The 52976-nt window shown below is 46.5% G+C and carries 48 protein-coding genes (1 of these 48 cut by a window edge); 21 read left to right on the top strand and 27 right to left on the bottom strand.

All coding sequences use genetic code 11. The features are described from left to right. Positions 1-407 (top strand): hypothetical protein (locus QZT80_RS21215; RefSeq protein WP_295126875.1); only part of this gene is annotated, 407 nt, incomplete at its 5' end. Between the two features lie 54 nt (positions 408-461). Here the strand turns inward: QZT80_RS21215 and QZT80_RS21210 are convergent. Further along, a complete protein-coding gene (locus tag QZT80_RS21210; RefSeq protein ID WP_295126872.1) occupies positions 462-1610 on the bottom strand; it encodes a mechanosensitive ion channel domain-containing protein in 1149 nt (382 codons plus the stop codon). 27 nt (positions 1611-1637) lie between these two features. Continuing rightward, positions 1638-2798 (bottom strand): amidohydrolase family protein, encoded by a 1161-nt coding sequence (locus QZT80_RS21205; RefSeq protein ID WP_295126869.1) that lies wholly within the window; start codon positions 2796-2798, stop codon positions 1638-1640. A 106-nt stretch (positions 2799-2904) separates the two neighbouring features. Between QZT80_RS21205 and prfA the strand changes: the two genes are divergently transcribed. The 3 genes from prfA to QZT80_RS21190 all read left to right on the top strand — a co-directional run bounded on the left by prfA (position 2905) and on the right by QZT80_RS21190 (position 5607). Continuing rightward, a complete protein-coding gene (prfA, locus tag QZT80_RS21200) occupies positions 2905-3969 on the top strand; it encodes a peptide chain release factor 1 (RefSeq protein ID WP_295126864.1) in 1065 nt (354 codons plus the stop codon). Positions 3970-4186: 217 nt separating this feature from the next. Continuing rightward, complete coding sequence (locus QZT80_RS21195) at positions 4187-4771, top strand: DUF937 domain-containing protein (protein WP_295126861.1); 585 nt, start codon at positions 4187-4189, stop codon at positions 4769-4771. Between the two features lie 152 nt (positions 4772-4923). Beyond that, positions 4924-5607, top strand: coding sequence for an OmpA family protein (locus QZT80_RS21190; RefSeq protein ID WP_295126858.1), 684 nt, complete (start codon positions 4924-4926; stop codon positions 5605-5607). A 71-nt stretch (positions 5608-5678) separates the two neighbouring features. On the opposite strand, the gene QZT80_RS21185 is transcribed toward QZT80_RS21190, so the two are convergent. Beyond that, positions 5679-6863, bottom strand: coding sequence for an aspartate aminotransferase family protein (locus QZT80_RS21185; RefSeq protein ID WP_295126855.1), 1185 nt, complete (start codon positions 6861-6863; stop codon positions 5679-5681). A gap of 91 nt (positions 6864-6954) precedes the next feature. Between QZT80_RS21185 and QZT80_RS21180 the strand changes: the two genes are divergently transcribed. Together QZT80_RS21180 and QZT80_RS21175 are read left to right on the top strand one after the other, a co-directional pair. Continuing rightward, the gene (locus QZT80_RS21180; RefSeq protein ID WP_295126853.1) at positions 6955-7482 is read left to right on the top strand and encodes a gamma carbonic anhydrase family protein; all 528 of its coding nucleotides are present in this window, start codon (positions 6955-6957) and stop codon (positions 7480-7482) included. Positions 7483-7527: 45 nt separating this feature from the next. Then, a complete protein-coding gene (locus QZT80_RS21175; RefSeq protein WP_295126850.1) occupies positions 7528-7677 on the top strand; it encodes a hypothetical protein in 150 nt (49 codons plus the stop codon). A gap of 203 nt (positions 7678-7880) precedes the next feature. Here the strand turns inward: QZT80_RS21175 and rsgA are convergent, their stop codons facing one another. From rsgA to QZT80_RS21150, 5 genes are read right to left on the bottom strand one after another with little or no spacing between them, the layout of a single operon-like run. Beyond that, positions 7881-8819, bottom strand: coding sequence for a ribosome small subunit-dependent GTPase A (gene rsgA, locus QZT80_RS21170; protein WP_295126847.1), 939 nt, complete (start codon positions 8817-8819; stop codon positions 7881-7883). Between the two features lie 35 nt (positions 8820-8854). Then, entirely contained in the window at positions 8855-9865 is a 1011-nt protein-coding gene (locus QZT80_RS21165; RefSeq protein ID WP_295126844.1) for a VWA domain-containing protein, read from the bottom strand. An 18-nt stretch (positions 9866-9883) separates the two neighbouring features. Next, complete coding sequence (locus tag QZT80_RS21160) at positions 9884-10849, bottom strand: hypothetical protein (RefSeq protein WP_295126841.1); 966 nt, start codon at positions 10847-10849, stop codon at positions 9884-9886. A gap of 51 nt (positions 10850-10900) precedes the next feature. Beyond that, positions 10901-11767, bottom strand: a complete 867-nt coding sequence (locus QZT80_RS21155) for a DUF58 domain-containing protein (protein ID WP_295126838.1) — start codon at positions 11765-11767, stop codon at positions 10901-10903. A 27-nt stretch (positions 11768-11794) separates the two neighbouring features. Beyond that, positions 11795-12796: a MoxR family ATPase gene (locus QZT80_RS21150; protein WP_295126835.1), complete on the bottom strand. Its 1002-nt coding sequence runs from the start codon at positions 12794-12796 to the stop codon at positions 11795-11797. A 308-nt stretch (positions 12797-13104) separates the two neighbouring features. On the opposite strand from QZT80_RS21150, the gene QZT80_RS21145 reads away from it, so the two are divergent. From QZT80_RS21145 to QZT80_RS21125, 5 genes are all read left to right on the top strand, one after another. Next, positions 13105-13437 (top strand): hypothetical protein, encoded by a 333-nt coding sequence (locus QZT80_RS21145; RefSeq protein WP_295126832.1) that lies wholly within the window; start codon positions 13105-13107, stop codon positions 13435-13437. Between the two features lie 14 nt (positions 13438-13451). Further along, positions 13452-14114, top strand: coding sequence for a peptidylprolyl isomerase (locus tag QZT80_RS21140; RefSeq protein ID WP_295126829.1), 663 nt, complete (start codon positions 13452-13454; stop codon positions 14112-14114). A 92-nt stretch (positions 14115-14206) separates the two neighbouring features. Then, entirely contained in the window at positions 14207-14587 is a 381-nt protein-coding gene (gene gcvH / locus QZT80_RS21135) for a glycine cleavage system protein GcvH (RefSeq protein WP_295126826.1), read from the top strand. A 37-nt stretch (positions 14588-14624) separates the two neighbouring features. Further along, the gene (locus QZT80_RS21130; protein ID WP_295126823.1) at positions 14625-15005 is read left to right on the top strand and encodes a VanZ family protein; all 381 of its coding nucleotides are present in this window, start codon (positions 14625-14627) and stop codon (positions 15003-15005) included. Positions 15006-15486: 481 nt separating this feature from the next. Continuing rightward, complete coding sequence (locus tag QZT80_RS21125) at positions 15487-15972, top strand: helix-turn-helix transcriptional regulator (protein ID WP_295126820.1); 486 nt, start codon at positions 15487-15489, stop codon at positions 15970-15972. A gap of 1120 nt (positions 15973-17092) precedes the next feature. Here the strand turns inward: QZT80_RS21125 and QZT80_RS21120 are convergent. The 4 genes from QZT80_RS21120 to QZT80_RS21105 all read right to left on the bottom strand — a co-directional run bounded on the left by QZT80_RS21120 (position 17093) and on the right by QZT80_RS21105 (position 25770). Beyond that, on the bottom strand, positions 17093-18544 hold the full coding sequence (locus QZT80_RS21120; protein WP_295126818.1) for a SusD/RagB family nutrient-binding outer membrane lipoprotein: 1452 nt from the start codon (positions 18542-18544) through the stop codon (positions 17093-17095). A gap of 53 nt (positions 18545-18597) precedes the next feature. Further along, positions 18598-21816, bottom strand: a complete 3219-nt coding sequence (locus QZT80_RS21115) for a SusC/RagA family TonB-linked outer membrane protein (protein ID WP_295126816.1) — start codon at positions 21814-21816, stop codon at positions 18598-18600. Between the two features lie 637 nt (positions 21817-22453). Beyond that, the gene (locus QZT80_RS21110) at positions 22454-23128 is read right to left on the bottom strand and encodes an IS1595 family transposase (protein ID WP_295126814.1); all 675 of its coding nucleotides are present in this window, start codon (positions 23126-23128) and stop codon (positions 22454-22456) included. A gap of 278 nt (positions 23129-23406) precedes the next feature. Continuing rightward, on the bottom strand, positions 23407-25770 hold the full coding sequence (locus QZT80_RS21105; protein ID WP_295126813.1) for an efflux RND transporter permease subunit: 2364 nt from the start codon (positions 25768-25770) through the stop codon (positions 23407-23409). Positions 25771-25885: 115 nt separating this feature from the next. Here QZT80_RS21105 and QZT80_RS21100 point away from each other — a divergent pair, with 115 nt between their 5' ends. Next, the gene (locus tag QZT80_RS21100) at positions 25886-28156 is read left to right on the top strand and encodes a two-component regulator propeller domain-containing protein (protein ID WP_295126810.1); all 2271 of its coding nucleotides are present in this window, start codon (positions 25886-25888) and stop codon (positions 28154-28156) included. A 15-nt stretch (positions 28157-28171) separates the two neighbouring features. Then, positions 28172-28906: a DNA repair protein RecO gene (recO, locus tag QZT80_RS21095; protein WP_295126807.1), complete on the top strand. Its 735-nt coding sequence runs from the start codon at positions 28172-28174 to the stop codon at positions 28904-28906. Between the two features lie 70 nt (positions 28907-28976). Here the strand turns inward: recO and QZT80_RS21090 are convergent, their stop codons facing one another. From QZT80_RS21090 to rsfS, 4 genes are all read right to left on the bottom strand, one after another. After that, on the bottom strand, positions 28977-29753 hold the full coding sequence (locus tag QZT80_RS21090) for a UDP-2,3-diacylglucosamine diphosphatase (RefSeq protein ID WP_295126804.1): 777 nt from the start codon (positions 29751-29753) through the stop codon (positions 28977-28979). A 30-nt stretch (positions 29754-29783) separates the two neighbouring features. Continuing rightward, complete coding sequence (locus QZT80_RS21085) at positions 29784-30419, bottom strand: LUD domain-containing protein (RefSeq protein ID WP_295126802.1); 636 nt, start codon at positions 30417-30419, stop codon at positions 29784-29786. Next, positions 30419-32452: an ATP-dependent zinc metalloprotease FtsH gene (gene ftsH / locus QZT80_RS21080; protein ID WP_295126798.1), complete on the bottom strand. Its 2034-nt coding sequence runs from the start codon at positions 32450-32452 to the stop codon at positions 30419-30421. The genes QZT80_RS21085 and ftsH overlap by 1 nt, the downstream gene beginning before the upstream one ends. A gap of 81 nt (positions 32453-32533) precedes the next feature. Continuing rightward, positions 32534-32935 (bottom strand): ribosome silencing factor, encoded by a 402-nt coding sequence (rsfS, locus tag QZT80_RS21075; RefSeq protein ID WP_295126795.1) that lies wholly within the window; start codon positions 32933-32935, stop codon positions 32534-32536. Positions 32936-33104: 169 nt separating this feature from the next. Here rsfS and QZT80_RS21070 point away from each other — a divergent pair, with 169 nt between their 5' ends. From QZT80_RS21070 to QZT80_RS21060, 3 genes are all read left to right on the top strand, one after another. After that, a complete protein-coding gene (locus QZT80_RS21070) occupies positions 33105-33848 on the top strand; it encodes a biotin--[acetyl-CoA-carboxylase] ligase (protein ID WP_295126793.1) in 744 nt (247 codons plus the stop codon). Between the two features lie 342 nt (positions 33849-34190). Beyond that, positions 34191-34358, top strand: a complete 168-nt coding sequence (locus tag QZT80_RS21065) for a hypothetical protein (protein WP_295126888.1) — start codon at positions 34191-34193, stop codon at positions 34356-34358. Next, positions 34298-35050, top strand: coding sequence for an AraC family transcriptional regulator (locus QZT80_RS21060; RefSeq protein WP_295126884.1), 753 nt, complete (start codon positions 34298-34300; stop codon positions 35048-35050). Before QZT80_RS21065 ends, QZT80_RS21060 begins: the two co-directional genes overlap by 61 nt. A 573-nt stretch (positions 35051-35623) precedes the next feature. Here the strand turns inward: QZT80_RS21060 and QZT80_RS21055 are convergent. From QZT80_RS21055 to QZT80_RS21040, 4 genes are all read right to left on the bottom strand, one after another. Then, positions 35624-35959 carry a translation initiation factor gene (locus tag QZT80_RS21055; protein ID WP_295126790.1) on the bottom strand — a complete coding sequence of 112 codons (336 nt, stop codon included), beginning with the start codon at positions 35957-35959 and terminating at the stop codon, positions 35624-35626. A 15-nt stretch (positions 35960-35974) separates the two neighbouring features. Continuing rightward, on the bottom strand, positions 35975-36835 hold the full coding sequence (locus tag QZT80_RS21050; protein ID WP_295126881.1) for a diacylglycerol kinase family protein: 861 nt from the start codon (positions 36833-36835) through the stop codon (positions 35975-35977). Between the two features lie 31 nt (positions 36836-36866). Next, on the bottom strand, positions 36867-37715 hold the full coding sequence (gene nadC / locus QZT80_RS21045; protein ID WP_295126788.1) for a carboxylating nicotinate-nucleotide diphosphorylase: 849 nt from the start codon (positions 37713-37715) through the stop codon (positions 36867-36869). A gap of 94 nt (positions 37716-37809) precedes the next feature. After that, on the bottom strand, positions 37810-38205 hold the full coding sequence (locus QZT80_RS21040; protein WP_295126785.1) for a DUF4783 domain-containing protein: 396 nt from the start codon (positions 38203-38205) through the stop codon (positions 37810-37812). Positions 38206-38484: 279 nt separating this feature from the next. On the opposite strand from QZT80_RS21040, the gene gpmI reads away from it, so the two are divergent. From gpmI to uvrC, 5 genes are all read left to right on the top strand, one after another. Beyond that, complete coding sequence (gpmI, locus tag QZT80_RS21035) at positions 38485-40008, top strand: 2,3-bisphosphoglycerate-independent phosphoglycerate mutase (protein WP_295126783.1); 1524 nt, start codon at positions 38485-38487, stop codon at positions 40006-40008. A 188-nt stretch (positions 40009-40196) separates the two neighbouring features. Continuing rightward, the gene (locus QZT80_RS21030; protein ID WP_295126781.1) at positions 40197-41465 is read left to right on the top strand and encodes a hypothetical protein; all 1269 of its coding nucleotides are present in this window, start codon (positions 40197-40199) and stop codon (positions 41463-41465) included. Positions 41466-41470: 5 nt separating this feature from the next. Then, a complete protein-coding gene (locus QZT80_RS21025; RefSeq protein ID WP_295126780.1) occupies positions 41471-42082 on the top strand; it encodes a hypothetical protein in 612 nt (203 codons plus the stop codon). Positions 42083-42193: 111 nt separating this feature from the next. Next, positions 42194-42763: a hypothetical protein gene (locus QZT80_RS21020; RefSeq protein WP_295126778.1), complete on the top strand. Its 570-nt coding sequence runs from the start codon at positions 42194-42196 to the stop codon at positions 42761-42763. Positions 42764-42769: 6 nt separating this feature from the next. After that, entirely contained in the window at positions 42770-44599 is a 1830-nt protein-coding gene (gene uvrC, locus QZT80_RS21015; protein ID WP_295126777.1) for an excinuclease ABC subunit UvrC, read from the top strand. A gap of 287 nt (positions 44600-44886) precedes the next feature. Here the strand turns inward: uvrC and QZT80_RS21010 are convergent, their stop codons facing one another. From QZT80_RS21010 to QZT80_RS20980, 7 genes are all read right to left on the bottom strand, one after another. Further along, entirely contained in the window at positions 44887-45501 is a 615-nt protein-coding gene (locus QZT80_RS21010) for a DinB family protein (RefSeq protein WP_295126776.1), read from the bottom strand. 81 nt (positions 45502-45582) lie between these two features. Next, positions 45583-46158: a Crp/Fnr family transcriptional regulator gene (locus QZT80_RS21005; protein ID WP_295126774.1), complete on the bottom strand. Its 576-nt coding sequence runs from the start codon at positions 46156-46158 to the stop codon at positions 45583-45585. A gap of 78 nt (positions 46159-46236) precedes the next feature. Then, positions 46237-47265, bottom strand: a complete 1029-nt coding sequence (gene gldN, locus QZT80_RS21000; protein WP_295126772.1) for a gliding motility protein GldN — start codon at positions 47263-47265, stop codon at positions 46237-46239. A gap of 22 nt (positions 47266-47287) precedes the next feature. After that, a complete protein-coding gene (gene gldM, locus QZT80_RS20995; RefSeq protein ID WP_295126770.1) occupies positions 47288-48832 on the bottom strand; it encodes a gliding motility protein GldM in 1545 nt (514 codons plus the stop codon). Positions 48833-48885: 53 nt separating this feature from the next. Next, positions 48886-49629: a gliding motility protein GldL gene (gldL, locus tag QZT80_RS20990; protein ID WP_295126768.1), complete on the bottom strand. Its 744-nt coding sequence runs from the start codon at positions 49627-49629 to the stop codon at positions 48886-48888. 121 nt (positions 49630-49750) lie between these two features. Continuing rightward, positions 49751-51046 carry an SUMF1/EgtB/PvdO family nonheme iron enzyme gene (locus QZT80_RS20985; protein WP_295126766.1) on the bottom strand — a complete coding sequence of 432 codons (1296 nt, stop codon included), beginning with the start codon at positions 51044-51046 and terminating at the stop codon, positions 49751-49753. A 255-nt stretch (positions 51047-51301) separates the two neighbouring features. Then, positions 51302-52976, bottom strand: partial view of a thioredoxin domain-containing protein gene (locus QZT80_RS20980; protein ID WP_295126765.1) — the 3' portion only. The gene runs 383 nt beyond the window's last position; 1675 of the gene's 2058 nt are visible here — the last part of the coding sequence; its start codon lies beyond the right edge, outside the window; it ends in the stop codon at positions 51302-51304.

Here is a 52976-nt window from a genome sequence, read left to right as displayed (position 1 = left end):
AAGTAGACCTGAAAACGATGACCAACGATGCTGACCTGGCCTGGTTTTATTATGGTATCAACAAATATCAGCCTAACACCAATCACATAGATTATATTAAAGCCAACAACACTAAATTCAAATTCGTAGCCATCGCCAGCACCTGGGACGCCTCCAGCAAAAAGCTGCTGCCCGAGTTTTATAAAGTAATGATACTGGCCAGTGTTCCCGAAGAAAATATTCTCGCCTACGCTGCCGATCAAAGCCAGCAAACAGGTACAGACGCCGATCGCACTTACAAATTCAAGAAAGCGCCTACCTTCCTGTTACTGAAAGATGGTAAAGAAATTGGCCGCATAGCCGCCGAATCTAATGAACCACTGGAAACCGCTTTCGCCAATCTTATCCTGAAAGCGAACGACAAGTAAATTCCACTTCTATTATAAAAAGGAACGCTGCAGTTTTTGGCTGCAGCGTTTTTTTTATTGTTGTGACGGATCGTTCACCACCTCTATTTTAGTGGCCATCTTAACCCCGTACTGTTCCATGAACCGCATAATGGCCAGGTTCACATCTTCGCGCAGTGCGTTATAACGTGCCCCGTCCAGTATATAGGTGAGATAAATAACCTGTATTACGTAGGAATCTTTTGTAAAGTCGTTCAGGTTTACCGTAAAATCGGGCTCCACATTTTTATGATTACCCAAAAACTGATGGATGTCTTTTAACACCTTCTGTATTTTTTCCACCGAAGTATCAGCAGCTACCTCCACCCGAACGGCGGCACGCTGTTGTGTGCGCAGCGACAGGTTATCCAGCACACTGTCCACCATCTTTTTATTAGGCACCGTTACATACGTTTTCTCCAATGTACGCAGGCGGGTGCTGCGTAACCCGATTTTTTCCACCGTACCCTGGTAGCTGTCTACCTTCACCGTATCGCCCACGCGGAAAGGTTTATCAGAAAAGATAATAAAAGAACCGATGAGGTTCTCGATGCTTTCCTTCGCAGCCAGTGCCAGAGCAGCAGCGCCAATACCAAGGCCCGCTATCAGCTTCTCCACGATCGTTTGTCCGAACAGCACACGTATTACGATCAACGCCCCGAAAATCATCACAATAGCCTTGAAAAAATCTTTAAAGAACACTACGAACTGGTTGTCCGTTTTATCTTCTGTAAGGTCCGCCTTCGCTTCCAGCACCAATGCTACAAAATCGATAAGCCGCAGTAATATCCAAATGAAGCAAAGGCTTACGGTAAGCTCCAGCAAAGTGGTGAGCATTTCATGGATCGTGAGCGCACTTACCTGCTCTACAGACGCACCATTTAACGTAACCGTTTTGATTTTACGGTAGACATTAAAATTCAGTTGCGGCGGAAAACGCAACCGGTTCATCGTGAGCATAAACGCCACGAACACCAGCAGGTATTCCAAAGGTTTTACCAACAGGTTCACAAAGTCGGCCTTCTGCAACTGCGGCGACCAGTGTTTAATAAACTTAAAAGAAAAAGACGCCATCCATTTAGAGAGGATGCGTTTGATAAAGATCACCAGCAACACCACGCCAACTACAATAAAGTAATCCTGTAGCGGGTTGCCCAAAAATTCCCTGTTCAAAAATTCGTTCATAGCGTAAGTTATACTTCCGCAAATTTATTAAAATAACACACGTTTGCTCTCTTTATCAATCGCCGTTACCCCAGGCCTTTTCCCCTTTTCAAAACTTCCAAAAGTATGCTCAACACCTAATGCTTTTGCGCTGTTCAATGTGGCCCATTGCATAATTTCTTCCAAAGGAATATCGGCATGATGTTCATGAATCGTTTTTACTTCTTCCCAAACCGACAGCTGGTGGTTAGACGCCAGGCTATCCGTACCGATCGTCATTACACAATTATTATCGCGGAACAGCGAGAGGTAAGGCAGCGTATCTTCTATATAAATATTAGCGTTGGGGCAAAGGCACCAGTAAATATTTTTGGGAGAAGTGTGAGCCGCCTGGATATCTGCCTCCTCTGTAAAGGTGTTATGGACGAGCAGCATATTACCCTGCTGTTGAAAGTACGGCAGGTACGATTGCAGGCTACTCTTACCCGTGGGCCTAAAGTTGCCCATACCTATTCCCATATGCTCATAAAACCCGATAAATGCGCCCGTTCCGCTTTCATACAGCATATTTTCTGCAAAACACTCCTGGTTATGAATAGTAATGGGTTGGGATTGAGGAAGTTGGGAGAGGATGCCGAATAGGGCGGCCGATACAGAATAAGGGGCATGCGGCACCAGGCTGCTGGTATGTATACCGGCGGCATCCAGTTCGCGAAACGCTGTATACACCGCCTGCATCTGGTCGAACCGGGTTTGGGCGCCAGCGTCTACAAAGCCCATACATTCTATAAAAGAGTGGTAATACAGGTTATTTTTTTGTTTTTGGGAGATGGTGTTAGTCGTATTGCAAATATCCCCCACTGCCACAATTCCGCTGTTCAGCATATTTTCCTCCGCAGTGGCGATAGCTTCCGCTATCTGTTCCGGGCTATCCGGCTGGCGGGTGGTCATGACCGTGGTGAGAAAATCGGGCAGGCCCGTTTTTTCCGGTATGCGGCCAGCCATATGTGACAATTCAAGGTGACAATGCGTGTTAATGAGGCCCGGACTAAGCCAGCCCTCGATTTCCCTCACGCCCTCCCCTGCTTCCGACCGGTCTGTAACAGCCTCCACCACCCCATTTGGGGCCAATATCAACACTTTATCCTTCCCTAAAAACCTGTGCCCGTCAAAAATATTCCGGGCAGTTAACTTAATCCATGCCTTCATGCTGTACTATTTACGTGAATTGGTGTTAATTTTGCAACCCTGCGGGACCCTCCCTTTTACCGGAACGAGGGAACCTTCAGATTTGTAACAGGTATCAAAGATAACCATGATAGATAAACTGGAAGCCATAAGAGGCCGTTTTGAACAGGTATCGCTGGCGCTTACCAACCCCGAGATAGTAAGCGACAACAAACAGTTCAGCAAATACAGCAAGGAATACCGCCAGCTGGAAAAGATCGTGAACGCTTACAAAGCCTACACCGACCTGCTGGATGCCATTGCCTTCAATAAAGAAGTGCTGGAAAGCGGTGACGACGAAATGCGCGAGCTGGCCAAGGAGGAAACAGAATCCCTGGCCGAGCAGAAAGACGCCGCAGAAGCCAACATCCGCAACCTGCTGATCCCTAAAGATCCCCAGGATGAGCGTAACGCCATCCTTGAAATACGCGCCGGTACCGGTGGCGACGAGGCCAGCCTCTTTGCAGGCGACCTGTTGCGCATGTACCTCCGCTATTGTGAGAACAAAGGCTGGAAAGTGGCCGTGATGAACGAAAGTGCCGGTTCTGCAGGCGGCTATAAAGAAGCTGTACTGGAAGTAACAGGCGATGACGTATACGGTACACTGAAGTTCGAATCCGGTGTACACCGCGTACAGCGTGTACCAGCTACCGAAACCCAGGGCCGTGTACACACCTCCGCCGCTACGGTAGCCATACTACCGGAAGCAGACGAGGTAGACGTTGAAATCCGCGATGCCGATATTAAAATGGACACCTTCCGTTCATCAGGCGCAGGCGGACAGCACGTAAACAAAACGGAGTCGGCCGTACGCCTCACCCACATTCCTACCGGTACCGTGGTAGAGTGCCAGGAAGGCCGCAGTCAGCACAGTAACCGCGACATCGCGATGAAAATGCTGCGCAGCCGCATTTGGGAAGTAGCCGTTCGTAAACATGAAGACGCGATTGCTGCCCAGCGTAAAAGCCTTGTAAGCACGGGCGACCGCTCTGCAAAAATCCGCACTTACAACTATCCCCAGGGCCGTGTAACCGATCACCGTATCGGCATGACCGTATATAACCTCGACGCCTTTATGAACGGCGACATCCAGGATATGGTAGCTGCGCTGGCGTTTGCGGAAAATGCGGAAAAGATGAAGGGCGGACAGTAATGTCCTTCTAACCAAAGAAGAAAGTTCATTAACAAATAGCAACTAAAGGTTGGTGTATATACCGTTAAAGGTGCCGCACCAACCTTTTTTATGCGCCAGTGAAACCTCCCGGCAAAAAATAATACTGGCGGGCGCAACTTTCCCGTTGGCCCGATTGTTTTCTTTTCCCGGGTAACACATACTCCATTTAATTAATCTCCCCTTAAAAATTAAAACTATGTTAGATCAGCTTTTACAACTGGTAAAGAGTTCCGCCAACGAGGCAGTGGTAGCTAACCCCGCCGTGCCTAATGAGCAAAATGAAGCCGTAATCGGTGAAGCCACCAATGCTGTAGCCACAGGCCTGCAGGATGCGCTGGCAAATGGTAACACCAATGACGTATTGAGCCTGCTGAGCGGCAAAAGCGATGCTAGCACGGCTAATCCCCTGGTAAATAACATTTCCGGCAACCTGGTTGAAAGCCTTACAAAGAAATTTGGCCTTAACAGCGGCACCGCCAGCCAGATCGCCGGCACCCTGATCCCTGCCGTACTGGGGAAACTGGTAAAAAAGACCAACGATCCTAACGACAGCAGCTTTAACATCCAGGACATTCTGAATTCCCTTACGGGCGGTAGTGCATCCGGCCTTAACCTGGGTGGCATACTCGGCAAGTTCGGTTTGGACAAAGATGGCGACGGCGACGTTGACTTCCAGGACCTTACCGCTATGCTTAGCAAAGGCGCTAAACAAGAGAAACAAAAGCAAGGTGGCGAAAGCGGTGGCCTCGGCGGACTGCTGGGCGGCCTTTTTGGCAACTAAACGTGTTCGCAGCCATAAACAATTAATACAAAATATTATATTGTATATTTTGTTTATCAACATTTTGTGACTAAAAACTGAGTTTGGCAAAGAATTTGTTTTCTACCTTTGCACATCAAAACGAAATGCAGCAATATTTAAAATTTACCAAGATGAAACGAATGAAAGTAACGGTGCTGGCAGCCCTGGCAGGAACAATAATCTTCAGTAGCTGTAACACCTGGAATGGCATGAACAACACAGGCAAAGGAGCAGTTATTGGTACCAGTGGCGGTGCTGCAGCAGGCGCTGTAATAGGCAGGGCAGCTGGTAATACAGCACTCGGCGCTATTATCGGTGCAGCTGTTGGCGGCGGTGCCGGTGTACTGATCGGTAAAAAAATGGACAAACAGGCAGAAGAGATAAAGAACGAAGTACCTAACGCTAAAGTAGAACGCGTTGGTGAAGGTATTAACGTAACGTTCGACTCCGGCGTACTGTTCGGCTTTGATAAATCAGATCTTACGGCCCAGGCTCAGTCAAACATTAAAGAACTCACCGATATCCTGAACAAATATCCAGACACTTACGTACGTGTAGAAGGTCATACTGATGATAAAGGTACCGACTCTTACAACTACAGCCTGTCCGAAAGGCGTGCAAACGCAGTAGCTAACTACCTGAAAGCTCAGGGTGTTGCTGCCAGCAGGGTACAAACATTCTGGTTCGGTGAAACCCAGCCTAAAGTTCCAAACGATTCTGAAGCTAACCGCGCACAGAACCGCCGTGTGGAATTCTCCATCTACGCAAATGATAAGATGAAGAACGAAGCTAAGAACGAAGCTGGCAAACAGTAATATATTAATTCTTCATAAGCATTTGATAAGCCTCCTGACTATTCAGGGGGCTTTTTTTTGCTTTGGTTTGATCAGGAAAAATGTTCCGCTGCTTCTAAGATAACATTGCAGCTTCGCACGATCTCTTCATCCGTGATAATTAATGGGGGCACTATACGCAGGCATTCCGGCGCAAACAGGAACCAATCTGTCAACACCCCTTTATCAATACAATAATCAATTACCTTTTTATTGAAAGCGAAGTTCTCAAACTCAACGGCCAGCATAAGGCCAAGTGAGCGAACCGCTTTGATAGCGGGATGTTTTAAATGTTTAACGAACAGCTCACCTTTTGCATTTACTTTACTGATAAGATCTGCTTCCAGCAAAACTTTCATACCAGCCAGGCCGGCCGCACAGTTTACAGGGTGACCGCCAAAAGTGGTAATGTGACCCAATACCGGGTTATTGGTAAGGCTCCACATAATATCATGAGAAGAGATGAAAGCGCCTAACGGCATACCTGCTCCCAATGCTTTACCCAATAGCAATACATCAGGTACAATACCGAATTGCTCAAACGCCCAAAGGGTACCATTACGGCCAAGTCCACATTGAATTTCATCGAGAATAAGCAGTGTTCCTGTTTCCGTACACTTCTTACGTAATGCCTGCATCCATTCACGTTGCGGCTGGCGTACGCCGGCTTCTGCCTGCACCGTTTCTGCAATTACACAGGCCGTGCGGGTGGTGATTTGCGCGATAGCATCGAAACTATTGTATTGCAAATGCTGAACATCAGGCAACAACGGTCGGTAAGCATTACGCCAATACTCATCGCCCATCAAACTTAAAGAGCCCTGGGTAGAACCATGGTAGCTGTTTTTGAACGCAATGATCTCCGTACGGCCGGTGTGGCGTTTGGCCAGCTTCATTGCTCCCTCGGTAGCCTCGCTGCCAGAGTTGGTGAAGTATACACAGTCGAGCGCGGAAGGCAGATGATCGGCGAGAAACTTAGCATAAGCGACCTGCGGACTTTGCACAAACTCACCATACACAAGTAGGTGCATGTACGAAGCCGCCTGCTCCTGTATAGCCTTTACCACCGCAGGATGGCAATGCCCGACGTTACACACACTGATACCTGCAATGAGGTCCAGGTACTGCTTACCACTTGCATCTTCCATATACATGCCAGATGCCTTCACTATTTCAATCGCCAGCGGCGCGTCGGACGTTTGCGCTACGTGCTGCAAAAAAAGCTGCCTGTTGTTCATTTCCCGCTATTCGTTAATTTGAATGCGAAGTTAGTTCCTATCTTTGAACAGACATCATTCACCATCACCATCAATCTAAAAAAAGAAACAAATGCCAGTGATATTACCGGTTAAAGGCGTACATCCTAAAATGGGAGAAAACTGTTTTATTGCCCCCAATGCAACTATTGTAGGTGATGTTGTTACAGGCGACGACTGCAGTATATGGTTTAACGCGGTAGTGCGCGGCGATGTAAACAGCATTCGTTTGGGCAACAAGGTAAATGTGCAGGACGGTGCCGTTATCCATTGTACTTACGAAAAAACCAAAGCCATCATTGGAAATAATGTTTCTATAGGTCACAATGCCATTGTACACGGTTGTACGGTGGAAGACAATGTGTTAATAGGTATGGGCGCTATTGTAATGGATAATGCACACATTGGCAGCAATACTATAATTGCCGCCGGCGCCGTTGTATTAGAGAACACGAAAGTGGAAGCAGGCTGTATATACGCCGGCGTACCCGCTAAAAAGGTGAAAGAGATAAGCCAGGAGCTTATTAGCGGCGAAATTAACCGCATTGCTAATAATTACCTGATGTACAGCGGTTGGTTCAAAGAGGAGGAGGGGAAGTAACATACGTTATGAAAAAACGTTATATTGCAGATAAATCCCTTCCCTATGAGAAAATGGCTTTTAGTGCTTTGGATAGCATTTTTGGCGGCAGGCTGTGCTTCGCAGAAAACAGGCTGTCCCGGTAGCAACTTTTACTCAGGCGCTAATGCCAAGCAAAATAAACGCGCCAAGAAGCATATGGACAAGCTATTTTAAGCGTTTATCCATAAATAATAACAGCGATGATGATCCGGAAGCGACATATTTTGATAGTGATGGCTGTAGTAATAGCTACGGCTGCCTGCCGTACACCCAAAACGGGCTGCCCGGTACCTAAAAAAAATATGGGTGCGGAAAAGGTATTTGATGAGATGAACAGGCCACCTAAGAAGGGCTTGTTCAAAAAAAGAAGGTATTGATCAATATTGTTTTTCTTCGATAGACTCCAGCAGAGAAGCATAACTCACAAAGCGGTCCACATCAATTTTTCCTTCATTTACGGCCTGTTGTACGGCACAACCCGGCTCATTTACATGCAGGCAGTTATTAAACTGGCATTCCGCGATGTAAGGCTGCATTTCAAGGTAATAGTGCGAAAGTTCCGTTTTAGCAATATCTACGATACCAAACTCGCGTACGCCAGGCGTATCGATGAGGCGACCACCTTTAGGCAGGTCGAACATTTCGGCAAAAGTGGTAGTGTGCATGCCCTTCCCGCTCCAGTCGCTCACCGCCTTGGTTTTCAACTGTTTCATATCGGGCATTAATTCATTAATGAGCGATGACTTACCAACACCGGAGTGGCCCGACATCAATGTAGTTTTATCCTTCATCAGCTCCGTTAATTCATCAATCCCGTCTTTTTTAGCAGCAGATACCAGCATTACTTTGTAGCCGATACTTTCGTACACTGCTTTCCAGTGTTCAAACTTCTCCATCTCCTTCGCCTTGTATACATCCTTTTTGTTGAACACCAGCACTGCAGGAATATGATAGGCGGCCGCCGTCACAAGAAAGCGGTCGATAAAGCCCTGGGATGTACGCGGTTCCTTAACAGTACATACTAAAACCGCCTGATCGAGATTAGCGGCAATGATGTGTTTTTTATGTTTACCATGCGGCGAACTCCTTACGATATAATTGCGGCGATCGCCAATAGCGGTGATAATAGCATTGCCCTCACCCTGCTCTCCTTCCTCAAAAGCAAGCGTTACCTCATCGCCCACCGCAACCGGGTTGGTAGAAGTAATATTCTCATCAATCTTAAAAATGCCTTTCATACGGGCCTGCACAGTTTCGCCTTCGACCGTTTTAGTCTGGTACCAGCTGCCCGTTGATTTATATATGAGTGCTTGCATTTGCCTTTAAAATGCTATAAAGTTAGCGGAATTAATTAAGGCAACCTGCGGAAAACCGTGTAACGCAACACTGTTTCCAGCAACAGGCAGGCCAGTGCGAGTATGGCCAGGGGGAAGAAATGCTCTGCAAAACGTTTGTAGGAGGTTATCTCTACCTTGGTACGTTCCAGTTTATCAATTTCTTTATATACACTTTCGAGAGATCGGTTATCGGTAGCGCGGAAGTATTGTCCGCCGGTTTCTTTCGCAATCTGTTTCATTAATGGCTCGTCGATCTGCACATCCTGCATTTGCATGACAATGCTGCCATCGGGCATCGTTGCAGGCGAAGGCGCCTTACCGTAAGTACCTACACCAATGGTATAAACACGGGTTTTGTAAGCCTTTGCAATTTCCAGTGCCGTAAGCGGATCGATGGCGCCGATATTGTTCACACCATCGGTTAAAAGGATAATGATCTTACTTTTGGCCTTACTGCTGCGCAGGCGATCCACCGCCGTAGCCAGTCCCATACCGATAGCAGTACCATCGGCCAGCATACCGCTACGTATTTGCGCCAGCTGCGATTTAAGTACGGCATGGTCCGTAGTGATCGGGCATTGTGTGAAGCTTTCGCCGGAAAAAATCACCAGGCCAATACGGTCGCTGATGCGGCTGTCGATGAAGTCGTGCGCTACTTTTTTGGCAGCTTCCATACGATTGGGCAACAGGTCTTCGGCCAGCATACTGCCCGAAATATCTATGCTCAATACGATATCTATACCTTCACTATTAATATTTTCAGAAGTATTGGACGTTTGCGGGCGGGCCAGTGCGGTAACCAGCGCGGCATAAGCGATAAGACGCAGTGCGAACAGCAAAGGCCGTAACCTTACTTTCCATGATACAGGCAGGCCTTTTAAACCCTGCAGAGACGATACGTACATAGCGCCCTGCTGCTTTTTACGCCGGGAAATGTACCACCAGATCATTACCGGGATGAGTAACAACAGCCAGAAAAATCCGGGGTAGGCAAATTCTATCGTTTTCCAGGTGTCCAAATTCATCTTTTCTAATACTTTATCTTATGCTTTCGGATTTGTTTTATCTTCTTCCTTTTCCTCTACCGCCTTCGGTTTGCTCCACTCTACAATATCGATTGCCTTTTGCAGACAATCTTCATGCTCCTGCGGGGCAGGCTGCAGTTTCGCGAACTTGGCTAAGTCGGCCAGCGTTAAGATAGCCTGCAGTTTTTCGCGTTGCTGGTTAAGGATGGTAATCGGTTTAATGTTATGCAGTAACTCGCCGCTGGTTTGTTCCAGGGCCGGAATACGGAACTGCTTTTCAAAATAAACCCTCAATATATCCGTAAGCTGTGTATAGTAAATTTTGATATCGCCGTTGTTCCAGGCTTTTTCGGCCTCCATCTTCTTCAGTTCACGGATAGCCTCTTCGTACGGCGTTTCTTTAGGCTCCGGCGCCACATACTTCGGTACCTTTTTCTGACGGGCAAACCATATCAGCAAACCAATTATCACCAGTAATATCACACCGCCAATAATGTAAAGAATGTAATCCATCAGCAACCAGCCTACGGTCCTTACCGGTTTGATGGGTTTAAAAGCCTTGGTGGTATCCACGGCTACGGTATTGACATCTATTTCTATCGGCTGTGTAAACACCGAATCGTAAGAACCATCTGTAGTAGAGAACACCTCAAACTTCAGGGGTGGCAATGCCCAGCGGCCACTATCGAAACTGGTGAGGGTAAGCGTTTGGCGGAATATTTTTTCTACGTTATTGCTACCGGTGGTATCTATCTCCGAACGTTCCACCATTTCGAAATGCGCAAAGGAATCGGGCACTTCGGGGAAAACGATCTTGAAGTTGATACCGGGAATCAGACGAAGCTGTACGCGTGCGGAGAGGTTCAGTTTAAACTGCTCGCCAATACGTATCTGCGTGGTGTCTGGCACCGCCTTTACTTCGAAATAGTCGTGCTCCTGCGCTGCGGAGGTTAGCGGGCTCGCCACCATCCACAACATCAACATAAAAAATAATTGCTTTATTGCTCTGATCTGTTTTTGCATAATGGCTTTAAGCTATGCCCTGTTCAGGAAAAACGTTTGCAGGGCTTTCACGTAATCTTCATTGGTACGTATGGTCACCAGCTCTGCACCGCTTTTTACAAAAGATGTTTTACAATATTGAGAATGCAGCACAAACTGGTTAGTATAGTACTCGCGCACCCGTTTATCGCCGGAATCTACCCACTGTGTATGCCCCGTTTCTCCGTCCTTCATTTGCACCAGGCCTACATTCGGCAAATCTTTATCGCGCGGGTCGTACACCTGTATACCAATTACATCGTGCTTTTTAGAGGCGATGTTTAAAGCATCCTGGTAATTACCGGAGATGAAGTCGCTCATTAAAAAGGCGATGGTACGTTTTTTAGCAACGTTATTGAAGAAGCGGAGGGTTTCTGCGATATTGGTGCCTTTCCGTTTGGGTTCGAACGACAGTAATTCGCGGATGATAAACAGGATGTGCGATTTTCCCTTTTTAGGCGGAATGTACTTTTCCATTCCATCACTAAAAAAGATGACGCCAACTTTATCATTATTCTTAATAGCCGAAAAAGCTAACACCGCGCATAACTCTGTAACCAGGTCGCGCTTGTTTTGCTTCACGGTACCAAACATTTCGCTTTCACTTACGTCCACCATCAACATTACCGTTAACTCGCGTTCTTCTTCAAATACCTTTATAAAAGGATGATTAAAGCGTGCCGTCACGTTCCAGTCAATCGCCCTTACATCGTCGCCCACGGTATAGTCGCGCACTTCGCTGAACGACATACCGCGGCCTTTGAAGGCACTGTGGTATTCGCCTGCAAAAATGTGGTTCGTCAGCCCTTTCGTCTTAATTTCTATCTGGCGGACCTTCTTTAAAATTTCTGCTGTATCCATGGCATGTAGCAGTTGTGGTTATACGATCTAAGGTACTTCTACCGCGTTGAGGATTTCGCTCAGGATGTTTTCGCTGGTTACGTTCTCGGCTTCGGCCTCGTAAGTTAAACCAATACGGTGGCGCATTACGTCGAAGCATACATTACGCACATCTTCCGGAATTACGTACCCGCGGCGTTTCATAAAGGCGTAAGCTTTAGAGGCCAGGGCCAGGTTGATGCTGGCACGGGGCGAACCTCCGTAAGCGATCAGTGGCTTCAGTTTCTGGAGTTTATATTCTTCCGGGTTACGGGTGGCAAACACCACGTCCAGGATATAACGTTCAATTTTCTCGTCCATGTACACTTCACGCACCAGTTTACGGGCAGCGAGAATGTCGTTAGGATCTACAACAGGCCTGATGGGCGTCATTCCCTCGGGATTGAGGTTCTGGCGGATGATGAGGCGTTCTTCTTCTTTAGTTGGATAACCAATTACCACTTTGAGCATGAAACGGTCTACCTGCGCTTCCGGCAGCGTGTAAGTACCTTCCTGTTCAATCGGGTTTTGGGTGGCCAGTACGAGGAAAGGCTCCTCCAGCTTAAAGGTAGTATCGCCGATCGTGATCTGGCGTTCCTGCATCGCTTCCAGTAGGGCACTCTGCACTTTTGCCGGGGCACGGTTAATTTCATCTGCCAGTATAAAGTTGGCGAAGATGGGGCCCCTGCGCACCACGAACTCGTTTTTTTGCTGATTATAGATCATGGTACCCACCACGTCTGCGGGCAAAAGGTCCGGCGTAAACTGGATACGGCTGAATTTAGCATTGATAGATTGCGAGAGCGACTTGATGGACAAGGTTTTAGCAAGACCGGGAACACCTTCGAGCAATACGTGCCCCTGGGCGAGCAGGCCGATCAGCAGCCTTTCAACCATGTATTTCTGTCCTACAATCGCTTTACCAAGCTCCATTTGAAGCAAATCAACAAAAGAGCTTGCCTGGTGGATCTTTTCGTTTAACTGGCGGATATCGTACGATGTATTTTCCATTATTTTTACATTTCGAGGTTGCTAAAATAAACATTCTCTTTTCAAAACCGCCTGCCATGGCGGGATTAGCCCGTTAAAATGCTGTTAAACTATATATGAACTGCTTTCCCATCTGGCAGGATATGGTTTATAAAAAATTTCAATTTAATAAAGCGGATTGATATTACGCAATATTTTTCAAACCACCCGCTTTCTACTGCCGCAAGTTTAACCGTACATTTGCCCCCAGTGGCGGGGAAGGTAACACCATCCATCTAACGGCGACCAGCAAACGCCCGACTTCCCCCATCAACCATAAAAAAGAAAACATGCAGGAAGATTTTGACTATAGATGGAAGCAGCTGGAAGCACTGCTTCACGAGCGATTCGGAAAAGCGCCCAATATGGAGGCCATTCTCTTTTTAATAGGCGTACAGGAACTGGGTAATTATTCCAAGAAGAAATTTACGAAAGAACAAAAGCAGGACCTGATGCACATTGCCATGTGTACATTGCTGTCGCAGAGCGGATATTTTGAATTCGCCGGGGTAGATAAGGACGGATGGCCCCATTTTACGGAAGTACAGCCCGTACCTAAAATGGAGCTGATGGAGCAGGAACACTTTATTAAAGAACATGTACTCACTTATTTCGAAATCTGATAAACCGCCTTTTCATGCGTAACCTCCTCCTCCTATTATGTTTTTGCCTGGTGGTAAGCCCTGCGATGGCCGAAAAAAACCGTAAGGTCAAAGTAATTACCCCCTACGGCACGATGATTATCCGGCTGTACGATCAAACACCGAAACACCGCGATAACTTTCTGAAGCTTACCCGTCAGCACTTTTACGACAGCGTATTGTTTCACCGGGTGATCAAAGATTTCATGATCCAGGGCGGCGATCCCCATTCGCGCAGGGCGAAAGCAGGCGAATTACTGGGCGAAGGCGGAGTGGGTTATACGGTCCCTGCCGAGTTCCAGCTCGACCTGTTTCATAAGAAAGGCGTTTTAGCAGCGGCCAGGGATAATAATCCAGCCAAAGCCTCAGACGGTTGCCAGTTCTATATTGTACAGGGGAAAAAATACACCGACGATGAACTGGATAAGGTGGAAACAAACAGGCTGGGAGGACGAAAGATCCCGGTAGATCAGCGTGCGGTGTATAAACAGACTGGCGGCACCCCCCAGTTGGACCAAAGTTATACCATATTCGGTGAGGTGATCAAAGGAATGGAAGTTATTGACCGGATAGCCGCGCTTAAAACCGATAACAGAGACCGGCCGGTTACCGATGTTCCGATGAAGATCAGGGTGGTGAAAAAACTGCTGCTGTTTTGATATAAGGCTTTTTCATATCTGAGTAAGATCAGTGAGAGAAGTTTTATTATTCTATATCTAATCTTTAATTTTACGGCTCAAAATCAAAAATCATGAACTTTCCGTCTAATCTCCGTTACACAAAAGACCACGAGTGGGTACTGCTTGAAGGTAATACGGCTACTATTGGCATTACTGAATTTGCGCAACGCGAGTTGGGCGACATCGTGTTTGTTGACATTACTACAATTGGTAAATCTCTCGCAGCAGAAGAGGTTTTCGGCACTGTGGAAGCGGTAAAAACCGTATCCGACCTGTTCCTGCCTGTTGCTGGCACGGTTAATGAAGTTAACCCTGCACTGGATGCTCAGCCCGAACTGGTTAACAGCGACCCTTACGGCGAAGGCTGGATGGTTAAAATGACTGTTGGCAATCCTGCAGATTACGAAGGTTTACTTTCTGCCGATGCTTATAAAGAGTTGGTAGGCGAGTAATTTTTAGATACAACGATTAATTAAAAATACACAGAGAATGAGGACGATCCGATATTATTTACCCGCAGTTGTTTGGATTGGCCTCATTCTCTTTTTATGTACCCTTCCGGGAAACGACATTCCCCAGGTTTCCCTGCTCGATCAGTTACATGTCGATAAAATCGTTCACTTCGTTCTGTTCGGGGGTATTGTTCTCTGGATTAGTTACGGTTATTACAGGCAGAAAGGTTCCATCAGTAACACAACGCTGTTCCTGATCGCGTTAGTAGCCAGCGGTTATGGTTTAGCGATCGAGTACATTCAGAAATACCTGGTGGTTAACCGCAGTTTTGATATGTGGGATGTGGCTGCCGATGCTGCAGGTGCTTTAGCAGGTATTTTTGTATTTAAGTTTGTTGGTAAGCGTTATTTAAAGTGATAGCCCACTCATTTATTTTTTGATTGATGTAGCCGTTTACGTTTGCCCCACTAAAAAAAATTCCCGCTTTTTTTTATTAACGCCCGACCGATTTCCATTCTCTCAAAATGATTGATAAACAATCATTTATTCTTCATTTAAGTTGATGATAAATATTTTCAACGTGATATTAAGCGGGTGAAAAATCGGCTGCAGTGATTTTTCAATCAAAACATGTTCTTATATTTGAATTGCCCATCTTAATAAAGTCCCATCAAAAAATTATTGACTCGAACTATGCAGGTGTTGTTTAATGCAGCACTATATATTCGTGTGCCGAAATAACGCTAAACAAAGGAAAACCGAGACTATTCTTAACTAAAAAAACGGCTAAAATGTTAGTCCCACTTAAGTTCACATTAAGTGAAACTGATAATTTCTTCGGATGGGCACATTCGATTTCGTACGAAACATTAAATGCTCTACTTTTAAATCCAACCAAATGTTGACCAGACTTCCTTCTGAAATGAGGTTAGGACCTAAGATAAAAAAGTTGCGCGAGCTAAAGAATTTTACGCAGGACTACGTTGCCTCTCGTTTGAAGATTGGTGTTACTGCTTATGGCAACATCGAACGTGATATGGTGAAAGAGATGACGGTAGATCGTTTGCTTGAGATTGCGGAAGTGTTGGAAATGGATTTTGCGGACATCATCAATTTCGACCTGGAAAATCCGCTTAGTAGTACGCTTAGTGAAACCGAAGCAAAACTGTCGGGCAACAATGACGACTGGTATGCCACGTGTATTATGGCGATTGTGGAGCATGGAATAAGGGACAAGAAGTTAGTCATTTCCATGATGAGCAACTGGAGTGAAACGTCGAAGAAGATGGAAACAGCGGTAATGGAAGTAAACAAAACATTACATGCAGTATTTGGGCAGCAACAACAATTAATTGAATTTTTGAAAAAATACGACACGAGATAAAACCCTGTTTGGGCAAAACCACCATTTTAAGATTCCGGTGTAATACCGGAAGTACATGCAAGCCAATCTACATTGTATTAAAAACATGTTAGCCGGTTTCTTCCTCATTGCACACTGAGAACTGCATGTATCCCCTTAAAAAGTCTTTTCCAACTAACATTGGGATTTTATTTGTTATGGTCTGAAACACCTGATAACAGCAAATACCGCCGGTACAACCTTGGCAGAATTTTGGGTGGCCGGGGAAAAATTTGCGGCCTCAAAGCCATCAGGAATTTGAAAACCCTATTTAATTGCCTCCTGGTAAAGAGGCGTGAGAATGTGCATATTGAATATTTACCACCTAAACTGATGGCGGCCTGTTAAGGGCGAAGGGGGCTCGCAGGCGGTCACAGTTCTCCAGATTTCAATAAGCTTAAAGACGAAAATTCACAAGGCTGTTACGTTTCCCGCTCGCGCGGGATGGCGGTTTATTGTCTCATTAAATCAAACCTATCGTTATGAGATCGTTTGTTGCGGATACCCGCATCGTATATGCTCATGCTTGCCAGCGGGCTAATGGGAGGCAGCGTCACATACTGTTCAGCAGTCGACAGTTATGCTGGCGCCCGGATAAACGTAGCAGGTATGTTGATTATCGTTACGTTCATACTTTGAACAATTGAAAACATCTTCGCCTAACGCGACACTACATTCATCAAATAAAAAATGAAACATGATTATTACGGCCGTCAATATATATGGTTCAACTTCATAGCAAACACGCGACCTCATGATTTTTACTGTTTATACATGGGGTTCAAGGAAAAAACGGCTGGCAACTCTTTGCTGGCTTACATTTTCTTAAAATCATTCCGAATGTTCGTTAAATCGCCACGCCTGCATATAGTCAAATCTGCGCGGCGTTTAACAAAAGAGGAATTGTAGATAACGAGGGAAACGGGATTGTGACATTCAAACAAAAACCAACCATTGACGTCAGGCTGTTGTGGATGGCCGAAGTTTATTTCCTCGGCCGTTCCTTCAGTTTAACTGAAAATTTTGTCTTATACCAATTGTCATTAATGAAAAAGGGTTGCCATTTTTATGGCAACCCCTCTTTATGTCAAAAAATCATTCCTTACTGAACATCCCACCACACTGCATCTTCTACCAGCTTAGCACCAGGGAAGTTAAGGTTCCTTGTTGCTTCTGTGTTTGGATACAGCATACGTAACGGGAACTTACCAGCTCCAAGGTTAGACGCCTCAGAAAGGGTAAAGATGTTAGGATAACCTGTACGACGCCATTCTGTCCATGCTTCGAAGTTTTGGTTACCACACATGGCAAGGTATTTCTGCAGCAGGATCTTTTGCACCTGCGCATCTTCTCCTACCGGCCATTGTGCAGAACCTGCATTTGCCAGGTAAGTAGCAAGACCTGTTACATTGTATGCTTCAAAACTCGCAGTGATACCAGCGATGAACAATGCCTCCGCATCTCCGGTAGCATAACCTTTTGCTACGGCTTCTGCCTGCAGGAAATAACTTTCTGCCGCAGAAATGAATTTAACCGGAGCTAATGCCGAATTATCATCACTTGCCCTTGCACCCACAATATAAGAAGGTGTAGAACGTGTACTCGAAGGCGTAGTGTTGTAACTACCCTGCGGTATACCAATCACTAATCCCGAGGCTGGTATTGGCCTGTAGAATATTTTCACCCTTGGGTCTGATGCCGCGTTCATCGTATCAACCGTAGTCGCACTTGCAATCAGGTTCTGCGTCCTGCCAAGACCCAACATTTCTGCGAACAATGGGTTATTGTTACCACCGGTAGCAATATACTCGATCAGCGCATCATCTTCCAGGAACTCAGCTCCGGATGCATACAATGCAGCAATACCGGCCGATGCCTTTGCTTCTGCAACCGCAGATATACGCAGGTAAGCACGCAATTTCAAAGTATTACCGAAACGTATCCACTGTTCCATATCACCACCGAAAATCAGATCGTCGGCTGTAGGATGGAAGTCAGAAGCAGGATCTGCAAGTGCAATAGCGCGATCGATGTAGGCGAAAATGGTATCGTACACCTCTGCCTGCGGATCGTAAGAAGGGCTCAGATTTGCATCGCCTTTCAACGCAGCTTTCAAAGGAATATCACCAAAACCATCGGTCAGCATCTGGAAAGTATACGCTTTCAGCAGGTAACCAATCGCCGCATACTGGTTAAATTTGGCTACACCTGCTTTTTGCGTAAGTGAGTCTGCATCGGTTAGCGCACCACTGTAAAGAATATTCCAGGGCCTGTCGAAATCGGTAGCTACGGGCTGGTATTGCTCTATCGACTTATACTGTGACGACAACCAGTATTGCGCCCAAAACTGCCCCCAAATACCACCATAAATCTGAAAATCCGCACCTAACACATACGCAGTTGCTGCCTGGGCAGATGGCAGTATTTGCGACACATCCGCTGTTTTGGAGGCGTTGGGGTTATCATTCACGTCCAGAAACTTCTTACACCCTGGCAGTATCAATACCCCAATTGCAAGTGCCGCCAGCGTGTGTTTTATATTAAATACTTTCATTCTTAGTTTTTTAAGTTTTAAACTCTAATGTTAGAACGCTCCCGATCTTTTAACTAGAAAGATATTTTCAGATTAAAGCCGAAGTTGCGAAGCGAAGGCTGAGCAGTAAAATCAAGACCTTGTTCGTTACCGGCACCACCAGAGTTGATCTCAGGATCTGCGTACTTATTCTCGCCGGCTGTCCAGATGAACAGATTGTTACCAAATACACCTATTGAAGCATCGCCCATAAATGTTCTGGCAAGAACATTCTTAGGTATGCGATAGCTAAGGTTCAATTCACGGAGCTTCACGTAAGAACCATCAACAACATGCTGTCCCGCAGGGATCTGGTTAGTGAAGTAATCCTGCACGTAGTAGACATATTCCGTGTTGGTAACAGATTTACCTGTACCATCGAGGTATACTGAATTCGGGAAAATATGATCTTCACGGTTATTAACAGCAGTTTCCTCAGCCGTACCTACGAAGTCCATGACGTCTTTAGTACGGGAGAAGAACTTGCCACCTTGTTTGGTATCGAATAACACACCGAGGTTAAAGCCTTTCCAGGTAAGGTTCGTACCGATTGAGCCCTGCCATTTAGGATTGTATGAACCGAGGTACTGAGGTGTTTCAGACAGTAAAGGCAAACCATTATCCGGGTTTACAATTACACGCCCTTCTGCATCTTTGCGGAGATCTGTAGCATAGAAGGTACCATAAGGTTTACCTACTGCCGCTACTATACTCATACCCCCGAAACCGCCTATCACCACCTGGTTTACTCCGTCCAGCAGTGAAATAACTTCACTCTTGTTTTTCGTGAACGTTCCGTAAAGCTCCCAGGTGAAATCTGCCGTTTTAACCGGCGTACCACGAAGGCTCAATTCCACGCCCCTGTTTTCCACTTCGCCGGTATTAATGGTTTTGCTGGAGAAACCGGAAGCCGAAGAAATCGGGATGTTCAGTATTTGGTCTTTAGACCTGTTTTGATAGTAAGAGAAGTCTACAGACACCCTGCTGTTAAAGAAGCCCAGTTCAGCACCAACTTCAAATGCCTGTGTTTTCTCAGGTTTGAGATCAGCGTTACCGATACGGTCGCTCAGAGAGAAACCTGGTATGTTGTTGAAAGGGAAGGTAGTATTGCCAAAACCACCAGCGATATCTGTTTTAGTGTAGTAACTAGCCAACAGGTAAGGATCCGCATCATTACCTACAGAAGCCCAGCTAGAACGGACTTTACCGTAGTTCAACACATCTGTAAACCCACTGCCTTTCATCAGTTCGGTGAACACAAAGGAAGCATTCACTGAAGGATAGAAGAACGACCTGTTTTTCATTGGCAGTGTAGACGACCAGTCGTTACGTGCTGTAACGCCCAGGTACAACATGCTTTTGTAAGCCAGGTTCAACTCACCGTACAGGCCAACCAGCCTGCGGTTAGAATTGTAGTTGAATGCATCTACAGGACCGTTACTGTTGTCAAAATTATACCACCCTGGAATTACCAGACCGTTTGCTGTGTTGGTAGATACTTCCGATTGTGTGAACTGGCGCTGACGAATGTTATTACCGATCATCAGGCTGGCATTAAAATCCTCGCTGAATTTATGCTGTGCAGTTACCATCAGGTCATGTGTGATTTCGCTGAGCGTGTAAGTATTTTCGGCATACATACCGTTGCTCGACGACAGAAACGCGTCGCTGTACTGGCCGCTTTCGGTATCGGCCGGCAACAGGCTGAATTTAGGATACTTGAAACGACGACGGTCGGTGTATATATCAGCACCCAGCCTTTCTACTACATCTAACCACGCAAGTGGTTTGTAGGAAATGGTAAAGTTACCTGTAATACGATCTACGTCGTTTTGGTTTTTGTAATTCTTCAGCACATAATACGGGCTCTTTGTATAAGCGCCATAGTAGCCATAAAGCTCATTGCCTTCGGGATCGAACAAACCACCATAGCTATAGAACGGATTGCTAAGATCACCTATTTTATCCAAAGGAATGTCTCTTGGTGTTTGTATCACGTTGTCATAAACGGAACCATCACCCTGGCCACCCTGGATATTGTTTGAGTTGATTTTGCTGTAGTTAAGGCTGAGTGCAGAGCTGATTTTGTTGGTGAGCTGCGTACTACCATTAAACCTAACACCGTACTTGCTGAATTTATCGTAGTTATCCGGCATTACTCCATCAGAGTTTACACTGCTTAAAGACAGGTAGTAGCTCGATTTTTCGCTGGCACCTCCGAGAGAAAGGTTGTTAGAAAGTGTAGTACCAAGTTCAAAGAAATCCTTCACGTTATCCTTTTGAGCAACGTAAGGTTTTTCCAGCTGTTCGCCGTTAATGATCTGCCCCCATGGTGTAACTACTCCGTCGAACTCAGGTCCCCAGCTCCAGTTTTCCATTGGATAAGGCTCGAAATCGCCGCCCTGGCCGAATTTGTTCTGGAAGTCAGGAAGTTTAAGTACGTTGGAGAAAGTGGTAGTGGTGTTGAAAGTAACTTCCATCTTTTTGTTGTCGTTCCTTTTGCCGGATTTTGTGGTGATGATCACTGCACCGTTAGATGCACGTGAGCCATACAACGCAGCAGCAGCAGGACCTTTCAGGATGGTCATAGACTCTACATCATCGGGGTTGATATCGTTACCACGGTTACCAAAGTCAACACTGGACCGGCTATCGCCGCCGCCCATGATATTGGAGTTATCGATAGGAACACCGTCAACAACGATAAGGGCCTGGTTATTACCAGTGATGGAAGAACCACCGCGCAGTACGATACGTGAAGAACTACCTGGAGCAGACGCGGTGCTGGTAATGTTTACACCTGCTACCTTACCAGCGAGACCGTTTAATGCGCTTCCGCTGCGGCCTTTGGTGAGTTCGTCATTTTTTACGGTTGGAGCCGAATAACCCAATGAACTTTTTTCTCTTCTGATCGCGTTAGCTGTAACCACTGTTTCATTCAGTGTTCTAACGTCTGCCTGCAGTGACACAGGATAGGAAGTTGCTTCTGTAAGCGCAATTTCCATATCCTTCATACCAACAAATTTTACAATAAGTGTACTTACGCCGGCAGGTACATTCAGCGAGAATGCTCCATTAACGTTAGTTACAGTTCCTGTATTTGTTCCTTTGGCAATAATGGTTGCGCCGGGGATTGGCGAACCGTCTTCTGCAGATGTAACTGTTCCCGTAACGGGACGAGTTTGCGCAAATACCTGGCCACTGGTGACAATGCACACCATGGACAGGAAAAGCGTGATTAGACTTTTCCTCATAAGCAAAGTTTGGTTTAACGTTTAACGAAAAATTAACAGCGAAGTTAGGGTTCAGGACCATTCACCCCCCATTAATTCTATAGAAATAATCAATATTTTAACACCTTCTTAACATAAGAAGAATATTAAGATGTAAATAATGTCTTAAAATGCTAGAAATGAATGACTAACAAGATCATGGGTAGCTAATGTCCAGCGCGCTAAACAGCCGCAGTTTTTACGCTTATCTTATCTAGATGTTCATTTCTAACAAAAGAAACAATCACAGCAGTGCATTTCAGACACCCTGCGCCCCTTAATTCATCAAGTCGCGACTTGGCACTTCAGAAACAACACTGCGCTTATAACGCATCAAAAATAGACCCAAACCGATTCGGCCTGTATATTAAAAACAACTGTTAGTGGGAGAAAGTTCGAAAAATAAAAAAGCAGGCAATAAAAATCGCCCGCTTGTCATCAACCAAAATCTAAATCGAAAAATCTTGAATATGATATAACCCGGTTCGTCTTAGCTAACCAGGGTTTTAACGTTCACGTTAAAGGGCTTCCGCCGGAGTAAACCGACGGAAGCTAAAAGTTCAACGCACACTTAGCCCATGCTCTTAAGCTACAAACATGGTCAAAAATGCACGACCGGTCAGGATAAGTTGAGCGGATAAGTTTTTAACAGATTCAATAAAACCTGGTAGAGATCTTCGTTGCGGTAGTTGTAACGGAATTCACATTCTTTAAGATGCAGGTAGGCTGTATTGCGGTTGAGGCCTTTGAACTTGGCGAGCCGGTGCTTGGTTAGCCCCCAGAACCCGTCAACATCATCCAGCTGTTTACCGTTTTCGCCGTGATTACCGCCCAGGTTGTACAGGCGGTACTGACCAAGGTCCACCACCCCGTGGAATCTGCGGATGCGATCTGCTGTAACCACTGTTTCCAGCACAGAACGTCCGCGGGCAATGGCCTGGATCATCGACCGGCTAACTTCCGGCAATATTTCAGTAAATACCTTGCTCTCGGACTTATAAATTCCGAAAATCACAGGCTTCACGATCCGGTCTACCTCACTTTTAACAGCCACTGCAGTATCGTGGCCATTTCGGTGTTGTATTTTCGGATAACTAGCCTGTTCAGGCATTACCGATTCGCAGTATTTAACGATCTGCAGCCTTATCTTCTTCAGATAGCTGTTTACCGTAACCCGGCTAACACCACTGATGTTAGCGATCTGCGTGGCAGTGAGATCTTCTGAAAATAGCTTCAGGATCTCCTTAAATTTCCGCTCGGACAAATGAGCGCCCTTTAAGTACTTATTTTTCATGGACTAAGAGGTTTGAGAATGGCATTATAAACCTCCCATTTTTTCATGTGTATCCGTAAGGTTTTTTTACAAACGGTGAGAAACATATGATGAATGATGCCTACTAGATTATTTCAGGGCTAAAAACTCAAAAAACTATCCAAATCCAATACAGAAAAGCATTTCAATGAATCAAAAAGGGATAAAATTATCAAGTTTGGGACTAACTCATATGCCAAAAACAAAGCAGGCTTATGGTATTGTGAACCATAAGCCTGCAAGTATCTGAAAGTTGATATCTACTCTTCTTCGTCCAGTGCCTTCCACAACTCTTTCTTCCTTGCCTTTTTAAGCAACGCTTTCTCCATCCATAACAGCATAGCAGGCAAAATCGTAAGGTTGGTAATCATGGCCATCACCAGTGTAAGGGAGGTTAACCAGCCCAGGGCCTTGGTACCACCAAACTCGGAGAAGGCGAATATCATAAAACCTGCGAACAGGATCATCGAGGTATAAATAATACTCAAACCGGTGTGGTTGATTGTTTGCCTAACGGTTGCCGAAATATCGAGGTCGTGGTGTTCCAGCTCCTGCTTAAAGTTCACCAGGAAACGGATGGTCACATCAATCGCAATACCTAAGGCTATACTGAATACCAATACTGTAGAAGGTTTGATAGCGATGCCCAGCCAGCCCATAACACCCGCTGTAACGATCAGCGGTATGATATTAGGAACGATAGAAATGATCAGCATTCTCCAGGAACGGAACAGGTAAAGCATACAAAACACGATCAATACAAATGCCAACGCAATACTTTCGAGCAAACCGTTGATGATATAACGGCTTCCTTCCAGGAAGATAACACTGGTACCGGTAAAGGTCACCTTGTAGTTCGCAGTATCGAATATCTCTGCTGCTCTTGGACGCAGTGTATCGAGCAAACGAGGCAACTCCTGGGAACCAACATCAGCCATGTTTACGCTGATACGTGCTACCTGGCGGGTACTGTCCATAAAGGAGGTAACCAGTTTGCTAAAGGCCGACGGGTTGCTGCTGGAAGCCTTCATACGCATGTAAGGTGCCAGGAAGCCGATATCGAACTGGTTGGGAATGGAATAACTGGTGCTGTCGCCATTGTAATAAGCCTGGCGGGCGAACTTAATACCTTCTGCCACACTTAATGGACGGGCAAACTGTGGCCTTTCGGCTATCTCCTTCGTAAACTTGTCGATGCTTTCCAGCGTTTTCAGGTTTACTACGCCATTTTTCTTTTTAGTATCTACCACTATTTCCAGTGGCATTACCCCTTTAAAGTTCTTCTCGATATACTTGAGGTCCTTGTACAGCTTGTCCGATTTGGGAATATCATCTACGATAAAACCTACAGGCTTCAGCCTTAACATACCCAATATTGCTCCCAGCACCATCAAAGCAGTAATGGTGTAAATAGCCGGACGATGGCGGAAAGCCAGCGTGTTAAGCATCGTGAGCAGCTTATTGAACATGGGACTGTCGAGGTAGCTGGTGTGTTTAGCTTTGGGAGGCGGAAGGTAACTTAATACCGAAGGCAGGAAGATAAACGAGATCATGAAAATCAACATGATGTTAATACCTGCCACGATACCAAACTCCTTCAGTATTGCACTATCTGTAAAATAGAATACACCGAAACCAATAGCCGCGGTAAGATTGGTAAACAGCGTCACTATGCCCATCTTTTGCACCATCTTGGTCAGCGCGGTCATCTTATCCCCGTGATGGGCATACTCCACATGGTATTTATTCAAAAAGTAAACACAGTTCGGAATACCGATCACCACGATCAATGGCGGAATAAGCCCGGTGAGCAGCGTGATCTTAAACCCACAGAGGTGAATCGTGGCAACGGACCAGATCACCCCCATGATCACCACGATCATCGACATTAATACAGCGCTGATGGAACGGAAAAACACCAGTAGTATCACTGCTGTTAATATCAACGATATACCCAGGAACATGGTGAGTTCGTCCTTTACCTTAGTAGCCATAATGGTGCGGATCAGCGGCAAACCGCTCAGCTTCACATCAATATTGTGTTTGGCACCATAGGCCTCCGCCACTTTTGTAATTGCCTTCACCACGGTAATCCTGGCCTTCGAGTTCAGCGTGTCCTTATTAATATGGACAGCCATCAGGAAGGCGTTGGTGTTGCCGCTATATAAAAGTCCTTTGTAGAAAGGAAGCGAGAAGAAAACTGATTTCAGACTATCCAGCGTAGCCTGGTCGCCGGGAATGGGCTGGAAAATGGGAAGTGTTTCCAGCTTGCGGGTACTGTCGTTTTTAACGAGATTTACTGCAATAGGCACGCTAAGTACATTCTCTACGGCCGGGATCTTGCGGATATCGTCGTTCAGGTTAACGTAATCGCGGAAAAAGTCGAGTTGAAACAGGCTGTCGGTTTCGATAGAAACCACCATCATATTACCATCTTCCCCGAACATCTTTTTAAATTGCTGATATTGCTGGTACTTTTCGTTGCTCCGGGGTACGGCGCCGGTGAAGTCATAGGACAATTGTACCTTAACGGCAAACCAGGCCATAATTCCGGTACTGATGATCAATATTGCCAACAATGCTAGTCTATACTTCAACACAAGTCCTGCTAAGCGCTGCCACATAAGGTTTTTACAGTTTGGTAAATGTTAGTAAAGGTAATTAAAGAAAATGATTATATACTAATGCCAAGGCTTCAAACAAATGTGAAACTATAACAATAATGAATATTTTTGATAAATGTACCGCACCCTTTTGTTGCTACTCTGCATCCTCATCAGTATAGGAACTGTGTCCGCACAAACCGTACCGATAGGTTACTGGCGCGAACACCTGCCCTACCGCCATGTTACCGGCCTGGCACTGGCCCCCGATGTTGTTTACTGCGCCGCCAACTCCGCCTTGTTCTCTGTAACCCTTACAGATCATGAAGTTACACGCTATAGTAAGCTTAACGGCCTTCACGATGCGGGCATTGGCGCCATCGGCTATCACGAAAGTTCTGCATCACTCGTAATCGGCTACAAAAACGGGAACATCGATATCATCCGCCGCGAAAATATCATTAATATCCCCGATCTGCTTCGCAAACAAGTCAACGGCGATAAATATATCTACCATATCGCATTTTTCCAGGACAATGCGTACCTGTGTACCGGATTCGGCATCCTGGTACTGAACCTGGCCAAACCGGAGATAACTGACACTTACTACCCGGGCAGCAATGGCAATTTTGTAAAGGTATCGGCCCTTGCGCATAACGATGGCTGGTTGTATGCCGCCACCAGCGAAGGCATAAAACGGGCCCCCTTAACGGGCGTAAACCTGGCGAACTACCAAAACTGGCATACTGCCAACACAGGTTTACTTAATATGCTGGTCGCCGATATTGCAACCGTGGGCAACACGGTCGTGTGCCTGCAAAACGACACCCTGTATTCCTGGCAACAAACTTCCTGGACGCCATGGTCGGCACCGGCCAACATAAAGCTGCGCGACATTACACCATCGGACAACAAACTGCTGGTTAGCGGTTACAACAAAACGGACCAGCAACCATTGGTCCGCCAGTTCTCCGAATCGGGCGCACTTGAAAACACGTTTCCTCAAAACGTTGCTGTGCAAACACCTGTTCAGGCCGCAGGCAGCAACGGCGTTACGTATATTGCCGACAGCACCGCCGGACTGGTTATCTATAAAAACGATTACGAAACCATTCTTCCCAATGCCCCTTACGGTGTTGCGCTGGGCGACCTGCTGGTAACCGGCAATACACTGTGGGCGAGCGCTGGCGAAGTAACCAATAACTGGCAGGCAACGCAGAATAAAAACGGCCTTTACCGCTTCGAAAATGAGGAATGGACTAATTATACCGACCTGCCGGAAGACCTGATCTCCCTCGGCTTCTCCGATCAAACGTTGTATGCGGGCTCCTTCGGCGGCGGGCTCCTTTCGCTGGCGAAGGATAACCAGCGCCAGATTTTCAAACAACCTTATATAGATCCCGCGATAGACAATACTAACGCGTACCGGGTAAGTGGAATGGCCGCGGATGTGGATGGTAATTTGTGGCTTAGCTGCTACGGCGCTAATCGCCAGCTGGCAGTTAAAATGAAAGATGGTACCTGGCACCAGTTTAGCAGCCCGTATTTCCTTAGCTCCAATGCCGTTGGTCAATTGCTGATCGACAATGCGGGGCAAAAATGGATCGTATCGCCAAAAAGTAATGGTTTACTGGTATACAATCACGGAGCTAACATCGCTATTTCGGCCGACGATAAATGGGCCATTTACCAGAGCGGTGCGGGCAGGGGCAACCTGCCTTCCAATGACGTTCGCTGCATTGCAAAAGATAAAGATGGATATATATGGGTAGGCACCGACCGTGGCGTGGGTGTTATTCAATGTCCGCAGCAGGCCGTTACCACTACAGGCTGCGAGGCTTACCTGCCCGTTTTACAGGAAGACAATTTCGCCGGCTATCTTTTCCGTAATGAACAGGTAAACACTATCGCAGTAGACGGTGCTAACCGCAAATGGGTGGGCACGCAAAACGGTGTTTGGCTGATCAGCCCGAACGGTGATAAGATCATTTCGCGGTTTAATACCGGAAATAGCCCGTTGTTAAATAATGAAGTGCGTAAAATTGTGATACACCCTACAACCGGCGAAGTGTTTTTTGCTACTACATCCGGGCTCGTGAGTTACCGTGGAACTGCAACAGACGGTACTTCCAGGCAAAATAAAAGTGATGTACTGGTGTTCCCCAACCCCGTTCCGCCCCGTTACACCGGCACCATTGCCATCCGCGGCCTGGTCAGTAATGCACTGGTTAAAATTACAGACGTTAGCGGAAGGCTGGTGTATCAAACACGGGCACAGGGCGGCCAGGCTATCTGGAGTGGTACTGACTATACAGGCCACCGACCGCAAAGTGGTGTATACATGATTTTTTCTTCCGACGATACTGGTGCAGAAAAGCTTGTCACCAAAATAGTGTTCATTCACTAATTTTACAGCCTTAGCATGTTGCACAAAACTCCCGGTATTGTATTACGCGTCGTGAAGTACGGCGAAACCAGCGTTATCGTGAATATCTTCACGGAACTTTTCGGGGTGCAGTCTTATATCGTAAACGGGGCGCGTTCATCTAAACCAAAGGCCTCAAAAGGCAACCTGCTGCAGCCTGGCAACATCCTCGACTTAGTAGTGTATCATCACGATCAGAAAAATATACAGCGTATTTCGGAGTACAAGATGTCGTACATCTATACATCGCTGCATGTGAATGTGGTAAAAAATACGGTGGCGCTGTTTATTATTGAAATTCTGCAAAAAGCATTGCGGCAACCGGAGCATACTCCTGCCCTATTTTACTTTACCAGCACAGCTTTGCAGGCGCTGGACCTTTGCAGCACACAGGTGGCGGCTAACATTCCTTTATACTTTACGCTCAAACTGGCAGAACATCTGGGCTTTCGTATTAATGGCCATTTTTCCAATTATACACCTTATCTCGATATGCAGGAAGGTGTATACACCGACCTCCCGCCCCATCATAATTTCCATCTCGATGCTACCAACAGCGAAATAACAGACAGGCTGTTGAGCGTACCCAATCCCATCGACCTCGACAGCGTACCTTTGAACAAAGAGCGTCGCCGCTTCCTGCTCTACCGCTACCTCGACTTCTTCAAGTTACATATGCCCGACTTTCCCGAGCTTAATTCACCTCCCATTTTACATGAAATTCTGGATTAGGGACAAGGGGAACCAGGCGATAGCTCCTGATGGAGCCGCCGTTGCGTCGCACTCTTCAACAGTAGAAACGCTACTGAGCGTGTTCTTCCTTGAAGTATTTTAACTCCACATTATCACCGTCAAATACGGCGTAAGAGAAATAATTGATCCAGTCGCCGAGGTTAATATAGCGACTTTTTTCAGAGAGGGTAATATCAAGCGGCAGGTGCCGGTGGCCAAAGATCAGGTAATCGAAGTGTTGCTGTTGCAGCATTTCTTTCGAATAAATCGCGAGCCATTCGTTTTCCTCACCCAGGAATTTTTCAAGCTCCATACCGGTTTTGGCGCGGCTTTTACGACTAAAGTAATTAGCCAGCGATATGCCCCAGCTGGGGTGAATACCCGAAAACAACCAGCGGCATACAGGGTTACGGAATACTTTTTTCAAGAACTTGTAGCCATGGTCGCCGGGGCCTAAACCATCACCATGACCGATATAAAATTGTTTGCCACATATTTCGTAAGTCTGGGGCTCATAATACACCGGTATGTTTAACTCATCCTCAAAATAGCCATTCATCCACATGTCGTGATTACCGATAAAAACAGAGATACCAATGCCTTTATCGGTCATTTGCGCCAGTTTGCCCAGCAGCCTGGTATAGCCCTTTGGAATTACAGTTTTGTACTCGAACCAGAAGTCGAAAATATCGCCCACCAGGAAGATGTGCTGCGCATCTTTTTCCGCCATTTCTAACCAGCGCAGAATGTATTGTTCGCGCGCGCGGCTTTTCTCGGGCGTTGGTGCGCCGAGGTGAAAATCTGAAGCGAAATAGATACGTTTATTTTTCGGAAGTTCGATTTGCATGGGTGCAAAGATAGCGGAGAAACCCATTTTTTACTCGTCCAGCAGAAATACATACACCTCCTTAGGACCGTGTACGCCTACTACCAGCGTTTTTTCAATATCAGCCGTACGGCTGGGGCCAGTGGCCAGCGTGATCATGGAAGGCAACTGATCGCCGTAGCGGTCCTTCATTTTCACGATACCGTCGCGGATATCGAATATTAACTGGTGCGAAAAAGCGATGATAATATGGATCGGTGTATAAACCGGCAAAACCCTGCCGGACGGCTGGGCGGAACTGAGGATAACGCTGCCCGTACGGGCTACCAGGAATTCGCAGTCGGTAATCGCTGCATCCATTTCTTCCAGGCCGCCAACATTCAGGTAAGCAGGATTAAAAGGCGAAAGCATATTCAGCAACGCGGGCGTTTTACACTGTATATGCTTCCACTCTTTATGTTCAACAAGTGCCTGCAGGTTATCTGCCAGCTCTTCACGCGAAGAGCAAAAAACGAACTTACCCTGCAGGCGACTGAATTCTTCAGCAAATTTCAACTCCAGGCCATCATGCTCTGTCACAAAAACCGAACTATTGCCCTCTGCATTCGGGAAAGGCAGCTGAACCGGCTGGCTCAGCGCATTCCTTACTTTCTTCAATATATTTTCCTTGGCCGGAGAAATCTTCATTATTCTGTTACGTTAACAGGAGAAGGATTGATAATATCGGAAGGATGTACACCATCGGTTGTCATACCTTCTTTGTTCAAATGATGCTCCCTGTGGAGATCATAAGGACGTTTACCGATCAGGCGCTCAAGATCATCCTTGTACAGTACTTCTTTTTTCAACAGTTCCTGGGCCAGCACTTTTACGTTATCCAGCTTTTCGGTCAGCATCCTTTTGGTACGGATGTAAGCAGTCTCAATCAGTTTACGCACCTCTTCGTCAATCATCTTGGATGTTTCTTCAGAATAAGGTTTTGTAAACGCCTGGTCGCTGTTAGGATCGTAGAACGATACGTTACCGATTTTTTCGTTCATACCGTAAACCGTTACCATTGCATACGCCATACGGGTAATTACCTGCAGGTCGTTCTGCGCGCCGGTACTTACTTTACCGAAAACGATTTCTTCTACTGCACGTCCGCCAAGCGTCATACAGATATCGTCCATCAGCTGTTCGGTGTTGTACAGGTATTGTTCTTTAGGCAGGTATTGTGCATATCCAAGGGCAGCAACACCACGCGGAACGATCGTTACCTTCACCAGCGGATTTGCATGCTCCAGGTACCAACCGCAAATAGCGTGACCAGCTTCATGGTAAGCAATGATTTCCTTTTCTTCCGGAGAAATGATTTTGTTCTTTTTCTCCAAACCACCTATCACACGGTCTATCGCATCATTAAAGTCATCCATTTCCACTTCGGTTTTGCCTTTACGGGCTGCTATCAGCGCCGCTTCGTTACAAACGTTGGCAATATCCGCACCGGCAAAGCCAGGTGTCATAGAAGCAAGTTTCTTAATATCTAGGTTCGCTGATTTTTTGATCGGTTTCAGATGCACTTCAAAGATGTGCTCACGGCCATTCAAATCAGGCTTGTCGATAGAGATCTGGCGATCGAAACGGCCCGGGCGCAGCAGCGCACTATCCAGTACATCCGGACGGTTGGTGGCGGCCAGGATGATGATACCGCTGTCGGTACCAAAACCATCCATCTCTACCAGCAGCTGGTTAAGGGTGTTCTCCCGTTCGTCATTGCTCATCATCATGTTTTTACCACGTGCGCGGCCAATGGCGTCTATTTCATCGATGAAGATAATACAAGGTGCTTTTTCACGTGCCTGTTTAAACAGATCACGTACACGGCTGGCGCCCACACCTACGAACAGTTCAACGAAGTCGGAACCGGACATAGAGAAGAAAGGCACCTGGGCCTCACCGGCCATAGCCTTCGCGAGCAGGGTTTTACCCGTACCCGGAGGACCTACCAGCAATGCGCCTTTGGGTATTTTACCACCTAATGCGGTGTATTTTTTCGGGTTCTTCAGGAAATCCACGATTTCCATTACTTCTACCTTGGCTTCGTCGAGGCCTGCCACATCGTTAAACGTAATGTTTACGCGGGTGCCTTTATCGAACAAAGTAGCTTTGGATTTACCGATGTTAAAGATGCCTCCGGGACCGCCGCTTCCGCCTGCAGGACCGCCCATCTTACGCATAAGTAATACCCACAGACCAATAATCAGGATCACTGGCAGTAGCAACGGCGCAAGCTGGTCGAACCAGTTTGATCGCTCGTCGTAATACACATTTACCTGTTTATCCACCGGCAAATTCGCCTGCGCCCTGTCCATGTCAGTTTTAAATCCCTCGTCGCTTCCAATATTAAACTTGAAGTGCGGGCCAGGATTATCAGCTCCCCAGCGGCCTTTAGCCACTTTTTCGAACCTCGGTTCTTTCAGCTTGTCCTTCTTAATATAGACTTCAACATATTTTTTGTTGGTAATTACCATCAACTTGTCAACGTCTCCGTTCTGAAGGTAGTTAGCTTCAAATTGCTGAAAACTTATATTTTCGGGTTGGGGATGAAAATCGAAAAAGACGTTCATCGCCAGCAAGGCCACACCAATGAAGGCATAAACCCAGTATATATTGAACTTTGGTCCTTTTTTTGGAGATTTTTCTGATCCCTTTGAGTAATTGTTGCCTCCTTTTTCCATGATCTTCGCTCCTTAGCGCGTTTGTTTTTGCAATCGGTATTATAATAATATTAAGGCTTTTTTGTTCAATCCGCACAAAATCTATCCTAAATGGTCCATGCGCTCGGCATCGCTCCACATTTCCTCCAGGCTGTAAAACTTACGTGTTTCAGGCTGAAAGACATGGACCACGACATTTACATAATCAACCAGTATCCATTGTTGCCCGGTATATCCTTCGTGTTTGTAAGGGTCTTCATCTATACTCTTTTTCACCTCATCCTCAACAAAGTCTGCGATTGCTTTAACCTGGTTAGTGGAATTGGCCTCACATAAGATAAAGAAGTCAGCAACAGCTTCAGGAATCTTGCGAAGATCGAGAGATACGATATTCTCTCCTTTTTTTTCCTGGATGGCCTTAATGATAGTTGTAAAAATCTTACTGTTCCTAGTGATGCGGTTAACCGCCTTTTTCCTCGTATTCAGAATGGTTAAGGGTGCCAATAAATTCCTTGTTTTCGTTAAAAATAATCTTTAATTATCAAAATTACTAAAACAATAGCTGAAATATCATATGCGTAATCAGGTGATAACATTATGTCAGCCCCCCACACCACTTTCGGAAATGTTAAAATCCGTTACTTTGCTCTCTCAACTAATTATGTAGACGAACGTGATCGGAGAATATTTTAATGTTTTAGACAGTGTAGACAGCACCAATAACTATGCCATGGCCCGGCTCAATGAAGGCCCTGTGGCAGAGGGAACCGCCTGGTTTGCCATGGAGCAAACAGCGGGTAAAGGCCAGCGCGGTAAAGCCTGGCACAGCCCTCCGGGTGAGAATATTATGCTCACAACCGTGTTACAGCCTGCATTACAACTCCCGCAGCAGTTCATGCTTAGTATGGCCGTAGCCCTCGGCGCCTGCGACTTTTTCGCACACTATGCCGGCGACGAAACCTCTATTAAGTGGAGCAATGATATTTATTGGCGTGACAGAAAGGCAGCCGGCATACTCATAGAAAATATATTACGCGGCAGCATATGGCAATATGCCATAGTGGGCATCGGCATCAACATAAACGCACCCCGGTTTCCCGAAGAGCTGGCAAACCCTGTATCGCTCCGGCAAATTACCGGCCGTGAATGGGATTCGATCGAACTGGCAAAGGAACTATGTGCATTCCTGGACAAGCGCTACCGCCAACTACAGCCGGAAAGGATGAATGAAATGCTGGAGGAATATAAAAGCAGGCTTTTCCGCTTTAACGAACCAGCCTTTTATCGTAAGGACGGCGAACTTTTCCAGGCCACCATACGCGATGTACTGCCAGACGGACGACTGAAAATCGAAAAAGAAGATAATGAAATATTGGAACCGGGCTTTGGAGAAATCGAATTCGTATTTACCAAATAGGCACTTTAGACTCGCCTGCTTTGGAGAAGGTGTCTTCTCCAAAGTTGCAGGCGTAAGGGGTAGCCATATAAATTTTGGTTGATAAAGTGGAAGGACTTCCAAGATGCCCATTCTTTTTTGATTATACAAATCAAAAACTGCAACAAATTTGCATTTTGTTAACTTTTTGATCACAATCCCTTAACACGACTATTTTATACTATTTAATTATAATGTAAGCAAATAGAAGTAAAAACAGATAAATTTGGATCATGTCTGGAAAATTTAAATCTCCAAATAGAATATCCATCTTAAAAATGGATGACCTTAGCCAAGACTCGATTATATTAAACAAATCTATACATGATATCAGCGAAGCAGTTTTTACTGATCGCTACTTTAGCGTCCATTCCAGAAGAGATTACAACTGCAGGCATGATATTGCTGCCAGCAGGCGCGATTATTTTAAAATATCGCTCATCACCGCCGGGCCGGGACACTTCAGGCTTGGCCATAACGAATACCATATAAAGCCGCCGGTACTCATGTTCATAAACCCCACCGACTTAAAAACATGGATGCCGGACGACGAAGCAGAACAGGATGGCTACTATTGTATTTTTAAGGAGGAATTGTTTGAAGACGCACCACAGGACAGGGAAGAAGTACTTAATCACCCTATGTTTACAACCGGCGGCAACCCCGTTGTTAACCTTACAGAAGCAGAAGCGCGATACTTCGAATCCATATTTACACAATTAAAACTGGAATTTGATTCGGAAGATCCATTCCGGGAAGAAGCGATTCGCATCTATATTAAACTGTTAATGTTAAAGGCCAAACGGCAGGTAAATGCGGAAGCCCCGGCCCATACAACAATCAATGCATCCCACATGCTCACCAAACGGTTTGTGAGTTTGTTGGAGAAACAATTCCCTATCCAGTCACTGCACACGCAGCTTCAACTCAAAACCGTCAAAGCCTTTGCCGCTGAGCTTCACGTTCATCCCAATCACCTTAACGCCAGCGTAAAAACCGCTACGGGCAAAAACGCCAGTGAACATATCAAACACCGCATCACCCTGGAAGCCAAACTACTACTGAAGCATACAGACTGGCAAATTTCGGAGATCGCCGACTGCCTGGGCTTCGACGCCCCGGGAAACTTTACCCAGTTCTTCAAAAAACACACAGGACAAGCGCCGCACCTCTTCCGGCTTTAGGACAATCAAAATTTTTGTAACCCAAATTCAGTATTTCCTAACAACAGGTGCAAACCTATAGCAGGACAAGACCAGGTGTCAACCTCCAACAGGACTATTCCTGAAACCCGTAAACCGGCTTCAGGACAATCAAGATTCTTTGTAAACCAAATTCAGTATTTCCTAACAACAGGTGTAAACCTATAGCAGGACAAGACCGGACAAGACCCAGCCTGCCTCATCCCAGGCAGATCCCGGCTACATCCCTGCTCCGTTTAAGGTTCATTCTAGGTTCATTCTAGGTTCATCCTAGGTTCATTCTAGGTTAAATGACCTATAATCAACCTAGAATGAACCTTAGATCTACGAAGTATTAACCTATAATATAGCAAGGATCGTTAAAGGATGGTACAAGGCTGCCTAAACGATCCTATGGACCAGAAGATATCTGGTAAGATAATGCCGAACCGCAGCGGCCTTATCCCGGGCAATCACCATTAAGCCGACACTACTTTCAGCCATAAACAGACGGCAATAAAAAAGGGACAATCCTTCCGGACTGTCCCTTTTGTTTATCAACTTAATAAGATATTTCTATTTCGCTTTATAACCCCAGTCTTGCAGCCACTTCACTACTTTTTCGCGGTAATCGCCCTGTACCAGTATTATCCCATCTTTAGCACTGCCGCCGGCGCCACATTTGGTTTTAAGGTCTTTACCCAGCTTTTCCAGGTCTTCCGATTTACCCACAAAACCTTCTATCAGCGTTACTACTTTACCAGCCCGCTGTTTTTTATCCAATATAACCTTCAGTCGCTGCTCTGCAGGCGGCAAGGTATCCTGATCTTCCTGGTTATCGGACTCATATGAAAAATCGGGATTGGTGGAAAACACAATACCACCTGGGTTGGAATGTTTCTTCTTGCTCATAATGGATCCTTTTAATTATGGTACAATAATACGTAAAGCGGCAGGAACTATGTGAAAGCGGACCTCACTTCCTTTCAACTCCACCGCATCGCCATCTACCTGCAAACTGTCGAGCCCGGGGCTGCTTACCACTATCTCCTTCCCTCTTTCATGCTGCATGTAACCGCTTTTATGGATATTACCAGCCAGCGACCTGATGCTGATGGGCAGCAAATCCCAGAAGCGGACGGGCTTCACTACGCATATATCCAGCCAGCCATCGAACACGCTGGCAGGCGGTGCTATTTTGAATTCGTACCCGAACTGGTTGCCGTTGGCCACTGTAAGCAGGAACGCGGACATCTTTTTATCTCCCCCATCTATCTGCATATCATACGCCTCCGGTTTGTAACGACGGAAGTGACCAATGATAAGACGGGCGTAATTAACCAGTCCACGTTTTTTGCTATGCCGGAAACGATCTGCTATTAATGCGTCAAAACCTACGCCGGCGTTACTCAGGAACAGGTGCTCGTTGGCATAAGCCACATCCATGGGTAACTGTTTGTTAACTGCCACCAACGCCAGCGCTTTAGGAACGTCCAGCGGGATTTTCAGCGCGCGGGCCAGTCCGTTGCCGCTACCACGGGGCACTATAGCCAGCGCAGTAGCTGAACCCACAAGTCCCTGGGCAATTTCGTTTATGGAACCATCGCCACCTACCGCTACTACGGTGTGTACACCATCGTTCACGGCTTCTCTCGCAAGGTCGGCACCATGACCCAGGTATTCAAGATGTTTAACGGCAACAGAAAACTGATCGGCGGGGAGGTGTTGGCGAATATGCTGTTCCATCCGCTTTTCCCTGTCGGTACCCGCTTTACGGTTAATGATGATGAGTATCTTTTTCAGAAAACTGTTTTTGAGATTATTGAGTAACCGCTTTCAGGCTTAAATCCAGGCTCACCGCATGATGAATGATAGCACCCACAGAAATAAAGTCTACCCCTGTTTTGGCATATTCCTCCAGGTTAGCGAGGGTAATACCGCCGGAAGCTTCCGTTTCATAGCGGCCTTTGATCAGTGCCAGCGCCTCCGTTATCTGCGCCGGGGGATAATTGTCCAGCATAATACGATGCACCCTGCCCACTTTCAGCACTTCCTCCACATCGGCCAGCGTGCGGGTTTCCACTTCTATCTGCAAGGGCAGGTTGTTTTTCTGCAGATAGGCAACCGTACGCTCCACTGCTGCGGTAATTCCTCCTGCAAAGTCGATATGGTTGTCTTTCAGCATCACCATATCGTATAGCCCCATACGATGGTTTACACCGCCCCCAATGCGCACCGCCTCTTTTTCCAACATACGGAAATTAGGTGTGGTTTTGCGCGTATCGAGTATGCGGGTATGATAACCTTTCAGTTTTTCGGTATAGGTGCGGGTAAGCGTGGCAATGCCGCTCATACGTTGCATACAGTTAAGCACCAGCCGCTCGCCGGATAAGAGCGTATGCACGGTGGCACTCACTTCAAAAGCCGTTTCTCCGGCCGTCATGGCTTCCCCATCCTTCTTTAAAGGGATAAATACTGTTCCGGGATCGAGGTGCCGGAAGATGGCCTCCGCCACTTCCATACCGGCCAGTACACCGTTCTCTTTTATCTTCAACACCGCTTTCCCCTTTTCAGAAGCAGGAATACAGGCCAGTGTGCTGTGGTCGCCAGTGCCAATATCCTCCGCCAGGGCGGCTGTAATAAAGGCCGTAAGTGCATGCTCGTTCATAATCATTCTTTTGATCGCAGGCCCAAAAATAAAAAGTGCTTCGCAATTACTAGCGAAGCACCGGGGGCTTTTACAATTAATTTCAACTTTTTGTTTATTTATTCTCGAATTTAAGCTCGTTAAGTACGGTATTATTGCCTTTTTTCAGCACATAAATGGTAGTACGGTAGTTGCCGCCTGACGTAGTCATGTTACCTACAGCCATTACAGAACCGTTATTACTCTCCACTTTATGGATGATCTCTATTGATTTAACCTGGTTTTTGGCAAAAAAGTCTTTCAGAATGATCTCCGCCTGTGCCTTGCTGTAAGAAGCCGACTTACCAGACATGGTGATATCTATAGAATTATCCATAAAACGAGACAATCCTGCTGCATCGCCTTTTCTAATTGCACTTACCACATCGTCGAAAGGTGCGGCGAAAATGGTGAATGCTGCGAACATTCCCGCCAGTACCAGAGAGGTGAGTACAAAAATTATCTTTTTCATGTCCGTTCGTTTAATATACTTTTTATCGGTTATGCAAGGAGCCAAAAGCATGCCAAACACAGCATCAGCCTAATAAATGCCACCTTTGTGCTATATAAATCAGCGCCGAAACTATATAAAGTATTTGGCATGTAATAGTTTTGGAGGTGAACGCCGGATATTTTTTCGTGTAGGTAAACTTTAGGGAGTTGAGCGCTGTAATAACTAACTGCTAACAGTCATCCGATTTTTGTATAATTTCACGACCTCATAATTAAATATTAAAAGCCAGGATATTGTATGGAAAATAAGAAAGCAATTTTGATCATTATGGATGGCTGGGGCCAGGGGCAGGTACCCGCTGCAGACGCCATTGCACACGCTAAAACTCCTTTTGTAAGCGCTTTATACCAGCAATATCCGCATAGTACGCTTATTACCTGTGGTGAAGATGTAGGTTTGCCTGAAGGCCAGATGGGCAACTCAGAAGTTGGTCACCTGAACCTCGGTGCCGGCCGTATAGTATACCAGGAGCTTCAGCGCATTAACGTAGCCGTTCGCACCGGCGAGCTGGCCGCCAACCCGGTACTCCAGAACGCAATGAACTATGCCCTCACTAACGGTAAAGCCCTTCACCTGATGGGCCTCGTAAGCGATGGCGGTGTTCACTCTCACACCAATCACCTGAAAGCACTCACGCAGATCGCCAAAGACAAAGGCCTGCCTAACGTATATATACACGCGTTTACCGATGGCCGCGACACCGATCCTAAAGGCGGTTTGGGTTATATCGAAGACCTGCAGCAACACCTGGCAGCCACCACCGGCAAAATAGCCACGGTTACCGGCCGCTACTACGCCATGGACCGCGACAAACGCTGGGAAAGAGTAAAACTGGCCTACGATGCACTCGTACACGGCACAGGCACTTACACGCAAGACCTGCTCACCGCTATCAAAGCCTCTTATGCAGAAGGGGTGACCGACGAATTCATTAAACCCATCATCGTTTCTGAAAACGGCGCAACGCCAATAGCCGTTATACAGCCCGGCGATGCAGTAATCAGCTTCAACTTCCGTACGGATCGCTGCCGCGAAATTACACAGGTACTTACACAGGAGGCTTTCCCGGAAGCAGGCATGCACCCGCTGGCGCTCAACTATACTACCATGACCGAGTACGACAAATCGTACCACGGCGTACACGTGATTTTTGAGAACGATAACCTGAATATGACGCTCGGCGAAGTGCTGGAGCAAAACAACCGCACCCAGATCCGCATTGCCGAAACGGAAAAATATCCGCACGTATCATTCTTCTTCTCCGGTGGCCGCGAAATCGAGTTCATCGGCGAAAGAAGGCTGCTGGCCCCATCGCCCAAAGTAGCTACTTACGACCTGAAGCCGGAAATGAGCGCCAACGAACTGGCCGACCTCATTGTTCCGGAACTGCTCGCCAGGAGCGCCGACTTCGTTTGTCTGAACTTCGCTAATGCCGACATGGTAGGCCACACAGGTGTTTGGCCCGCGGTGGTAAAAGCAGTAGAAACGGTGGACAACTGCGTGGCCCGTGTGGTGACTGCTGCCCTGGCCAGCGATTATACCGTTTTCCTGACAGCCGATCACGGTAACGCCGACTTCATGATCAACCCCGACGGTACACCAAACACCGCCCACTCGCTGAACCTGGTACCGCTGTTCATCATCAGCAATGATTTTAAAGGCACCGTTAAAAGCGGTAAACTGGGCGACATCGCTCCTACCATCCTCCATTTTATGGGCTTGCCTATTCCAAAAGAAATGACAGGCAACATACTGGTATAAAGTAACACATCTACCTAAAATATAGCCCCAGCCGCAACGCCGGGGCTTTTTATTTCGAGCAGTACAAGATAAGTTTTACAGATAGTCGCCCTCTTTCCAACCAATTGTTTTTCAATTACAAAGAGATTTTTCCCTTCACTGTAACTTTTCATTTCCCTCCCCCGTTTAACTATCAAATTACCCAGCCCATGAATGCTTTCTACAAGTCATTTTTAATTCCGGTAATTGTAGTGATGGGGACAGCCTTTCAGGGTTGCGTAAAGGATACGTGCAAAAGAGAACTACCGGCTACTATTTATACTGCGGTGAGGAAATCGCTGACCGATGTGAGAGCAGATGTGCGGATGGTGGCTGCAACCGAAGTGCATCACCCGGGGAAAATTTATATAAAGGGCAGTTACATTTTTTTAAATGAGCTGAACAAAGGGATTCACGTTTTCGATAACCGGAACCCTGCGGCCCCTAAACAAATTTCGTTTATTAACATTCCGGGCAATGTAGACCTGGCTGTATCGGGCAATGCCTTATATGCGGATAGTTTTATGGACCTGGTGGTGTTTGACATTACAGACCCTGTCAATGTGAAGCTGAACAAGCGGGTAGAAAACGTATACGATGTACGATACAACTACCAGTTTACGCAGGTGCGTGATTCCCTGATAGTTGACTACCTGGCGCGGGACACAGTTTATCAACTGGACTGCTCATCCATACCAACAGGCGGACCGGTAATGTATTCAGATGCGAACAGCGTTACGCTCCAAAATGCCAGCGCCAAATCGAACTACAGCGCTGTAGCAAAGGGCGGATCGATGTCTCGTTTTACCGTGATGAACAGCACGTTGTACCTGATCGACAATGCGGAGATCAAAGCCTATAACATCCAGCAACCGGACAACCCGCAATTTGCGAACACAACGAAAGTAGCTTTTGGTATCGAAACACTGTTCCCCTATAAAAACTACCTTTTCGTAGGCGCTAATGCGGGCATGTACATTATGGATGCCAGCAACCCAACGGCACCGGTTTTAAAAGGAACGTTTTCGCATGTACGTAGCTGCGATCCTGTGGTGGTAGAAGATGATAAAGCTTATGTAACGCTGCGATCAGGCTCAGCATGCCAGGGGTTTACGAATCAACTGGAAGTAGTAGACGTAAAAAATGTAGAAGCACCCTTCCTGATTAAAACTTACCCAATGAAAAATCCCTGGGGATTAGGCATTGATAATGGTAAACTATTTATCTGCGAAGGAAAATTCGGATTAAAGTTTTTGGATGCGAGCAATACTACAGACATAAAGACCGTTAAATTGCTCGAAGGCATAGAAACCTATGACGTAATCCCATACAATGATGTGTTGCTGGTAAGTGCTAAAGATGGATTATATCAATACAGCTATACCGATTTACAAAAGCCTAAACTACTGAGTAAAATACCTGTTACAGATGTAAAGTAGTACTTATGAAGCATCTCGTAAAACTGGCCGCTGGCTTATGTTTAACACTGGTATTGAGTATAAATGTTAATAACAGTAATGCACAAACGAATTCCGGCAAGCGGAAAAACGTTCTTTATAATATTACGGAAACAGGAATGCTTTACGGGAACGAAACCGGGATCTCGATAAAAACAGTTCTCGGTTATCGTTTCCAGCATAAGTATTCGGTAGGGATCGGGATTGGTTATCAGCATTATTATTTAGGTAGTATGCTGATAGATGTTGAAGAAAAACAGTTTCCCGACATAAGCGTAATACCCATCTTCGCAGACGTTCGTTATGATCTGCTGGATAAAAAAATTACGCCCTTCATTTATGGAAATGCAGGTTTTTCACATCTGGTAAAGATGGAAACTACGTACGAAAAGTTTAAACAGGACAAGCCTGGAGTAGTTTTCGAAGGTGGTATCGGACAAAAGTTCAGCGCCAGCGTCCGGCGCTCATTTATTATCAGTGCAGGATACCAGTACAGCGATGTGAAGGGAATAGTAAAAACGAGATTTGAGGCGGAACAAGCCGCTTTTGATAAATATACTTTCGGCCGCATCACCTTCAGGGTTGGCCTAACGCTTTAGTGCTCTCGACAGATTTGCTCATGCATCAGATGCGCCGTGTTTACGGCGCATTATTTTTTTAAGACGGTGTTAACACCGCGGGGATGGCTTAGTTTCCCTAATTTTGCGGTTATGAGATCATTAGCCTGGTTTTCGCTGATAGGAATGCTGATTGGAGTAACCGCCTGCACCGGCCCGGAACAGCCGCACCCATCTACCCGCAGTTACCGGGACCTGAAACGGATTTTCAGGGAAGAGGCCGCACAATTGAAGCAACAGCGCCCATCTATCCAAAAAATAGTAACGCTCAACGGCCTAACCGATACGATTATGGTAGCAGATACCGCTGCCATTAACTCCCTGTTCCAGCCATTTATGGATGCGGACATCAGTAAGCCCTCCTTGTACGACGCCTACAGCGAGGCTAAAATCGCCAACGCGTTTAATGGCGACACCTCGGTGATGTATATGGCTAAGGGCAAACAAACCCGCCCCTCGCAGGTAATCCTGAACGTTGATAAACAACAGCAGCTGCGCTCCGCCGACATTACCTCTTCCGCAAGTAATATGCTGTACCGGTTTAAACAAGACCTGCATTATGAGCACAACAAACTAATGCGCATTATTACTGTACAGAAGGTATTGTTTTTGAAAGAAGAGCAAATGGAAGTGATCGTTCAGTTTGGACAGCAAAACAAGTAGTAAAGTATGACCGCAGCAGAGTTTTCTCAAATATCGCACACCATACCTACCCAGGCAGGTATATACAAGTACTTTAACGAAAGTAACGAACTGCTGTACGTGGGCAAAGCTATTAATCTCCGCAAGCGGGTAAGTTCCTACTTCGTTAAGAATCACGACAACTATAAAACACGTAAACTGGTGGAGAACATCCACCATGTAGAGTTTACCATCGTAGACTCCGAGCAGGACGCCTTCCTGTTGGAGAACTCCCTGATAAAACAGTTCCGGCCCAAGTTTAATATCGACCTGAAGGACGATAAGAGTTATCCTTTTATCGTGATCAAACATGAATCTTTCCCGAGGGTGTTTCTTACCCGCCGCCTTATTAAAGACGGGTCGGAATACCTCGGACCATTTACCTCCGTAGGCCGTGTGCGCGAGCTTTTAGATATTATCCGCTATAACATTCCGCTACGCACCTGTAACCTTAACCTTTCGCCGCAGAATGTAAAAAAGGGGAAGTATAAAGTGTGCCTGGAATACCATCTTGGCAACTGTAAAGGCCCCTGCGAAGGTTTGCAGGAAGAAGATAATTACCGTGAGGGCCTGCAGCAGGTAAAAGAAATACTTCGCGGCAACCTCTCGCCCGTACTGAATATGTTTCGCGAACAAATGCAGGCACACGCCATGAACATGGAGTTCGAGAAAGCGGAGATTATGCGGAAAAAGATCGAAAGCCTGCAGGAGTATAAATCCAAATCGGCTATCGTTAACAGCCGGATTGGTCATGTAGATGTATTTACCGTACTGAGTGAGGGTAACCACGCCTACGTAAACTACCTCCGCGTACTTAACGGCACCATCGCCGATACCAAAACCATTACACTGGAAAAGAAGCTGGAGGAAACGGACGAGGAAGTACTTCCTTACGCTATATCCTACCTGCGCGAAGCTTTCAGCAGCCTGGCAAAAGAGATCATCGTACCATTTGAGGTAAGTTATCCTGAAGAACAGGTAACGGTTACGGTACCAAAAGGCGGCGATAAAAAGAAGCTGCTGGACCTTTCCTCCAAAAACGTGAATTACTTCCGCGAAGAGCTGTACAAAAAGAAGATACTGCACCTCGAAGGCAAGACGGATATGGAGAAAAAGAACGTACTCTATAAACTACAGGCCGACCTGGAGTTGCAGGAACTGCCGGTGCATATTGAATGTTTCGATAACTCGAACTTCCAGGGTAGTTACCCGGTATCCGCATGCGTGGTGTTTAAAGATGGTATTGCCTCCAAAAAGGACTACCGCCACTTCAACATTAAAACAGTTGAGGGAATTAACGACTTCGCCTCTATGAGCGAGGTGGTGTTTCGCCGTTACCGCAGGTTGCTGGAAGAACAGCAGCCGTTACCACAGCTCGTCATCATAGATGGCGGTAAGGGCCAGTTAGGTGCCGCGCTGGACAGCATCCGCAAACTGGACCTTATCGGCAGTATGACGGTGGTGGGCCTGGCTAAAAACGAAGAAGAGATATTTTTCCCCGGAGATAAAGACAGCATTAAACTGCCGTATGACAGCGAAAGCCTGAAACTGATCAGGCGCATACGCGACGAGGTACACCGCTTTGGTATTACCTTCCATCGCCAGAAACGTAGCAAAGGCACATTTAAGAATGAGCTGGAGGGCATTAAAGGCATTGGAGAAAACACGGCCACCCAATTACTGCAAACATTCCGCTCTGTAGCGAAGGTAAAACTGCTTTCGCAGGACGATTTGGTGAAGGAGATAGGCGTTGCAAAAGGAAAGATAGTTTGGGAGTACTTTCACAAAGAAGATAAAGCAAAAGACACGCCTGCATAACCACGTTAACACCGCCACTAAAAAAGGGAGCCCGGTTGTAAAACCAGGCTCATTCCCCAAGTTAACCATTAAAAGACACAGATATTTAGAATACCGGAACCACCGGTGGAGTATCGGCGTTATGCGTGTACCAGCCTCACTTTCAGCGTGTGCCCGAGTACAATATAAAAATAGCGATGGCTTGATTATCTCTATGTTAAGGGCTTGTTATCATGCCAAATCTCAACGCTATCTTACACACTTGTTACAACACATAAAATCCGATAAAACGCTTTACTGTAGCCCTTTTAGATAGCCAGGAGAATAGCCGGGGTTACTCCCTTTGCACCTGTAATGGCAGACTTAGCGCGTAATGCCTGCAGTAAGTGCCTTTGTTCGTGCGCAATGAGGAAGCGGAAAGTGTCGCCTGCAGACAGTTTGATCCATTTACTAAGTGATGTGGGCACTGGTAGCTTTTGAATATTTACCTTCTCTGCACGCTGTAATAATGCTGTGAGTTGTTTCTGCTGGTCCATAAATTCATCGAGCACGGCCGATGTATTTAGCTTGGACTGCGGAACCTTATCCCTGGGCGATTGCATTTTTGATTTAAGCGCCCCATCAGCCTGCGGTTTCATCATGTTGGTAAAATAATTACCAAGCCAACTGCTTTTGAACACCGCCGGCGGTATCGTTTTTTGTAATGCACCACCGGCGATGGCTGCGTCGAGCTGCGGGAGATAATAACGTCCATACCCGTTCAGGTGTTCCAGGCATTGCGCAATGCTCCATTTATCAGGAGCCGGAGACTGCAAAAGAATGTTGGGGGTTAAGCCGGATATTTCATCTTTCACTACCGATTCGATGCGGTTTACATCGGATTGTAAAGCAGAAAGAAGTTCCAGGCGGTTAAATGTTCTCATACCATGATTTGTTTCAACAAAGGTAGCAAGCACGCCTAAGCAAAATCTTGGTGCAGACCAACATTTTAGAAAAAGGCTGCTTTAGAGGCGCACAGAGCCCATCAACTTAGAAAAGGTTGCAGGGTCAATGCCGAGGTAAGAAGCGAGGTATTTATGCGGTATAATTTGCAGTACGTGCGGGCTGCGGGTAAGCAGCTTCCGGAATTTCTGCTCCGCATTACTGGTGAGCATTTCTATATGCCTTTCCATTACACCCGAAAGAGCTGCCGTAGTACCGATGCGCACCCAGCGTTCGATAAGGGGATATTTGTCCATCAGCCGGGTAAGGTCGGCAAACGATAAGCGCAGGCAACGGCAGGCGGTGAGGGTTTCGAGGTAGTAACGTGAGGGTTGTTGTAAAAAGAACGAGTCGATAACCCCGGAGAAAGAGCCGGTATAATTGAACACCAATGTTGCATCTTTATCCCCTTCCAGGAAGAAAGCTCTTTGTACACCTTCCAGCACGAAATAGGCGTAACGCTCTACTTCGCCGGCCGCTGTGATCACTTCCTTCCGTTTGAACTGCACAGGTTCCCAGCAGGCGGCCATTTCTTCCCATTGCTGCGGGGGAAGATCAACTACTGCATATATGGCAGGCCTGAGTTTATCGATATCCATATCTCCTCTAAAATAAACAAAAAAAAGAAGCTGCCCCATGCGGGACAGCTTCTCTATACAGGATTTGACGTTACACGATTAGTACTGCCAGAGGTCCTGCTCCTTGTTGAAGATTTTGTCTTTGACAGACTGGCCTTCGAGGAGCTGCATTACACCGTCTTTGATGTAGTGGCGGATCTCACGGTTGTAGGTGTTGTTTTCCTTCACTACGTAGCTGGCGAAGAAGCGCATTTCGAAAAGGTCTTCCCAGCTCATAGTAGATGCGTCGTTGTTCTGGTTGTACACGTCGTACTTAGCCAGTACAGGGCGCAGGTCGGGGTAGTAAACCCAGAAGAGGGGCACGGAGGCACGGAACGAACCGTCTTCGTTTAACCTCGACATGAGCGGCGCGATGCCAAGGATACGCACTTTAAGTGCAGAGGCCTCTTTATCGAACACCCAAACTTCCTTCACTTTGAACTGCTTTACGGTGAGCGGGTTGAATTCGTCGCGTGTGGTCACCATTGTTTCGGCCCCTGTTACAGGGTCGATGCTGCGCACGGTCCTTTCTTCACCACCCATTTTAGTCTGGATTTCCTGGTAGGTCATCTTGGTGCTAAAGCGGTCGTCGATCGGGTTGAAAGCTTCTACCTCATTATTTTTGATGGCTTCTACGAGGATATTGATGAACAGTTGGTTTACGCCACTTTCGTCTTCCACGTTATATTGGAAGGGAAGGTTCATTTTTTCGCGCACATCGATTACCTGCCAGATCTTCTTTTCCCAGAAACGGTCATCCTCGCGGATGTAGTCGTAGGCAATTGGCGTACGCTCCGCGTTCAGCCTTTTTTCTACAACTCCGTCTACACGCAGCGACTTGCGCGGCGTATCGGATACAGCCGGTGCCGGTTCTCCGATAGGAGCGCCGGTAGATGCCGGTGCATTACCCGAAGAGGCAGGAGTAGTTACCGTGTTGCCGGTGGCAGGGTTGGTAACCGGGGCCTGCTCGGTAGGAGGCGGCGTATCTGTAGTAGCGCGCCTGCGCCTTTGCGCATCAGCATCCGATGTGGCTAAGAATGTCAGCAACAATGTGCCTAAACCAATGTTTTTAATCATATCTGCTCGCATAACCATTCGGTTTATACTTTATTTAGTTTAAAGTGAAGGTCATACCGTACGGCATATCACGGGTTTTGCCGTCCGGACCTTTTACTTTGATATTTTCGATATATACTTTGTCGCCAGGTTTCACAGACTGCAGTGCGCTTTTGGCAGGACCAGGGAAGTAGGCTGAAGAAGCTACTTCGTCCACATAATCCTTACCTCTTGCGTCGATACCGATACGGAAACCAACTACATCATATTTAACACCTTCGAATTCGAAGTTTTCAAGTACAGCTCTTACACCCTGCTGCTGTTTGAATTCCGCCGTTTTAACAAGACCACCTTTAGAGAATCCGATCATTGTAACAGGATCCGGGATGTTCTTTACGCGGTATTCTTTAGATGCCAGTGTTTTCACTTTACCGTCTACAGTAGCACTTACCACGATTTTGCAGGTACCGGGAGAAGTTACAGTGGCCATAAACTGGCCTGCACCTTTCTTCTCGATACGTCCACCACCGCCTTCAATTGAAGCAACTACGCTTTCCGCAGGTACGCCGGCAGCAGTGATAGAGATCGGGTTCTGTACTGCTATGTAAAGCACGTTCATCTTATCTGCAGAAATTGCAGTAGCGGTAGCGCCTACATTATACGTTTCAGAGAAGCTTTTTTCTACACGCTGACCGTTTGGTTTGGTGAGTACCACTGTACCGGAGATGGTTTTTTCACCAAGGCCCGAAACCGGGATAGAGAAAGTACCTTTACCGTTTACAGCTTCCACACTTTGACCGTTAACAGTGATCGTTGGGGTTACAGTACTGCTGTAGGCACCCATGGCGATCTGCGCGGTAAGCGTTTGGCCTTCTGTCAGGTTTTTTGAGTTCAAAGACACGAGTGCGTCCAGCTGGTCGAACACGAAGTCTTCTTCACTGATTTCTTTTAACAATCCGTCGATAACGAGCGACTCAGAGTTTTTGATGTCGTTCTGGAATTTAGAGAGGATTGTTACCGCTGCGATGGTAGGTACCATGTTAAAGTGGTAGATGCTCCATGTTTTGGCAGGACCACCATGACCAACTTTCGCGTGACCGATCTCGATCTTCAGCGGAAGTGTTTTTTCCAGGTCAGTTTTGTGTTTGGCGCTCACAAGGCTGAGGAATTTTGCGCGTGTTTCTTCAAGACGCTTTTGCAATTTATTACCTTCCTTGCGGTTTTCCATTACACGGGTAGCAGCGTCCAGGTTGTCTTTTCCTTTCAGATCGCCATCTGGTTTACGGCCACCGCTTTCTTTAATGATCTCTTCTTTCAGTCGTTCGATTTCAGCTACTGCATCAGCAGATACTTTTTTAGCTTCGTCCGCTTTCTTTTTATAAGGACCGGCTTTGGCGGCATCAGCAGCCAGTTGCTTTTCGAACTGTTTGTAAGTGAGGTCGTTTTTACCTGTTAAAGAACTATTTGATGTTATAATTGAATCGTTTACTATGTCGAATGCGTTTAGGATTTCTGCCGATACGTTCATCGCCAGCATCGCCGTTAAGACCAGGTACATGAAGTTGATCATCTTCTGCCTGGGGTCTTTAGGTAGTGCCATAGTTGTTTACAAATTTTAGATTAATGTCTTTGTTCCAATCTATATGCGATACCTTATCTGCCTTGCATTGCAGTCAACATATTACCGTAAACGGTATTAAGGTTACCCAGGTTCTTCGCCAGCAGGGAGATTTGCTCCTGTGTCTTTTTGGCGTCGTCAACACTGTTTGTCATCGCCTGAGACGCGCTCAGCAGGTTGCTGTAGAACGTGTTCATTGCTTTCAGGTGATTGTTGGTATCCTGCAGTTCCAGTTCATATATCGCGTTCAGAGAAGCGAGGTTTTTGGTCATTACCTGCACTTGTTCGTGGAACGTCCTGGTAGAATCTGAAGCAGTATTAAAGGAAGCAACTGCGGCAGCGGCGCTGGTGTAAGCATTTGTTACGGAGCCGAGAGCTGCGGTAGCTTCTTTAGTTTTAGCGGTGTACTCGCCTGTAGCAGCAACAACGTTGCTCACATCTTTCATTCCTTCTACTGTAGAACCCAGTTTCTGGAAGTTTTCGCTCAGGCGTTTCAGGTTTGCGGGTGTAATGTCTGCTTCCTGGAGCATCTTATCCAGCGCTGCTGTGTTACTTGGGCCTCCGGCAACCGTTACTGCAACAGGGGCTGCAGGGGCAGAGGAGTCTGGTACGAAAGCGTACGCGAAGAAGATAAGGGCCTCAACGCTCAAACCCATAATCAGGGCGACGTCGGCACCAGGCCAGTGTTGGATCTTAAACAATGCACCGATAATTACCACGGATGCACCGATACAAACACCGAAGTTCAGCCATTTACCAGTAGAGTTATTCATAGCCATAGGTCAAAATTTTAGATTAAAATTTGTTTGTTTAAAGGTTAAAAAGCTCGTTATAGAATATAGTGTTCTCATGACTTGATTTGCAATGCAGGGTTTTCAATACCCCTATAGCTATTCGATCTTACTTCTTATTGAAATCGTTTTTGGAGCGGCTCAGGAAGGCAATTGTACACCTGAAACCTACGTACGATTTGGCGCTGTCCTGGAATTCGTACGAACGCGTACCGTTCTGCAGGAAATAACCAATGTCTTTCCATGAACCTCCTCTAACTGCTTTACGCTTCATTTTTGGAGCAGCATCATCAGGAACGTCCATACGGAGGTAAGGGTTCATATCTGATGTAAAGGAGTAGGAGTTTTCGTAGAAGATATCCTGTGTCCATTCGGCTACGTTACCTGCCATGTTGTACAGGCCATAATCGTTAGGCCAGTAAGCATCGGCACGTACGGTGTAGAAACCGCCATCTTCCGGATAGTTACCGCGACCAGGTTTAAAGTTCGCCAGCAAACAACCTTTCTTGTTACGCGGGTAGTAACCACCCCAGGGGTAAGGCGCCTGTTCACGACCACCTCGTGCGGCATATTCCCATTGCGCCTCAGATGGCAGCTGGAATTTATCTTCCGTATAAAGTTTCTTGGAAACACGATAGTCATCCCAGAAGCGGCTGCGCCATTCGCAGAAAGCATTTGCCTGATGCCAGGTTACACCCACTACAGGATAGTTATCGAAAGCCGGATGCCAGAAGTACATCCTCGTCATCGGCTCGTTATAAGCGTACGAGAAATCCCTGATCCAGCAAAGGGTATCGGGGTAGATCGCCACGTCTTTCTTCTCGATGAAGGTTGAGCGCGACTTACCTGCATTCTCACGCAGTTTAGCCTTATCCCAGTTAAAGGTTTCGGCATGATACTTCAGTTTATTTACGTCGATCTCCTTACGGCCATACAAACGATCGGCCTCAGAATACAACAACGCGTCGATCTTCTCTAAGGTCGCTTTGTCCTTCCAGTTGATCTTCTGCTTCCAGTCGATAAAGTCCTGGCCATCCACATTCTTCACGTGCCCCATCAAAACATGGGAGATAGAATCGGTTACCCAGCCTACGAACTGGCGGTACTCGTTGTTGGTGATCTCGGTCGCGTCCATGTAAAAACCTGAGATGGAAATGGCCTTGTTCCTGGCAGTGAAGGAATAGTTCACGTCCTCATCACTGGGGCCCATGTGAAACGTTCCGGACGGCACATACACCATTCCATAAGGTACAGGAGGATAATACTTGGGCCTGGGGCTCACACCTATGAGTTGCCCCTGTGCATTTTTTGGAGTCTTGCTGCCGCCGCAACTTGCCAGCAGAACAGGCAGCAGTATAGCCAAAAGCCCTTTACAATAATTAATCTTCATAAGGGTGACTTTCATTAGAATATGTTTTCCTTTTACCTGCCAGATGCATCTCTGCCAACCCGTAACGGCCTTGAATCATCGCTTTTTTTCACCTGGTTGTTTATCAGAAAGATAGCAAATGTAATAATTTATTTTAATCCGTAGTTACTTTTTACCCAACTTTTTCAAACCCAATCCTGACTTCTTGTAACTAATTTAAACGAGTTTTTTAACATTTTATTATATCCAGCCAATTTTCTTATAGATTCAATGCAAAATAATCAATTTCAGTTACAAATTAATAATTTCTTCTATATATTTCACTGGCTTAACACAAGCATAATGCTCGCATAAATATATTAATGTTTCACCTTCCGCAAACCTTTCCACTAACAAAGGCATATCTTTTTCTTCTCTTTCCACGCCCAGTAAGACTTTGAACGGTATATATTTTTTATTTATATCATTCATCCTGCCCTTATAATCAGTACCCACTACGGCTAATTCTTTCGTCCCCAACACCATTTGCATCAGTAACGACGCCCAAACACCGAAAGAGGTGGGATACCTGGTGGCGGTTTGCGCTAACCCCGAAACCATCCCGGTTGCGCGCTCTGCCCATTTTCGCTGGTCAAATACGATCGACAGATACCACAAGTTGCAGGCCATCACCGCGTTACCGCTAGGCACGGCACCATCATAAATCTCTTTTTTACGTACGATAACATCGGTTTGACCGGTTGCCGTGTAATAAAAATAAATTTCGTCCTCGTCTCCAAAAGCCGCTTCCACAAACTTTGTCAGGTCTTTCGCTCTGCGGATGTAGAAAAGATTTCCCGTCACTTCGCTCAGCGCAATCAACGCCCTTATCACGTACGCATAATCGTCCAGGAATGCAGGGTACTTGGCAGAGCCGTTTTTGTAGGTATGGTATAGGGCCCCGCTATCGCCCGGCTGTTGCATTGCCGCCAGCACAAAGTTCATTGCCTTTTCGGCCATCTCTCTGTAGGCTTGCGTACCGCTTACGCTGTACGCCTTACAACATGCGTGAATCAATAACGCGTTCCACCCTAATAATATTTTATCGTCGAGGCCCGGACGAATACGTTTATCTCGCGCCAGCAGGAGTTTTGAGCGCCCTTCGGCCAGTATAACTTCCAGCTTTTCAATGGGTAAGCCGGTGCCTGCTACAAATTCTTTTACAGGTTCGGTGATCCATAAAATATTTGTTTCTTCCCAATTTCCATGTTCGCGTATGTCGTAAAACCGGCAGAACAATTCGGCATCGTCGCCCAGTACTTCCTCTACCTCAGCTTTACTCCAGGTATAAAACTTTCCCTCCACTCCCTCTGAATCGGCGTCCAGCGCGGCATAAAAGGCACCATCGGGGGATGTCATTTCGCGGGAAATGAACTGAAGGGTATGGTGAATGGTATCAAGGTAAGTTTGCTCCTGCGTGATCTGGTACGCGTCGGCCATGGCGTCGATAAGAAGGGCATTATCATACAACATCTTTTCAAAATGCGGGGCCAGCCACATTTCGTCGGTGGAGTAGCGGGCAAAACCACCGCCCAGCTGGTCGTACAGGCCGCCTTGTATCATTTTGTCCAGCGATAACAGGGACTGTTTCCTGGCCGCTTCGTCGCCGAATGCATGGTCGTACTGCAACAGGTAACGAATAGAAAAGGTGCCCGGGAACTTAGGCGCACGGCCAAATCCTCCCCATTCCTTGTCGGCCTGGGCCATAATGGCCGTAGCGGCAGTATCACACTGCTCTTTATTAAACAACTCGTTTATGGGTACCAGCGCACTTTTCGAGGCTTCTACGCCAAACTTATTAGAGTTGTGTAAATGTTCTGTAAGGGTTTGCGCCTGCTGCTCCAACTCGCCGCGCCGCTCGCGGTATGCCTGGCTGATGGCTTCCAGCACTTCTGTCCACGATGGGCGATTGTAAGCCTTTACCGGC

It is taken from the genome of uncultured Chitinophaga sp., assembly GCF_902168175.1.
GTDB lineage: Bacteria > Bacteroidota > Bacteroidia > Chitinophagales > Chitinophagaceae > Chitinophaga.
This window is presented reverse-complemented; position numbering and strand designations above follow the sequence as displayed.

Coding starts and splice junctions, on each gene's coding strand:
- nadC (WP_295126788.1), bottom strand. CDS start 37,715: ATGAACGAGCATGCACTTACGGCCTTTATTACAGCCGCCCTGGCGGAG.
- uvrC (WP_295126777.1), top strand. CDS start 42,770: ATGACCGCAGCAGAGTTTTCTCAAATATCGCACACCATACCTACCCAG.
- QZT80_RS21155 (WP_295126838.1), bottom strand. CDS start 11,767: ATGGATACAGCAGAAATTTTAAAGAAGGTCCGCCAGATAGAAATTAAG.
- gcvH (WP_295126826.1), top strand. CDS start 14,207: ATGAACTTTCCGTCTAATCTCCGTTACACAAAAGACCACGAGTGGGTA.
- QZT80_RS21145 (WP_295126832.1), top strand. CDS start 13,105: ATGCAGGAAGATTTTGACTATAGATGGAAGCAGCTGGAAGCACTGCTT.
- QZT80_RS21165 (WP_295126844.1), bottom strand. CDS start 9,865: ATGAATTTGGACACCTGGAAAACGATAGAATTTGCCTACCCCGGATTT.
- QZT80_RS21160 (WP_295126841.1), bottom strand. CDS start 10,849: ATGTTGATGTTGTGGATGGTGGCGAGCCCGCTAACCTCCGCAGCGCAG.
- QZT80_RS21140 (WP_295126829.1), top strand. CDS start 13,452: ATGCGTAACCTCCTCCTCCTATTATGTTTTTGCCTGGTGGTAAGCCCT.
- QZT80_RS21030 (WP_295126781.1), top strand. CDS start 40,197: ATGAATGCTTTCTACAAGTCATTTTTAATTCCGGTAATTGTAGTGATG.
- QZT80_RS21020 (WP_295126778.1), top strand. CDS start 42,194: ATGAGATCATTAGCCTGGTTTTCGCTGATAGGAATGCTGATTGGAGTA.
- QZT80_RS21055 (WP_295126790.1), bottom strand. CDS start 35,959: ATGAGCAAGAAGAAACATTCCAACCCAGGTGGTATTGTGTTTTCCACC.
- QZT80_RS21025 (WP_295126780.1), top strand. CDS start 41,471: ATGAAGCATCTCGTAAAACTGGCCGCTGGCTTATGTTTAACACTGGTA.
- QZT80_RS21005 (WP_295126774.1), bottom strand. CDS start 46,158: ATGGATATCGATAAACTCAGGCCTGCCATATATGCAGTAGTTGATCTT.
- prfA (WP_295126864.1), top strand. CDS start 2,905: ATGATAGATAAACTGGAAGCCATAAGAGGCCGTTTTGAACAGGTATCG.
- QZT80_RS21130 (WP_295126823.1), top strand. CDS start 14,625: ATGAGGACGATCCGATATTATTTACCCGCAGTTGTTTGGATTGGCCTC.
- recO (WP_295126807.1), top strand. CDS start 28,172: ATGTTGCACAAAACTCCCGGTATTGTATTACGCGTCGTGAAGTACGGC.
- QZT80_RS21195 (WP_295126861.1), top strand. CDS start 4,187: ATGTTAGATCAGCTTTTACAACTGGTAAAGAGTTCCGCCAACGAGGCA.
- QZT80_RS21205 (WP_295126869.1), bottom strand. CDS start 2,798: ATGAAGGCATGGATTAAGTTAACTGCCCGGAATATTTTTGACGGGCAC.
- gldL (WP_295126768.1), bottom strand. CDS start 49,629: ATGGCTATGAATAACTCTACTGGTAAATGGCTGAACTTCGGTGTTTGT.
- gldM (WP_295126770.1), bottom strand. CDS start 48,832: ATGGCACTACCTAAAGACCCCAGGCAGAAGATGATCAACTTCATGTAC.
- rsgA (WP_295126847.1), bottom strand. CDS start 8,819: ATGCAAGCACTCATATATAAATCAACGGGCAGCTGGTACCAGACTAAA.
- QZT80_RS21010 (WP_295126776.1), bottom strand. CDS start 45,501: ATGAGAACATTTAACCGCCTGGAACTTCTTTCTGCTTTACAATCCGAT.
- QZT80_RS21180 (WP_295126853.1), top strand. CDS start 6,955: ATGCCAGTGATATTACCGGTTAAAGGCGTACATCCTAAAATGGGAGAA.
- QZT80_RS20985 (WP_295126766.1), bottom strand. CDS start 51,046: ATGAAAGTCACCCTTATGAAGATTAATTATTGTAAAGGGCTTTTGGCT.
- gpmI (WP_295126783.1), top strand. CDS start 38,485: ATGGAAAATAAGAAAGCAATTTTGATCATTATGGATGGCTGGGGCCAG.
- QZT80_RS21175 (WP_295126850.1), top strand. CDS start 7,528: ATGAGAAAATGGCTTTTAGTGCTTTGGATAGCATTTTTGGCGGCAGGC.
- QZT80_RS21065 (WP_295126888.1), top strand. CDS start 34,191: ATGATATCAGCGAAGCAGTTTTTACTGATCGCTACTTTAGCGTCCATT.
- QZT80_RS21185 (WP_295126855.1), bottom strand. CDS start 6,863: ATGAACAACAGGCAGCTTTTTTTGCAGCACGTAGCGCAAACGTCCGAC.
- QZT80_RS21100 (WP_295126810.1), top strand. CDS start 25,886: ATGTACCGCACCCTTTTGTTGCTACTCTGCATCCTCATCAGTATAGGA.
- QZT80_RS21110 (WP_295126814.1), bottom strand. CDS start 23,128: ATGAAAAATAAGTACTTAAAGGGCGCTCATTTGTCCGAGCGGAAATTT.
- QZT80_RS21150 (WP_295126835.1), bottom strand. CDS start 12,796: ATGGAAAATACATCGTACGATATCCGCCAGTTAAACGAAAAGATCCAC.
- QZT80_RS21090 (WP_295126804.1), bottom strand. CDS start 29,753: ATGCAAATCGAACTTCCGAAAAATAAACGTATCTATTTCGCTTCAGAT.
- QZT80_RS21105 (WP_295126813.1), bottom strand. CDS start 25,770: ATGTGGCAGCGCTTAGCAGGACTTGTGTTGAAGTATAGACTAGCATTG.
- QZT80_RS21115 (WP_295126816.1), bottom strand. CDS start 21,816: ATGAGGAAAAGTCTAATCACGCTTTTCCTGTCCATGGTGTGCATTGTC.
- QZT80_RS21085 (WP_295126802.1), bottom strand. CDS start 30,419: ATGAAGATTTCTCCGGCCAAGGAAAATATATTGAAGAAAGTAAGGAAT.
- QZT80_RS21040 (WP_295126785.1), bottom strand. CDS start 38,205: ATGAAAAAGATAATTTTTGTACTCACCTCTCTGGTACTGGCGGGAATG.
- gldN (WP_295126772.1), bottom strand. CDS start 47,265: ATGCGAGCAGATATGATTAAAAACATTGGTTTAGGCACATTGTTGCTG.
- QZT80_RS21125 (WP_295126820.1), top strand. CDS start 15,487: ATGTTGACCAGACTTCCTTCTGAAATGAGGTTAGGACCTAAGATAAAA.
- QZT80_RS21120 (WP_295126818.1), bottom strand. CDS start 18,544: ATGAAAGTATTTAATATAAAACACACGCTGGCGGCACTTGCAATTGGG.
- ftsH (WP_295126798.1), bottom strand. CDS start 32,452: ATGGAAAAAGGAGGCAACAATTACTCAAAGGGATCAGAAAAATCTCCA.
- QZT80_RS21190 (WP_295126858.1), top strand. CDS start 4,924: ATGAAACGAATGAAAGTAACGGTGCTGGCAGCCCTGGCAGGAACAATA.
- QZT80_RS21210 (WP_295126872.1), bottom strand. CDS start 1,610: ATGAACGAATTTTTGAACAGGGAATTTTTGGGCAACCCGCTACAGGAT.